A 57,671-nucleotide genomic window follows, 5' to 3' on the forward strand; every position below is an offset into this window, starting at 1 on the left:
AGCGGGACGGGCGGCAGCGGCACCCCGATCCGGGCGAACTCACGCTCGAGGAAGGCGTGGTCGCAGCTGACGTGGTGGCCGACCAGCACCCGGCCGGCCAGCAGCTCCAGCAGCCGCGGGGCGATCTCACGGAAACGCGGGGCGCCCTCGACGTCGCACTGCCGTATCCGGTGCACATGGGTCGGGCCGACCGGACCCAGCGGATCCAGCAGGGTGGCGAACTCCCCCTCGGGGCGCAGCCGCTCGTCGAGCAGCACCACCGCGACCTCGACCACCCGGTGCCGCCACGGACTGCGGCCGGTCGCCTCCACGTCGACCACGGCGAAGCCCCGGGCCCCGGGCGGGGTTTCGGGTGTCGCAGGGGTCGGGCCGGGAAGCATGGCGGCACTCCTCGTGTGCTCAGCCCCCCTCGGGCGCAAACGCGTTCGATCGTAAGCCGACCAACCCGCCCCGCCGCACGCCGAAACGGAGTGTCTTTGGCAACGATTCGGCGAAGCGCCCCCGCCGAGTGGCGGGGGCGGCGGTGCCCGCGCGGGCGGCCGGGTCAGCCGCCCAGGGCCGTGCGCAGCCGGCGCTCGTCGACCCGCCAGAAGTCGTGCTGACGGCCGTCGATCAGGGTGACCGGGATCTGCTCCCAGTAGCGGCGGTACAGCTCCTCGTCCTGGGTGATGTCCTTCTCCTCGAAGGACGCCCCCAGCTCGCCCGTCACCCGGACGATCACCTCGCGGGCCTCGTCGCACAGGTGGCAGCCGGGCTTGCCGACCAGGGTCACGGTACGGTCCGCGGGCTCGGGGCTCTTACGTCGCAGCAGTGGGCTCACCGCCCCATTCTGCGCCCACCGCGCACCCGCCCCCGCGCGCGGTGGAGCTGTTCACCTCTCGGGCACGGCACCGTCACGGCCGCTCCGCGCCCGGCTGGCTATGCTCGGTGCCATGGCCGTGCTCCGAAGGCTCACCCAGGCAAGACGTTCCACCAGCGAGCGGAGCGCCCTGGCGGGCGAGGCCGCGGCCGAGGCGGCCGAGGCCGCGCTGCGCGCCGAGCCCGAGCCCGTCCCGGCCGCCGCGGCGGAGACCGCGCCGGACACCGCCGAGGCGCCGGCCACGGCCAAGCCCGGGAAGGCCCCCAGGACCCCCCAGGCGCCCACCGAGAACCACACCCCGGACCCGGACGACCCCCGCGCCGCCGCCTTCTTCGACTGCGACAACACCATCCTGCGCGGGGCCGCGGTCTTCTACCTCGGCGTCGGCCTCTACCGCCGCGGCTTCCTCACCCGCCGCGACATCGCCCGCTTCGCCTGGCAGCAGGCCTGGTTCCGGCTGCACGGCGCCGAGGACCCGGACCACATCTCGGACGCCCGGAACACCGCCCTCGGCATCGTCGCCGGCAAGCGCGCCGCCGACCTGGAGGAGATCTGCGAGCAGATCTTCGAGGAGGTCGTCGCCGACAAGATCTGGCCGGGCACCCGCGCCCTGGTCCAGATGCACCTGGACGCCGGCCAGCGGGTCTGGCTGGTCACCGCCGCCCCGCTGGAGGTGGCCCGGATCATCGCCCGGCGGCTCGGCATGACCGGCGCGCTCGGCACCGTCGCCGAGGCCCGGGACGGCCACTACACGGGCCGACTGGTCGGCGACCTGCTGCACGGCCCGGCCAAGGCCGCCGCCGTCGGCGCGCTGGCCCGCCGCGAACGCCTCGACCTCGACCGCTGCGCCGCGTACAGCGACTCGGCCAACGACATCCCGATGCTCTCGCTGGTCGGCCACCCGTACGTGGTCAACCCGGACGGCGCGCTGCGCCGCCACGCCCGGGCCCAGGGGTGGCGGGTGCGGGACTTCCGCACCGGTCGGAAGGCGGCCCGGGTGGGGCTGCCGGCGGCGGCCGCGGTCGGGGTGCTGGCCGGCGCGACGGCGGCCGGGGTGGCGCTGTACCGCCGTCGCCGCCACGCCTGATTTCCCGCCCGATCCCCTCGCCGGAGCCGTCAGGCGCGCTTGCGCGAGGTCACCCGACGAGCTCGCCCGCGCGGGTGACCGGACGTCAACCAGGGCCCTGACCTGGCCGCTCGTACGGGCGAACTCCCGTGCGTGACAGGACAGTCCGGGCCCCATGTGCGAACCTGTCTGCCGGTGACCGGTTCTGATCGTTCGCCAGGCCGGGAAAGTCAGGGGTTGCGGAGCCCCAAGGCTGGGAAACCGCCCGCCAGGCCGCCGAATTGGTCACCCTGGGCGCCTGTTCGATCACGTTGAGCCGGATGAACGATGACAGCTCCGGTCAGTGTCAGCCGAATATGCGCAACAAATGGATCCCAAACGACCACTTCAACCACACGGTGTAGCTGTCATTGCACAAAGCGTTATTCTCTCCTGGATGCACGTCACCCACGCGTCCCGCTCGAACGGATGCTTCGGGGAGTGCTCTCCGCGCAGGCGGAGGTGATCCGTCCACAGTTCTGCCTCTGGGAGTCCCGTGTACCCACCCGTCCGGAACGACGCGCCTGCACCCTCCCGCCCGTCGTCCGCGCCCCTGCGCCCCCGTACCGGCCACCGCAGCCGTCCGACCGCCGAGCGGCAGATCTCCACCGGTCTGGACATGCTGCGCAACCTGCTCCGCAGCCAGCTCGCCACCTCGCCCCAACTCGCACCCGCCGGCGGATCGTTCAACCACCCGCACGGCCCCGGCCTGGCCCTGCGCACCACCGCCGCCGGCTCGACCGGCACCGGCTCGACGGGCACCGGCTCGCGCGGCCGCACCGGCAGCACCGGCGTCGGCCGCGGCCGCGCCCGAACCACGACCGGCCCCGGCTACGAGACCGAGCACAACCCGATCATGGAGCTGGTCGAGCGGGCCCAGGCCGGCGAGAGCGAGGCCTTCGGCCGGCTCTACGACCACTACGCGGACACCGTGTACCGCTACATCTACTACCGGGTAGGCAGCCGGGCCACGGCCGAGGACCTCACCAGCGAGACGTTCCTGCGCGCGCTGCGCCGGATCGGCACCTTCACCTGGCAGGGTCGCGACTTCGGCGCCTGGCTGGTCACCATCGCCCGCAACCTGGTCGCCGACCACTTCAAGTCCAGCCGCTTCCGGCTGGAGGTCACCACCGGCGAGATGCTCGACTCCAACGAATGCGAGCGCAGCCCCGAGGAGTCGGTGCTGGAGTCGCTCTCCAACGCCGCCCTGCTGGACGCCGTGCGCCGGCTCAACCCGCAGCAGCAGGAGTGCGTCACGTTGCGCTTCCTGCAGGGGCTCTCGGTCGCCGAGACGGCCAGGATCATGGGCAAGAACGAGGGCGCCATCAAGACCCTCCAGTACCGCGCCGTCCGCACCCTGGCCCGGCTGCTCCCGCCCGACGCGCGGTGAGCCTGTCGTGACCGAGGGGGACACAGCCGGGGTGTCGCCCGGCCGGCCGTCACCGTCCGCACCCGACCGACACGTCAGAGTGAACGGTCGATCCGATGATCAGCCGTGCGTAACCGACCGCCCGCACCGATCGTTGGCCAGAGTGCAAGCCTCCACCAGGCGTACGGTCAAGCCGAATTGTGACCTGTCACCCGATGGAGTGGCTTTGGCCAGCCGGGGCAACCGTCCGGCAGGCCGGGGTGTCGACAACGACGAAGGGAGGTGTGGCCCGTGACGGCAAACGTGCTGGAGCACCGGCGGGCGAAGGCCTTCGCCGAGGTGCTGGAGGCCCACCGGACGGAGCAACGCGCTGCAACCGACGCGGAATCGGCCAACGCCGCAGGTACCGGCCCCGGTTCGGCCGCGATGGCCGAACTGGTCGGCCTGACCGACGCACTGGAAGCGCTGCCCGGACCGGTGCTGGACCGCGAGGTCCGGACGGTCCAACGCGCCCAGCTGATGGCCGCGTTCGAACAGGCCTTCGCCGGCGGACCGGGGGCCGCGGTGCCCCGCCAGCGCCGCCACCGGGCGATCCGGAGCGCGCCACGCGGCCGCTGGAGCCGCCGGTTCGCGATCGGCGGACTCGTGGCCGGGCTCGCCGTCGGCAGCCTGGCCGGTGCCGCCGCCGCGAGCACCGGCTCCGTACCCGGTGACACGCTGTACGGGCTGAAGCGCGGCCTCGAAGGGCTCCGACTGGACTTCGCGGGCTCCGATTCGGAGCGCGGCGAGCTGCTGCTCGACAACGCCGCCACCCGGCTCGGCGAGGCGAAGGTCCTGGTCGGCCGCACCGGCCCGGCGGGCGGGCTCAGCCCGGGCACCGTCGAGCAGGTCCGCCACGCCCTGGACGACATGCACGCCGACGCCCTCAAGGGCCGCGAGCTGCTGCGCTCGGTCTACCGCAGCAACGGCTCGCTCGAGCCGATGCGCGCGCTGGCCGGCTTCGCCCAGGACGAGGACGGCCGCTGGACCGAGCTGCAGGGCAAGCTGCCCGTGCAACTCACCCAGCAGGCCTCCCTGGTGAACCAGCTCTTCGACGACATAAGCGAGGACGTCGCGCCCCTGCGCCTGGCCCAGCCCCCCGCCAACAGCGGTGGCACGGCAGGCTCCGGGGCGGGCGGCGGCTCCTCCGACCGGACCGGCGGCTCCCCCGCCGGTACCCCGGCCGACGGCTCCGGCGCGACCCAGGGCGGCGGCCAGGCCCCGGGCAGCGGCGCCACCGGCAGCAACCGCCCCGGTGCCACCGAACACGCCCCGGCCAACCCCGGCGCCGGCGGCAGCGGCGGCAAGGGCGCCGGCCTGCCGAGCACCCTGCCCACCAGCGCCCCGGACGCCGTCAACGGGCTGGTCGGCGACCTCACCGGCGGGCTCACCGGCGCCAAGCCCTCGCCGAACCCCGACGCGGCCCCGCCGTCGGCGCCGAAGCCGTCCGGCACGCCCGGAGTCCCGGACGAGGCCCGGCAGCAGGGCGTCGAGGTGCCCCCACTGGTCCCGGGCCTGCTGCCCGGGTTGCGGATCCTCGGCGGCTGACCGGGGTTGTGCGGCGGGCCCGGCGGAGTGCGATATCCGCCGGGCCCGCTCCGTACGCTCGTGCGCTGCCGCACCCCCGCGCTGGTACGGACGGTCAGAAGAACACCGAGCGGCGCTGCATCAGCAGCTGGTAGAGCGTGTGCTGGATGGTCTCGCGCACCTCGTCGGCCAGGTCGAAGACCAGCATCGGGTCGTCCGCCGCCTCCGCCGGGTACCCGTCGGTGGCGATCGGCTCGCCGAATCGGATCGTCCACTTGGTCGGCAGCGGCAGCATCCCCAGCGGGCCCAGCCAGGGGAAGGTCGGCGTGATCGGCACGTACGGCAGGCCCAGCAGCCGGGCCAGCGTCTTCACGTTGCCGATCATCGGGTAGGTCTCCTCCGCCCCGACGATCGAGCACGGCACGATCGGCACCCGCGCCCGCAGCGCCGAGGCAACGAAGCCGCCCCGGCCGAAGCGCTGGAGCTTGTAGCGCTCGGAGAAGGGCTTGCCGATGCCCTTGAAGCCCTCCGGCCAGACCCCGACCACCTCGCCGCGCTCCAGCAGCGCCTGGGCGTCCTCGTTGCAGGCCAGCGTGTGGCCGGCCTTGCGGGCCAGCTCGTTGATGCCGGGCAGCACGAAGACCAGGTCGGCGGCGAGCATCCGCAGGTGCCGCCGGTTCGGGTGGTGGTCGTGGATGGCCACCTGGGTCATCAGCGCGTCCAGCGGGATCGTCCCGGAGTGGTTGGCGACGATCAGCGCGCCGCCCTCGGCCGGGATGTTCTCCGCGCCCTGGACGTCGATCCGGAAGTACTTCTCGGCCAGTGGGCGCAGCAGCGCGAGCAGCACCTCCTCGGTGAGCTCCCGGTCGAAGCCGAACTCGTCCACCTCGTAGTCGCCGGTGACCCGGCGGCGCAGGAAGGCCAGCCCCTCGGCGGCGCGGCCCTCCCAGCCCTTGCCGAACAGCCGGGTGGCCGCCGGGCCGAGCGGCCCGGACAGCGCCCCGCCGACGGCCCCGGCGAGCCGGTCGGCCAGGCCGGGGCCCGGGCCCTCGGGCTCGGACCAGCTGGGGGCGGACTCGATCGGGATGACCTTGGCCTCGCCCGACGCGTTCTCGGCTGCGGCACTCATCGCGGGTTCAGCTCCTCGGTCGGCGGGGGCGGTTCGGTACGGCGGAGGCGTCGTCGGCGGCGGCCGCCCCTTCCGGGCCGAGCAGGGCGGTCAGCCGGTCGGTGACGGCGGCCAGCCGCCCGGGCGGCAGCAGGCCCGGGCCCCGGGCGGCGGCGAAGTCAGCGAAGGCCTCGGGGGTGGTGAACGCCGGGCGGTAGCCGAAGGTCTCGCGCAGCCGCGTGGTGTCCACCACCCGGCCGTGGGTGAGCAGCCGCAGCTGCTCCGGCGAGACGTCCACCAGCCGGGTCTGCCGGGCCAGGACGGCCATCCAGCTGACCGCGGGCAGCAGCAGCGGCAGGGTGGGCCGGCCGAGCCGGCGGGCGCACTGGGAGAGCAGCAGGACGCCCTCCCCCGCCACGTTGAAGGTCCCGGTGTTGACGGTGCCCGGTTCGGGCTCGCCGACGGCCCGGCAGAGTACGGCGACGGCGTCGTCCTCGTGGACGAACTGCAGCCGCGGGTCGTAGCCGAGGACGGTCGGCAGCACCGGGAGCGCGAAGTACTCGCCGAGCGGGGTGTCCGCGTTCGGACCGACGATGTTGGCGAAGCGCAGCACCGTCACCGCGACGTCAGGGCGGCGCCGGGCGAAGCCCCGGACGTACCCCTCGACCTCCGCCGCGTCCTTGGCGAAGCCCCCGCCGGGCGGGTCCTTCGGCTGGATCCGCTCGCTGAACACCGCCGGGTCACGGGGCGCGGAGCCGTACACGCCGGTGGTCGACTTCACCACCAGCCGACGCACCCCGGGTGCCTTCTGGCAGGCGCCGAGCAGCTGCATGGTGCCGATGACGTTGGACTCCTTCACCGCGGAGCGGTTGGTGGAGCCCAGGCCGGTGGCGCTGACGCTGAGGTGCACGACGGTGTCCACCCGGTGCTCGGCGAGCACCCGGGCGAGCGCCGGGCGCCGCAGGTCGAGCTGGTGGAAGCGGTACGGGGCGGCCGGGCCGGCCGGCTCCTCGGCCGGCACCCGGGGCGGCTGCACGTCCACGCCGACGACCAGGTCCACGCCCGGACGGCGACGGACCTCGGCGGCGAAGCGGGCACCGAGACGGCGCGCCACGCCGGTGACGAGCACGACCACGCCCACGGTGCTGCACCCCATTCCTCGACCCGAGCGGCCTGTGTGCACCGTACCGCGCCGCCCTGCCGGGCCGGGAAACGACACCGCCCGCCCGGGCCACGAGGGCCAGGGCGGGCGGTGGAAGCGCTGGACGCGCTGGGCGCGGCCGGGGGCGCTTACTTCTTGTTGCGACGCTGAACGCGAGTGCGCTTGAGAAGCTTGCGGTGCTTCTTCTTGGCCATACGCTTGCGACGCTTCTTGATGACAGAGCCCACGGAACAACCCTCGCTCACTGAGACTCTCGTCCGTGAGAGACGGAGTCCATACGACTGACGTGAGGGCCTAGCCTACCGTCCATGGCGCGAAGGCCGTAATCCCGCTCCCGGTAGCCGGGAAACTCGCGGGAAATCCAGGGCGAACGGGGACGAACGGGGGTGGGCCCGCGGCTGCGGACCCGCCCCCGCCGGCCCGGTCCTACGCGCTCTCGAGCCGCACGTACGACTCCTTGAGGTACTCGTGCACCGCCTGCTGGGGCACCCGGAAGGACCGTCCGACCCGGATGGCCGGCAGTTCTCCGCTGTGCACCAACCGGTACACCGTCATCTTGGACACCCGCATGACCGCAGCGACCTCCGCCACGGTCAGGAAGACGACTTCCTGCAGGGGACGCTCCAGGGAACTCATGACCATCACCCGACCCTTACCCGTGTGCAAGGCACCGGCTTCCCCTCCGGTGACTCCACCGGCACACGTGTATCCCCAGAGTAGTTATGGGTGGTACCAGTGGGAAGAGGGGAGGTGCAGTCCTCGTACGGTGAGAGATAGGACTGTTGCAGTACGTAGCCACTCGGCGGATCGCACGGGTCGGCGTACGCACGGCCCGGCGGGCGGGCGGCCGGGGCGCCCTCGCTGCCCGGCCGGGGCGGCGGGTTCAGGCCAGCAGACCGTGGTGGGGGAACACCGCGCGGCGGCTCGCGAGGATGGCCTGATCGAGCCGGTCGGCCGGATCGTAACCCGCGTCGAAGTCGCGCCAGGCCGGGCGGGCGCCGTCGGTCATCCGCAGCGGGGCCGGGCGGCGGGTACGGCGGTAGACCTCGGCGCGCCAGGACTCGGGGGTCTCGGTGGCGGGGTCGACGGGTCGTCCGGCGGCGGTGGCGACCAGATGGGTCCAGGTGCGCGGGACGACGTCGACCACCGCGTAGCCGCCCCCGCCGGTGGCCACCCAGCGGCCGTCGGCGTGGCGGTGGGCGAGGTCGTGCAGTTCCTCGGCGATCAGCCGCTGGGCGTCCACGGTGACGGCGAGGTGGGCGAGCGGGTCCTCCACATGGGTGTCGGCGCCGTGCTGGGTGACCAGGACCTGCGGCCGGAAGGCGTCGAGCAGGTCGGGCACCAGGGCGTGGAAGGCGCGCAGCCAGCCGGCGTCGCCGGTGCCGGCCGGCAGCGGCAGGTTGGCGGCGGAGCCGGGGGCATCCGGGCCGCCGGTCTCCATCGGCCAGCCGGTCTGCGGGAAGAGCGTGGCGGGGTGCTCGTGCAGGGAGACGGTGAGCACCCGGGGGTCGTTCCAGAAGGCCTCCTGGACGCCGTCGCCGTGGTGGACGTCCACGTCGACGTAGGCGACCCGCTCGGCGCCGAGTTCGAGCAGCCGGGCGATGGCCAGCGCGGGGTCGTTGTAGATGCAGAAACCGGAGGCCTTGCCGGGCATCGCGTGGTGCAGTCCGCCGGCGAAGTTGACGGCGTGCGGGGTCTCGCCGCGCCAGACCGCCTCGGCGGCGGCCACCGACTGGCCGGCGATCAGCGCGGAGGCCGAGTGGATCGCGGGGAAGGACCAGTTGTCGTCGGTGCCGAGGCCGTGCCGGGGGTCGGTCCGGTCGGGGTGGGCGGCGGCGTGCTTGACCGCCTCGACGTACTCCCGGGTGTGCACCAGCTGGAGGGTGGACTCGCCGGCGGCCGGCCCGGACCGGACGGTCACCCCGGGACCGCCGTCCAGCCCGAGGGCCTCGACCAGACGCATGGTGAGCGCCAGCCGGGTCGGGTCCATCGGGTGGCCGGGGCCGAAGTCGTAGGCGGTGACGGCCTCGTCCCAGAAGAGGTGCAGGCCGCAGGGGGTGTCACGCTCGGCTTCGGGCATGGCCTCCACCGTAGCGGGTGGCGGTGGCCGGGCCGCCGCCAGGGCGCGCCGGGGCGGAAGCGCTTTGTTGAGGCGGTACAGACAAAAGCTATCCGGCTCCCTATCCTCTCCGCCATGAAGCCATTCAGCGTGCAACGCCTTGGGGTAATTCTCGCTGCAATACTGGGACTTGGCCTGTTCTTTGCCGCCCAGCCGGCCTCCGCCGCGGTCAGCGGACCCGCTTTCGCCGTCGACAGGTCGACCGCGAAGGCCGGTGACCAGCTGACCCTGACGCTGTCCCTCACCAACACCGAGACCAGCGACATCTACTTCGGCTACGAGACCATCTCGCCGACCTGGCCCGCCAACACCAGCGGCGCCTTCACCGTCACGAGCTGCACCGGGGACACGGTCGACTGCGTGATCAGCGGGAACAGCGCCAACTTCCACTTCAACGCGCCGATCGCGCCGGGAGCGACCAGGACCGTCACGCTCACCGTCAAGATCGCCGACACCCCGTCGTGGGGCGCCGGGCCCTACACGGTGAACTGGGCGACCTACCTCTACTACGAGTTCGGCCAGGTGGGCAGTCCGACCGACGTCAGGGAGGGCGGCTCGCTCTCCGGGCTGCCCGAGCTGCAGACCGTGATCAGCTGACCCCCGTCCCGCCAACGGCCCCCGTCGTCACGCGGCGGCGGGGGCCAGCGCCGGTGCCGGGGCGAAGCGGTCCGCCAGCGGCAGGACGGCGAGCACCAGCAGCATCGGGGCCAGCAGCGCCCAGCGGTAGGAGCTCGCGTCGGCGATCGCCCCGACCAGCGGCGAACCGATCAGGAAACCCACGTAGTTGAAGAGGTTGAGCCGGGCCACCGCGGCGTCCGAGTCGGCCGGGAAGAGCCGGCCGCCGGCCGCGAAGACCTGCGGGATGATCGCGCAGATGCCGAAGCCGAGCACAGTGAACCCGGCGACGCCCGCCCAGGCGGCGGGCGCCACCGCGGCCACCCCGAAACCGAGCGCGGCCAGCGCCGCACCCGCGCGGACCACCAGGACGGCGCCGAAGCGCTGCACCGCGCGGTCGCCCAGAGCGCGGCCGAGCAGCATCGCGACCATGTAGCCGAGGTAGGAGAGCTTGGCGAGGTCCTCGCGGCTGCCCAGGCCGTCGGTGAGGTACTTGACGCTGTAGTTGGAGACCGAGGCGTCGGCGATGTACGCGAAGGCCATCGCCAGGCAGAGCGGCAGCAGCGGCCGCCAGGGGATGGACCGGGCGGCGGCCTCGGCGGCCTCCCGGACGGCGTCGCCGAGTTCGGCCGGGCCCGCGAAGCTGGTGCCGGTGACCACCGCGAGCGGGGCGATCACCGCGGCGGCCGTGCCGAACAGCACCGGCAGCCCGAGGTCGTAGTGCGAGCCGAGGCCCGCCAGGGCCGCGCCGACGATGCCGCCCAGGCTGAACGCGGCATGGAAGCCGATCATGATCGAGCGGCCGTAGCGGTGCTGCAGGCCCACCCCGAGCATGTTCATACTGGCGTCCAGTGCCCCCACCAGCAGCCCGAACGCCCCCAGCGCGAGGGCGAGTTGCCACAGCATGTCACCGAGCCCGGCCGCCGCCAGGCTGAGGCAGACGGCGGGTTGGACCACCCGCAGCACGGCCCGCGCGCCGGTGCGCTTCACCAGCTGCTCGGAGGTGATCGAGCCGACCCCGGCCAGGATCGGCACGGCGGCCAGGAAGACCGGCAGCAGCCCGTCGCTCAGCCCGTACCGGTGCTGCAGCTCCGGGATACAGGTGACCAGCAGCGCGAAGGTGGTGCCCTGCAGCAGGAAGCTGACGGCGAGTGCGGCCCGCCCCACCCGCAGGCCGGGCGGGACCGCGGACGGCGCGGCACTCATACGGACCTCCACACGGGCCTCCCGGCGACCTCGCTACCGCCCGGTAGGACGATGTTGGCGAGAGCGTAGGCGGTGCGCCGCGATTGCGGGAGGGGTCGCGCAGGGACTTCTGCCCCGGCCGCCGCGGACTACTTCCCGCCGGAGGCCAGCTCCCTGGAACGGTCCCGGGCCGCCTCCAGGGCGCCCAGCAGCGCGGCCCGCACACCGTGGTTCTCCAGCTCGCGGATGGCCGCGATGGTGGTGCCGGCCGGGGAGGTGACCGCCTCGCGCAGCTTCACCGGGTGCTCGCCGGAGTCCCGCAGCATCACCGACGCGCCGATCGCGGACTGCACGATCAGGTCGTGCGCCACCTGGCGGGGCAGGCCGAGCAGGATCCCCGCGTCGGTCATCGCCTCGACCAGGAAGTAGAAGTAGGCCGGGCCGGAGCCGGAGAGCGCGGTGGCCGCGTCCTGCTGGGACTCCGGCAGCCGCAGCGCCTTGCCGACCGAGCTGAAGATCTCCTCGGTGCGCGCCAGGTGCTCCTCGGTGGCGTGCGAGCCCGCCGAGATGACGCTCATCCCCTCGTCCACCAGGACCGGCGTGTTGGGCATCACCCGGACCACCGGAGTGCCGGCCGCCAGCCGCTCCTCGAACCAGGCCGTCGGGACGCCGGCCGCGGCCGAGATCACCAGCCGGTCCGCACCGACGTGCGGGGCCAGCTCCTCCAGCAGGGTACCCATGTCCTGCGGCTTGACCGCGAGGATCAGGGTGTCGGCGAGCTTGGCGGCCTCGGCGTTGGAGACCGCCACCACGCCGTACCGGGCGGCGAGTTCGACCGCGCGCTCGGGGCGGCGGGCGGTCACCAGGACGTCCGCCGGGTTCTTGCCCGCCCGCAGCAGGCCGGAGAGCAGGGCCTCGCCGATCTTGCCGGTGCCCAGGAAGGCGATCTTCTGTCCGCGTGCTGCGCTGCTGCCCATGGTCCGCTCCTTGCCTTGGTACTGCGGCCATCCTCGCACCGTACGTCGGCGCCCGGCGGGACCGTCCGGTTCGTGGTCGCCGGGCCCGGCGGGGTGCGCCGCTCGCTCGGCCGTCGCCGCGCCTTGTCGCGCCTTGTCGGCCCTTGTCGACCTTCCCGCCCCTAGGGAGAAAACCAGGGGGTTCCCCTATGGCCTCCGGGGCCGGGCGGGCGCACCGTTGAACCATGGCACACGACGAAATGTCCCGACGTGAGAACCGGCAACTCGCCGTCGCCTCGGCGACCGTGGGCCCGTGGCGAACCGCCGCGGGGGTCGGTGCGGTGGTGGGGGCGACCTCCCTGGGGATCGAGGCGATCTCCGGGAGCTGGTCGCTGAGCATGCTGGCCGGACCGGCCGGCTGGGCGCTGTTCTTCTTCTTCCTGGTCGGCACCGTCGGCGGGCAACTGCGCCGCGACACCGCCGACCGGCGGCTGCGCCGCTGGGCGAACGACCACCCGTGGCAGTCGGCCCTCCCGGCGGCCGGCGGGCTGCTGGCACTGAACACCCTGGCGCAGCTGTTCCTCGGCGACTCCGGTCTGTTCGGCGCCTTCTTCATCTCGCTGCTGCCCGCCGGCCTCCTGCTGGCGATCGCCGGGGTGGTGGGGTCGGTGAAGCAGGCCCGCCGCAAGGGCTGACGCACCGGCACGGTTCAGGACGAAACAGGGTGAAGCGCCACCCGGCGGGCACGAGTTCACCACGTGGAGCGCCCCCGATCAGCGCATCGTCACACCCCGTCGTCATACTGGCGCGATGCCGATAGCCGAAGATCCGGAACCGCGCCCCGTCAGGGGCGACGAGCCGGGCGGGTCCGACCCGTCCGGAACGGGTGCGAAGGACCCGTTCGCCGACCTCGTCCTGGACGACGAATTCGTCCGGGGCGCCGCCGTCAAGGAACAGAGCGGGCGCACCCGCATGCTCACCGCCCGGTGGAAGCACACCCCGCCGGTCGACCCGGGCGGCCGCCGCTCGGTCAACGACGGCCCGGCGAAGAAGGCCAAGCGCCGCTTCGGGCGCAAGCCGAAGCCCCAAGCGGTCGACCCCTGGGGCAACCCGCGCCCGCGCAGTCGCCAACTGCCGTGGCGCACACCGCTCTACGTCGTGCTGACCGTCACCGTGCTGCTCGCGGCCCTGAACGTCAACGGGCTGCGCAACTGGTACTCGGACCACTACGGCGGCTCCTCCTCGGCCCACACCCCCGCGCCGACCGTCGCCCCCGAGACGGCCCGGCCGACCACCGCGCCGCCGAAGGTCGACGAACAGCAGCCGACCGTCGACCACCCCTGGGCCGGGTCCCTCGCCGAGGGCTGGCCGAACGGCGCCGAGGCCTTCGTCCTCCCCGAGGCACAGGCCACCGGCGTCTTCTCCACCGCCCAGGTCGCCGCCCAACTGCAGTCCGTCAAGGACTACCTGATCGCCGCCAACCTCGACCCCAAGGTGGTCGCCGGCGGCCGTCCGGACGCCGCCCTGGCACTGCTGGAGCGGGAGGACCAGGACGGCGCGAAGGCCGCACTGGAGCACCCGTCCAAGGACAACGACCCGACCAACTGGTTCAGCCGGTTCGACCCGCGCGACGCGATCCCGGTGGGCGACACGGTCAAGGTGCAGGGCCGGATGACCTACGAAGGCGACGGGGACAAGGGCGTCCTGATCCACACCGACTTCAGCTTCGTGTACGCGCTGCGCCCCGGCCCCGAGGCCGCCAAGCGGGCCGGGTCGCCCCAGCCGACGACCCCCGCCCCGCAGCCGACGAAGCCCGCCGCGCCGCAGGGCGGCGGCACGGCCAAGCCGGCGGGTCTCCTCGTGCCGGCGGGTCTGCTCGCGCCGACGGACGACGTGGCCGGGGACACCTGGACCACCCGCACGATCGTGCGGCGGGCGGACACGTTCCGCTTCTACGACCCGGGCCGCTACCAGGTCCAGCCGAAGAAGATCGTGTACGCCAAGAGCCAGACGGACCCCGCCAACTCGGCCTGCGACGTCTACGACGGCTTCTTCCACCCGCAGTTCGACCAGTTCGCGGCGCTGCGACCGGACACCCCCGGCTCCCGGCCGACCGGCCCGGCCATCGACCCGTACGACCGCAGCAAGGACATCCAGCAGACCGACGAGTGCGGCACGATCAGCCGCTACTGACCGGTCAGCGCTTGCGCTTGGCCCTGGCGTCGGGCCGGCCGCTGCGGCCGGCCTGGCGCTTCTCGTACTGGGCGACGGCCCGCTGGTACGCGGCGCGGCGCACCGCCTCGCCCGGCGCCTCGACCAGGCTGCGGGCGAAGTAGGCGGCCAGGGCGCCGGCGCTGCCGATGAGCCAGACCGCGCCGAGCGACTTGTCCTCGGCCATCCAGCCGGTCAGCTGGTCCCTGCCCTCGGTGAGCAGCTTCCAGGTGCGCCGGACGGACATCATCGAGCAGATCGCGATGGCGGCGGTCATCAGCCCGTTGACGAAGGTCCCGTTGTCGGAGAGGGCGATGCCCTCGACGCCGAACCGCAGCACCAGCACCACGGCGGCGGTCGCGGCCAGGGCGCCGACGGACACGGCGACCCGGCGCGGCCAGTAGCCGCCGTCCCGGTTCAGCCAGCTGGTGCCGAACCAGCGGATCGGCTCCGGCTCGGGCGCGCCGACGGTCTTGGGGGCGCCGACGGCCTTGGGCGCGGGGGTGGGGGGCTGCTCGCTCACGCCGTCGATTATCACCCGACCGCCCCATCCGGCGGAGGAGCCGTCCGAACCGACGGAGGAGCCGTCCCCTACGGCGAAGGAGCCGTCCCGGCCTGCGGGACGGCTCCTTCGCGTACTGCCGGGGCTCAGCCGAGCTTGGTCACGTCGCGGACGGCGCCCTTGTCGGCGGAGGTGGCCATCGCGGCGTAGGCGCGCAGGGCCTGGCTGACCTGGCGCTCGCGGCTCTTCGGGCGGTAGCCGCCCGAGGCCTCCAGGGCGCGGCGGCGCTCGGCGAGGACCTCGTTCGGGACCTCCAGGGAGATGGTCCGGCCGGGGATGTCGATGGCGATGGTGTCGCCGTCCTCGACGAGGGCGATGGTGCCGCCGGAGGCCGCCTCCGGGGAGGCGTGGCCGATGGACAGACCCGAGGTGCCGCCGGAGAAACGGCCGTCGGTGACCAGCGCGCAGGCCTTGCCGAGGCCGCGGCCCTTGAGGAAGGACGTCGGGTAGAGCATCTCCTGCATGCCCGGGCCACCCTTGGGGCCCTCGTAGCGGATGACGACGACGTCGCCCTCCTTGATCCGCTTGGCCAGGATCGCCTCGACCGCGTCCTCCTGGGACTCGACGACGACGGCCGGGCCGCTGAAGGTCCAGATCGACTCGTCCACGCCGGCGGTCTTCACGATGCAGCCGTCCTCGGCGAGGTTGCCGTGCAGCACGGCCAGGCCGCCCTCGACGGAGTAGGCGTGCTCGACGCCGCGGATGCAGCCCTTGGCGGCGTCGGTGTCCAGCGACTCCCAGCGCTCGGACTGGGAGAAGGCCTCGGAGGAGCGGACGCAGCCGGGGGCGGCGTGCCACAGCTCGACGGCCTCGGCGGAGGGCGAGCCGCCGCGCACGTCCCAGGTCTTGAGCCACTCGGCGAGCGAGTCGGCGTGCACGGTGTGGACGTCCTCGTTGAGCAGCCCGCCGCGGTACAGCTCGCCGAGGATCGCCGGGATGCCGCCGGCCCGGTGGACGTCCTCCATGTAGTACGAGCCGTTCGGCGCGACCTTGGACAGGCAGGGCACCTTGCGGGAGATCGCGTCGATGGCCCGCAGGTCGAAGTCCAGCTCGGCCTCCTGGGCGGCGGCGAGCAGGTGCAGGATCGTGTTGGTCGAGCCGCCCATGGCGATGTCCAGGGCCATGGCGTTCTCGAAGGCGGCGCGGGTGGCGATCGCCCGGGGCAGGACGGAGGCGTCGTCACCGTCGTAGTAGCGGTTCGCGATCGCGACGACGGTCTGCCCGGCGTTCTCGTACAGCGCCCGGCGGGCCGTGTGGGTGGCGAGCACCGAACCGTTGCCGGGCAGCGAGAGGCCGATGGCCTCGGTGAGGCAGTTCATCGAGTTGGCGGTGAACATGCCGGAACACGAACCGCAGGTCGGGCAGGCGTTCTCCTCGATGATCGCGATGTCCTCGTCGGAGACGTTCTCGTTGACGGCCTGCGAGATCGCGTCGACCAGGTCGAGCTTGCGCACGGTGCCGTCGACCAGGGTGGCCTTGCCGGCCTCCATCGGACCGCCGGAGACGAAGACGGTCGGGATGTTCAGGCGCAGCGCGGCCATCAGCATGCCCGGGGTGATCTTGTCGCAGTTGGAGATGCAGATCAGGGCGTCCGCGCAGTGCGCGTTGACCATGTACTCGACCGAGTCGGCGATCAGGTCGCGCGAGGGCAGCGAGTAGAGCATGCCGCCGTGGCCCATCGCGATGCCGTCGTCCACGGCGATGGTGTTGAACTCGCGCGGGATGCCGCCCGCCTGCTTGATCGCCTCGGAGACGATCCGGCCCACCGGCTGGAGGTGGGTGTGGCCGGGGACGAACTCCGTGAAGGAGTTGGCGACCGCGATGATCGGCTTGCCGAAGTCCTCGCGGGCTACACCGGCCGCCCGGAGAAGCGCCCGGGCGCCTGCCATGTTGCGACCGTGGGTGACCGTACGGGACCTCAGCTCGGGCACTGTGCTCCACTCCTTCGGGCTCTCGCCGGCGCCCCGCCGGTGGGAGGGTGCGGGGGCCGCTGTGGCTACCGAGCCTACGCCCGCCGTCCGGGCGGCGGACGGGCCGTCCGCGATGCGGTCGTACCGCCGGCGTGCGGGCCGGCGTGCGGGCCGGGGGGTTGTCGACGGGCGGTGGGCGGGGGGCGGCTGGCCGGCGGGGGCGGCGGGCAGTCGGCAGTGAGGTGGGCGGCTGGTCGGTGGGCGGCGCTGCGGGATCACCCCGGGGTGACGGCCACCGTGAGGTCGAGGGCGAACGGCTCGACCACGATGCCGTCCGGGAACTCGACGAGCATGGCCTCCCGCTCGGCGGCCAGCACCGGCGCACGCTCCTCGGGGCTCAACGAGGCCAGGTACGAGCGGGAGGTGAGGTCGGTCAGCACGTGGTCGACGGTGACCCGCCGCTCCCAGTGCAGCACCGCCCGTTCGACCGCGAGGCCGGCCGGCGCGAAGTGGCTGGTGTGGTCGCTGATCCCGCCGTAGCCGCGGTAGCGGGCGGGCAGTGCGGCGGCCATCCGCCGGTCCCGGGCCCGGACCCACGGCACGGTCTCGTCGTGCACGTTCCACCAGACGGCGACGGCGCCGCCCGGCCGCAGGACCCGGAGCGCCTCGGGGACCGACCGCTCGGGGTACGTCCAGTGGAAGGCCTGGGCGTAGGTGATCAGGTCGGCGGAGTGGTCGTGGAAGGGCAGGTCGTCGCCGCTGCCGCGGACCAGCGGCAGCGTGGGCGAGGAGGCCAGGAACTGGGCGGCCATGCCGGAGCTGGGCTCGACGGCGACGACGTCCGCGCCCCTGGCGGCCAGCAGCCGTGTGGCGATGCCGGTGCCCGCGCCGACGTCCAGGACCCGGGCGCCCTTGAGGCCCCGGCCCCACAGCCGCTCCAGCGCGTCGAACAGCTCGTCGGGGTAGCCGGGGCGGCCCCGGTCGTACTCGGCGGCCACCGCGCCGAAGCTCCCGGCGGCCTCCCGGTAGTTCCGCTCCTCCGTCATGTCTCGCCCTCCGTACGGAAGTTCGTACCCACAGCGGGGCGTGCCCGTGCGGCTCAGCGTACGCGCGAGGAGGTGGCCAGGTGCAAGCGGGTAAAAGCCAGGGCCTCGGCCAGATCGGCCTCGCGTTCGGCGGGCGACGCGGAGCGCCGGGTGTTGACTTCCAGCACCACGTGGCCGTCGAACCCGGTACGGGCGAGGTGCTCCAGCAGCTCCGCGCAGGGCTGCTTGCCGCGGCCGGGGATCAGGTGCTCGTCCTTGCCGGAGCCGCTGCCGTCGGCCAGGTGCACGTGGGCGAGCCGGTCGCCCATCCGCTCGACCATGGCGAAGGTGTCGATCCGGGACGTCGCCACGTGCGAGAGGTCGATGGTGAAGTGCCGGTACTCCTCGTCGGTGACGTCCCAGCCGGGCGCGTACGCCAGCACCTCACGGTCGCGGTAGCGCCACGGGTACATGTTCTCGACGGCGAAGCGGACGTCGGTCTCGCCCGCCATCCGGTTGATGCCCTCGACGAAGTCCCGGGCGTACTGGCGCTGCCAGCGGAACGGCGGATGGACGACGACGGCGCTCGCGCCGAGCTTCTCGGCCGCCGCCCGGGCCCGGACCAGCTTGGTCCACGGGTCGGTGGTCCACACCCGCTGGGTGATCAGCAGACAGGGCGCGTGCACGGCCAGGATCGGCAGCTGATGGGCGTCGGAGAGCCGGCGCAGCGCCTCGATGTCCTGACTGACCGGATCGTTCCAGACCATCACCTCGACCCCGTCGTAGCCGAGCTTCGCCGCCAGCTCGAAAGCGACGGCGGTGCTCGCCGGGTACACCGAAGCGGTGGACAGGGCCACCTTGGTGTCGGGGATGTGCAGCGCCGGGTGCTGGGGCAGCACCAGCCGGTCGGTGGTGCGCAGCAACGGCGGACGGGCGGCGTCCCGGCGGGCGGCCTTGACCGAGCGCACCGACTGGACGGCGGCCTTCGCGGCACCGGCGGCCCGGGCGGTGCGGGTCTCCCGCGGCGCGGCCTTGGCGGCCGCCTTGCGGGGGGCCGGGCCGCGGGCGGGCGCCGCCCCGGGCTGCTCCGGCGGCTGCGTCGGGGGCTTCTTGTCCGTGGCCTTCTTGTCCGTGGTCTTCTTCGTCGCCGGCTTCTTCGCGGTCGGCTTCTTCGCGGTCGGCTTCTTCGCGGTCGGCTTCTCGGCGGCGGTGCGCGTCGTCGCGGCGGTCTTCGGTGCGGCCGTCTTCGGGGCGTCCTTCGTGGCAGCCTTCTTCGTGGCGGCCTTCTTCGTGGTGCGCTGGGCCGCCTTCACAGCCTTGGCGGCCTGCGCGGCGGTGGCGCCCTTGACCGCCTTGCCGAGCCGGCGGCGCGGGCTGTCCGGCCGCGGCTGCCCGTCCCCGGGAGCGCGGCCCTCCCGCGTCCCGTCCTCGCCCGCTGGTTGCACCACGGGAGACAGCGTAAGCGGAGCTCGCTCCGAACGGGACGCCGTCCTACGGAGTCAACGCCGGTCGGCGCCGGTCGGCGGGGCTGTCCATGGCGTCCAGGCGGCGCAGGATGATGCCCTCGCGCAGCGCCCACGGGCAGACGTCCAGCTCGTCGAGGCCGAACAGGTCCATCGCGGCGTCGGCGACCAGCGCGCCGGCCAGCAACTGCTTGGCACGGCCCTCGGAGACGCCGGGGATCTGGGCGCGCTCGGCGACGGTCATCGTGGCCAGCCGCGGCAGCCAGGCGCCAAGCCCGCTGCGGGTGAGCCGGCGGTCGGTGTACGGGCCGGCGTCGGCGGGCGCGGCGCCGGTCATCCGGGCCAGCTGCTTGAAGGTCTTGGAGGTGGCGACCGCGTGCTGCGGCGGCCCGAGCCGGGAGATCTCGCCGACCACGGTGGCCATCTCGGCCCGGATGTGGCGTCTCAGCTCGCGCAGCCCGTCCGGGTCCGCGACGTCCCCGGGCAGCCAGCGGGCGGTCAGCCGCCCGGCGCCCAGCGGCAGCGAGCAGGCGACGTCCGGCTGCTCGTCCAGACCGCAGCCGATCTCCAGCGAGCCGCCGCCGATGTCCAGGTTGAGCAGCCGGCCGGAGGACCAGCCGAACCAGCGGCGAACCGCCAGGAAGGTGAGCCGGGCCTCGTCCTGCCCGGAGAGCACCCGCAGCTCGACACCGGTCTCGGCGGTCACCCGGCGCAGCACCTCCTCGCCGTTCGCGGCCTCGCGCACGGCGGAGGTGGCGAACGGCAGGATGTCGACGACACCCTTGTCCTCGGCGACCCGCAGCGAGGACGCGATGTGGCCGACCAGCCGCTCGATACCGGCCTCGTTTATCGAGCCGTCCTCGTCCAGCAGCTCGGCCAGGCGCAGTTCGGCCTTGTGGGAGTACGCGGGCAGCGGGGCGGCGCCCGGATGGGCGTCCACCACGAGGAAGTGGACCGTGTTGGAACCTACGTCGAGAACACCGAGTCGCATAACTCTCCACGCTACGCGATCCGGGCCCGGGCGAGGGGGGTTGCGACGGTATTCACGCTGGTCCGGGGCGGCGTCCGGGCCCTCGGCGGCCTCCGGCTCCCTGGCGTTCGCCCCCCGGCGTCAGGTTCCCCGGCGTCCCGTCACAGCAGGCCGTCCCACAGCTGCTCCACGATGACGGCCCACCAGTTCTCCGGATCGGCGAAGACCGAACCGTCCGCCTCCACCAGAGCACGCTGCAGACCGTCCACCGCCTCGCCCGCCGCCACCGGGCCGAGGCCGCGCAGGGCGGGCCACCAGCCGGCGAACACCTCCAGGCAGCGGACGAAGGCGCGCAGGTCCGCGTTGCAGTGGCGGGCGGTCGCGTAGTCCGGATCCACCGCCCGGACGGCACCGTCCACCGTGTCGAGGGCCACCAGCGCCCAGCCGTCCGTCCCCAGCACCAGCTGCCCGGCGAGCGCCGGACGCTCGCGCTCGGCCACCCGGGCGCCGCGGCCGAGCGCCGCCAGGTGGGCCGCCAGCGGCGGCAGCACGGTGCCGGGGCGGGTGCCGCCCGCGATCGCCTCCGCGCCGGGGTGGTGCAGGGCGAAGAACCCCGGCACGGCCGTCGGCACACCCACTGCCAGCAGCAACGCGGCCGCGTTCCCGGGCAGTTCGGCCCGCGCCACGTCCGCCGGGTCGAAACGCTGCACACCCGCCGGGCCGAACCGCTCCGCGAGCCGCGCGGCGAGCGCCGCGTCGGGCTCGTCCGGCGCGTTCCGCACCGGGCGGGGGAAGGGCACCCGGTTGCGGGCCGGCCCGTCCGGGGGCGCGGGCAGCGCCCGTACGGCGGCGGCCCGGTGGTCGAACCGCGGGCCGTACGGCAACTCGAAGTCGACCCGGGCGTCCGGCAGTTCGGCGGCCAGCGCGTGGGCCCAGTAGCCGCCGGGCAGGGCGCTCATCCGCAGGTCGGTCCGGACGGCCAGCACGTCCCCGGCCGCCACCCCCTGCTCGCGCAGCCACCACCAGCCGCGCAGCGCCGGATGCGGCAGGCCCGCCGCCGAACGCAGCGCCAGCGACCGCTCCTCGCCCGCGTCGTCCCGGTACGTCAGCTCGGCACGGGCACCGCGGCCGGTCGCCGGCGGCCGGGTCGGGTCGTACCCGCCCGCGCCGACGAAGTCCCGGTACAGCCCGACCACTTCGTCCACCGGCACCGAGGGCCACACCGTGAACCGCCCGCTCTCCCGGTCCACCACGGCACAGGCAGCCCCCACCTCCTCGGGCGCCCGCCGCTCACCGGTCCGCGGATCCACCTCCACACGCGCGGGCTCCGCCCACACCACCCACCCGAGCTCGAACTCGTGCGCGCACACCCGCCGCACCACCCCGGCGCCCTGCGGAAGATCCCCGTTGATCCACCGATGCCCCGCCGCCACCGCCTGCGCCCGCGAAACCACCCGGCCACCCCCGTCCCCGACACCCAACCCGACCGCGCCGCGACCCTACGCCCTCACACCAAGGAGTGCCGCCTCCACCCGAACTCCCCTGCCGGCTCACGCAGAAAGTCGACCCCACCGACTGCCTGAGCAAATCCCGCCCACCCCTGCACGACCATCAAGGCCGGTCTACAGATCCACAGCGAGCCCACGCACGAAAAGTCGGCCCGCCCGACTTCCCACGCACATAGGCAAAAATATGGCGACCAGCTACAGATTTACGGGTAGCCGACCCCCACCGCACACAGGAAGTCGACCCCGCCGACTTCTCGCGCAACGCCCACCCAACCCCGGCGATCGGTCTACATACCGACCCAGCACGCGAAAAGTCGGCCCGGTCGACTTCTCACGCACGCACGCTTTCCGTCCCCATCCGGCCAATATGGAGACCGGTCTGCATATTTGCCCTGGCGGAGGTGAGCGAGCGCAGGAAGTCGGCCTGGTCGACTTCCTGCGCAAACTGCGGGTGGCTAGCCGGTGGGGGTGAGGGCGAGGGGGCGGCCTTCCGGGGTGAGGGCGATGGCCCAGAGGCCGTGGGTGGCGGGGTGGAGGGGGGTGGGGCCCTGGCGGGCGAGTTGGTGGTCGAGGTAGGTGACGGTGTCCTGGTGGTTGACGGCGTTCCAGGCATGCGGGCGGCCGAAGGCGTCCAGGGTGAGGAGGACGGCCTGGGAGCCGTGGCCGGCGCGGCGGAGGTCGTCGGCGAGGCGGTCGATGGCCTGGTCGCCGTCGCCCAGGTCACGGAAGGGGGCGCCGAGTTCGCGTTCGGCGCGGTCCCGGCCGCCGCGTTCGCCGGCGTCCCCCTCGGTGGGGATGCGCGGGGCGGCGCAGGTGGGTCGGCCGGTGTGACACTCGACGGCGGAGAGGGCGATCTCCAGGCTGTTGTTGGCCCGGCCCGGTTCGCGGTAGCCGCCGGCGTTGACGGCCTCCGCCCAGCCGCCGATGGCCGGGTGGGGGTGGCGGACCGGGAGCCCGTCCGCGTCGCGGGGTGCGCGGCGTTCGAGTTCGGCCTGGTGTTCCGGGTCGACCGGGCCGAGCCCGCCGGGCAGCCCGTACGGGCGGCTGTCGGTGATGCTGCGCGGCTGGGCGGCCGGGTCGTCGGGGTGGGCTCCGCGCCGTGCGCGCAGGGCGAGTTGGAGGGCCATGGCGTGGGCGGTCGCGACCGGGACGGCGCCCCACGCGAGGGTGGGGTCGGCGACGGTCTCGGCAGTGTCCCGGCGTCGGGTGTCGACGTGGTGCGGCTCGGGCCGGCCGAGCACCGGGGTGGTGCCGACGATCGGCGGTGTGACCGGAACCGGGGTCGGCGGACCGGTGACGGGGTGCGGCGCGGCGCCGACCGGGGTGCGGGGTGCGGGAGCGCCCGGCCGGGGTTCGCCGACGGCGGGCTGCGGCGCGGCAGCACCCGTCCCGCTGCCGAACGGTGCCGCCACCTGCGCGGCAGGCCCTCCGCCGCCGCCCGCGAGCGGCCCTGGCCCGACCGCGCCAACGGCCCCGACCGCACCAACGGCCCCGACCGCACCGACTGCACCCACCCCTCCGGCCACCGGGTACCCGGCGCCGTACGCCGGTGTCCCGAACGGCCCGGCGACGCCGACCGGCCGGATCGCCGGCGGGGCGTCCGGCGCCGGTGTGTACGAGGAGCCGGAGGAGCTGTTGGAGGACTGCGCGGCACTGGGCGCGGGCGGCGCGCTCACCGAGTCGGTCCGTACGGTCACCGGCCCGCCGCCCCCACCGCCCCCACCGTGTGCCGGAGCCGAAGCCGACGTCGCAACCGAAGCCGGAGCTGAACCCGAAGCCGCAGGGGCCTGGAGCGGGTAGTCGCCGTCCGCCCAGCCCGCCGACCCGCCGCCCTGGCGGACCGGCGCGGCGACGGACCGCCCGGGAGACCCGTCGTCGCGCGCCGGCGGCGTCCAGTCGGCACCGCCGGCCACCGCCCGGTGTTGCCCCTGCCAGCCCCCGGTCGCGTACGAGGCCCCCGCCGCCACCGCACCGGCGGGCGCGCTCGCGGCGACGGCGGTGTCCGCCCCGCCCACGACCGCACCCGGGTCCGCCACGACGGCCGAGGCCACGGTCACCACGCCGGGCGTCTTCGGATCCGGCTTGCCGTCCGGCCCCGTGCCGTCGGCCGGCTTCCCGTCCGCGGTGGCCGGCTTGTCCGGTGTCTCGGGCAGCCCGGCGGGTGGCAGCCCCACGACGGGCAGCCCGTGGACCTCCTGGCCGTGTTCGTCGGTGAGCACCGGCTGCCCGTGCTCGTCCAGCCGGACGGCCAGGTCGGCCACCCCGACGACCGGTTTGCCGTCCGGCCCCGGGACGACCAGCAGCCCGGAGGGGTCGCCCACCGGCGTGCCGTCGGCCCGGAGGATGACCGGCCGACCGTCCTGGCCGAGGACGGGCTGCCCGTGTTCGTCGAGCTTGACGGTGAGCCCGGGCACGCCGACCAGCTGTTTGCCGTCCTTGCCCGCGAGCAGGACCAGCCCCGTGCCGTCCGCGCCGAGCACGCCCGGTTCGCCGAGGGCGACGGGCAGTCCGGCGGCGAGCGGGTCGAAGGCGCCGGTGCGGTACGAGGCGGCGGTGATCCCCGTCCCCTGCGCGGTGCCGAGCCGGAGCAGGGCGACGGCGGCCGGTTCCTTGAGCACGGTGGCGAGCGCGTCCTTCATGGCACGGCCGAGTTCGGCGAGCAGCCCGCCGATCTTCAGCGCGGCGGCGTCGACGACGACGGCCGCCACGCCCGCCGCGACCTGTTCGGTGGCGGTGTTCTGCACCGTGGTCGCGAGGCCGCCGACGGCCTTCTTCAGCCCGCCGACCACCCCGCTGTTCTCCGCCCCCGGCCCGGGGGCGCCATCGGCCGCCGCGGCGAGCTTGCCCGCCGCCTCCTTGGCCTTGGCGGCCTGCTCCTCGGCCTGCGCGAGGTCGGCGGCGAGCTGTTGCAGGGTCGCGATGATCTCGGCCTTGCAGGTGTCCACGGCCCGCGCGGCCGTGTCGAAGGCGCCGGCGACCAGCCCGACCGCGGCGTGCGCGTCGTCCAGGTGGCCTTTGCCGCCGCCGCTGAAGGCCTGCCAGTACGCGCCGAAGGCTTCGACCGCGTGGCCGGAGTTGTCGGCGGTGACGCGCTGGACGGACTCGCCGCAGCGGCGGGTGAGGCGGTCGGCCTCCTTGCCGAACTCCCGCCAGACTCCGGCCGCCTTGCGCAGGCCCTCCTCGTCGGCCTGCGGCCACTGGTGGCCGGTCCTGGCCAGCACCGGGGCCAGTTCCTCGGGCAGTTTCCGGGACACGCGCTTCCCCCTCCGAGCCGGGTCCGTCAGACCGACATGTCCTTGGGGACGGCGGGCGCCGCCCCCGGGGTTGCCCCCGTCGTCGAATAGACCGCGGACACCGCCGCCGCCCCGGGCCCGGGCCCGGTCACGCCCTCGACCCCACCGCCGAAGCCGCTCGCCGCCGAGGTGTCCGTGTCCGTCGTCCGCTCGGCCATCGCGTGCAGCCCGGTCCCGACCTTCCCCACCCGTCCGGCCAACCCCCGCAGCCCGCCGACGAGTTCGCCGTGCGCCGGACCGTACACGGTGGCGAAGCCGCTGCCCGGCGTGTCCGTTCCCCAGGGGGCGCCGAGCGCGGCGAGGTCCCGTTCCAGGGCGGCGACGGCCTTCGTCAGCTCGCCCCCGATCTTCTCGAACTCCCGCCCCTCGCCGTGCAGTTCCCACGGCTTGAGGACGAACGCGCCGCCCGCGCGGTCGGACGCCCCGGTGCTGCCGCCTGCCATCCCCGTACCTCCCCGTAGCGGACCGCCATCCTAGGCACGCTCCCGGGCCTGCCCGCAGCGCCCGACGGACCTCTTCACCCCGCCTTCACCCGTACCGGGCCCCCGCCCGGCCCCGTGCCGAAGCCGGCGCCGAACCCGGCCTGAGCCCGGCCCGAACCCGGCCCGAGCGCCGTGCCGAAACCGCCGCCACGCGCACCGACCCCGTCACCACGCCCGCGAAAGCTCTACCCTTGCCGGGTGGCACCAGCAGAAACGTCCAAGAAGAAGGCCAAGGCGAAGCCCCCGGCCTCCCCCGCCCCCGTCGACCTCGCGATGCCGACCCTGCGCCGCGAGATCCCGCGCGACGAGGTCCCGCTCGACTTCCCGCGCGCCTGGGTCGAGTTCGCCGACCCCGCCGACGAGGAGCAGGTGTTCCGCTGCGACCTCACCTGGCTGACCTCCCGCTGGTCCTGCGTGTTCGGCCAGGGCTGCCACGGCATCCGTGAGGGCCGCGGCGAGTCGGACGGCTGTTGCACGCTGGGCGCGCACTACTCGGACGAGGACGACGAGAAGCGCGTCCTGGGCCACGCGGCGCGGCTGACGCCCGAGCTGTGGGAGAACTTCGCCGAGGGCACCGACGCCAAGGGCCGACTGGTCTCCGACCCCGGCAACGGCGGTAACGGCGGCGCCCGCGGCATCACCATGCTGGACGAGGACGGCGACCGCCAGACCCGCCGGGTCAACGGCGCCTGCATCTTCGTGAACAGCCCGGACTTCGCGGGCGGCGCCGGCTGCGCCCTGCACGCGCTGGCGCTCAAGGAGGGCCGCGAGCCGCTGGAGACCAAGCCGGACGTCTGCTGGCAGCTGCCGATCCGCCGCACCTACGACTGGATCGACCGCCCGGACGACACCCGCTACCTCCAGGTCTCGATCGGCGAGTACGACCGCCGTGGCTGGGGCCCGGGCGGCCACGACCTGCACTGGTGGTGCACCGGCGCCCCGGCGGCCCACCAGGGCGCGGAGCCGGTGTACGTCAGCTACCGCCCCGAGCTCACCGAGCTGATGGGCGGGGCGGCGTACGACGTGCTGGCCCGCCTGTGCGAGGAGCGGATCGCCACCAAGGGCGACCGCAGGATCGCCCCGCACCCGGCCGACCCGATCAGGAAGGACCCCGCCAAGAAGGCGGACCCGACCAGGACGGGCAAGAAGGCCAAGAAGGACTGACCTACTTGTCGATGTCCCCGACGACGAAGAACATCGACCCCAGGATCGCCACCATGTCCGCGACCAGCGTCCCCGGCAGCAGTTCGGTCAGCGCCTGGATGTTGTTGAAGGACGCCGAGCGCAGCTTGAGCCGCCAGGGCGTCTTGTCGCCGCGCGAGACCAGGTAGTAGCCGTTGATCCCGAGCGGGTTCTCGGTCCACGCGTAGGTGCTGCCCTCGGGTGCCTTGAGCACCTTGGGCAGCCGCTGGTTGACCGGGCCGGGCGGCAGGGTGGCGAGCTTGTCAAGGCAGGCGTCGGCGAGGTCCAGGGCGTTGAGGCTCTGTTCCAGCAGGCATTCGAAGCGGGCCAGGCAGTCGCCCTCTTCGCGGGTGACCACGGTGAGCACCTGCCGCAGTTCCTCGGAGCCGTACGCGAGGTAGGGCTCGTCGCGGCGCAGGTCGAGGTCGAGGCCGCTGGCCCGGGCGATGGGGCCGCTGACCCCGTAGGCCTCGGCCTGTGCCCGGGTGAGGGTGCCGACGCCGGCGGTGCGGGCGCGGAAGATCTCGTTGCCGAGGACGAGTTCCTCGAACACCGGCATCTCCGACCGCACCTTGGCGACGGCGGCGCGGACCCGGCCGAGCCAGCCCGCCGGGAGGTCCTCCTTGAGGCCGCCGACCCGGTTGAACATGTAGTGCATCCGGCCGCCGGAAGCCTCCTCCAGGACGTGCTGGAGGTCTTCGCGGCCGTGGAAGGCGTGGAAGATCGGGGTGATGCCGCCGAGCTCCAGCGGGTAGGAGCCGAGGAACATCAGGTGGTTGAGCACCCGGTTGAGTTCGGCGAGCAGGGTGCGGATCCAGACCGCCCGCTCGGGGACCTCCATGCCGAGCATCCGCTCGACGCCGAGGACGACGCCGAGTTCGTTGGAGAAGGCGGAGAGCCAGTCGTGCCGGTTGGCCAGCATGATGATCTGCCGGTAGTCACGGGCCTCGAACAGCTTCTCCGCGCCCCGGTGCATGTAGCCGATCACCGGCTCGGCGGTGATGATGCGCTCGCCGTCGAGCAGCAGGCGCAGCCGCAGCACGCCGTGCGTGGCCGGGTGCTGCGGGCCGATGTTGAGCACCATGTCGGTGGTGCCCGCCGCGCCGCTGACGTTCTCGGCTCCCGCCCCGATGCCGACCGTGGTCTCCCTCATGCCCCCAGAGTCTGCCATCCCGGCAGGAGCTCCAAGCTCGCCGCCCTCCTCAAAATCTCAGGGGGCGGCATGCGGACAGCCTGCAGCAGCCACCCGAAGCCGCCCAGCCCGTTCGGGTCGGTCAGCTCGGCCCCCTCCCCCGCCCCGCTCAGCGCCCGCAGGTAGCCCGCCGGGTCGGTGGAGGCGAGCAGGAGCGGCGGGCGCCCGCCGCTCACGCCGAGCGCGCGCAGGGCCTCGCGCTGCGTCGTCCACAGGCTGTGGAGACCGGGGACGGCGATGGCGTCCAGGGCCACGTGCGCGGTCACGTCGCAGGAGCCGTCCGGCACCGGGGACACCTCCCGGCCGTCCCGGAAGCCGGTGAAGGTGCCGAGGGGCGGCCGCCGCCCCGCCGTGTGCCCGTAGTCGACCGCGACGGCCAGGCCGCGCTCCAGTCCGGCGACGGCCCGCGCCCAGGCGGCGTCCCGCGGTCCGCCGAACTCCACCACCTCCCCGGGCTCCGAGACCGGCCACCAGCGCGCGGCCCAGGCCGATTCCGCCTCCGGCGCCTCCGCGCCCAGCCGCAGCGCTCCGCTCTCGGTGTCCACCTCGACGCAGCGCAGCACTCCGTCCTCGTCCACTTCGCCGGCGTCCAGCGGCACGTTGTCCAGCCACTCGTTGGCGAACAGCAGCCCGGTCACGCCCTGCGGCAGCTCGTCCGTCCACAGGGCTGTGGACGGGAGCCCGGCCGGGCGGTCCGCGATCTCCACGCCGTACGGGCGCAGCCGCGCCAGCACCTCGGCGGGCAGCTCGGCCAGGACCCCGGTCAGCAGTTCCCCCCGACCGGCCCCGACGTCGACGAAGGCCAGCTCCTCCGGACGACCGAGGGCCGCGTCAACCTGGAGGAGCAGCCGGGCCACCGCACGGGCGAACCTCGGCGAGGCGTGCACCGAGGTGCGGAAGTGCCCGGCCGGGCCCTCGGGCCTGCGGTAGAAGCCCCGGTCGGGGTCGTAGAGGGCCTGTTCCATGGCGGGCGCCCACCGCATCCAAGTCATGGGGCGGGACGCTACCCGGCAGTCGGAAGGCCCTCCCAATCGGAGCCGGGGCTTCTCCGACCTACGGAGTAGGACGGATCGCCCTACCGGCGGACCTGGACACGTGGAGCGACTGCCTACGCTGGACACGTGCATCGACTCAACGCCTGGCTCCGCCGTCACCCCATGGTGGTCGACGCCGCATGGGCGGCGATCGTGCTCTTCCTCGGCCTGCTCCCGGACGGCAACTTCCCCGACGGCGGCTGGCGCTTCGACGCGAACATCCTGGTCGCGCTGGTGCTGCCCGCGCTGATGGTCGTCCGCCGGCGCTACCCCGACGTCACCGTGGCCGCCGCCACCGGCCTCGGCGTCAGCCAGGTGCTCGCCGGCGTCGAGCCGGGCGCCTCCTCGATCGCCTACCTGGTCTTCGCCTACACCGGCGCCGCCTTCGGCCAGAAGTGGACCTCGCGGCTGGCGCTGGTCGCCGGGCTGTCCGCCGGGCCGCTGGTGTTCTGGCAGATGCACCCGATGAAGACGGTCCGCGAGAACTCCGGTCACTACATCTCCCGCGACTACAACCTCGGTGAAGCAGCGCTGATCATGCTGCTGATGAGCACGCCGTTCATCCTGTGCTGGGCGTGGGGCCGGCTGACCCGGGTGCGCCGCGCCTACCTGACCGAGCTGGAGGACCGCGCCGCCCGGCTGGAGCGCGAGCGGGACGCCCAGGCCAAGGTGGCGGTCGCCGCCGAGCGGGCCCGGATCGCCCGCGAGCTGCACGACGTGGTCGCGCACAACGTCTCGGTGATGATCGTCCAGGCCGACGGCGCCGCGTACGTCCTCGACAACTCCCCGCAGCAGGCGAAGGAGGCGCTCGGCACGATCGCCTCCACCGGCCGCCAGGCGCTGGTCGAGATGCGCCGCCTGCTGGGCGTGCTGCGCACCGCCGACACCGCCGAGGAGTACGTGCCGCAGCCGGGCGTGGAGGAGCTGCCGGAGCTGCTGGAGCAGGTCCGCACGGCCGGACTGCAGGTGGACTACGCGACCTCCGGGCACCCGCGCGAGCTGCCGCGCGGTGTCGAGCTGACCGTCTACCGGATCGTCCAGGAGGCGCTCACCAACGTCCGCAAGCACGGCGGCCCCGATGTGCACGCCCGGGTCGCGGTCGACTTCGGCGAGCGCGAGCTGGCCGTGCTGGTGGAGGACGACGGGCGCGGCAGCACCGACGAACAGCTGGCCTCCGGCGGCACGGACGGTCTCGGCCACGGCCTGATCGGCATGCGCGAGCGGGTCGGCATGGTCAGCGGCAGCCTCGACGTGGGCCCCCGCCCCGGCGGCGGCTTCCGGATCCGCGCCGTCCTGCCGCTCAAGGCCGCACACTGACCCTCCGCCCTCTCTCTAGGAGCCACCTTGACCATCCGCGTGATGCTCGTCGACGACCAGGAACTGCTGCGCACCGGGTTCCGGATGATCCTGCAGTCGCAGGGCGACATCGAGATCACCGCCGAGGCGGGCGACGGCGCGCAGGCCCTGGAGCTGCTGCGGCACACCACGGTGGACGTGATCCTGATGGACGTCCGGATGCCGCGCCTGGACGGCGTGCAGGCGACCCGCCGGATCTGCCTCGCCGAGGACGGCAGCCCGCTGCCGGGCGCCCCGCACGTGCTGATCCTCACCACCTTCGACCTGGACGAGTACGCCTTCGCCGCGCTCAAGGCCGGCGCCAGCGGCTTCCTGCTCAAGGACGTCCCGCCGACCGAGCTGGTGGCCGCGATCCGCGCGGTGCACGGCGGGGACGCGGTGGTCGCCCCGACCACCACCCGCCGGATGATCGACCGCTTCGCCGAGGTGCTGCCCACCCCGCAGAGCGCGCCCGGCTCGGACGTCCTCGGCCCGCTGACCGAGCGCGAGCGCGAGGTGTTCCTGCTGGTCGCCCAGGGCCTGTCGAACGGCGAGATCGCGGCCCGGCTGGTGCTCTCCGAGGCCACCGTGAAGACCCACGTCGGCCGGATCCTGGCCAAGCTCGGCCTGCGCGACCGGGTCCAGGCCGTGGTGCTGGCGTACGAGGCCGGGCTGATCCGCGCCGGGGCCACCGACTGAGCCTCCTCGGCGTCCGGGCGCCGACCGTAGACTGGGGCGGTACGTCCGGTACCCGATGAGTGGACCGGAACGGTCATTCACGACAAGGGTGGATGCGTGGATCCGTCCGACTTCGCCGAATTCGGCGAGTTCGCCCCGCTCGCCGACGGCCTCGGCGACCCGAGCGATCCCGGCAACCGTCCGGCCCGACTCGCCGTCGGCGTGGTCGGCACCGGCCGGGTCGGCCCCGCGCTCGGCGCCGCCCTGCAGCTCGCCGGGCACACCGTGGTCGCCGCCTCCGGGGTGTCCGCCACCTCCCGCCGCCGTGCCGAGGCGCTGCTGCCGGGCGTGCGGATCGTCACCCCGCCGCAGGTGCTGGCCGCCGCCGACCTGGTCCTGCTGACCGTCCCGGACGACGCGCTGGCCGACCTGGTGGTCGGTCTGGCCGCCACCGGCGCCGTCCGCCCCGGCCAGCTGGTCGTGCACACCTCCGGCGCGCACGGTGTCGCCATCCTGGAGCCCGCCACCCGGGCCGGGGCGCTGCCGCTGGCCCTGCACCCGGCGATGACCTTCACCGGCACCTCGGTCGACCTGGACCGGCTGGCCGGCTGCCCGTTCGGCGTGACCGCCCCCGAGGAGCTGCGGCCGGTCGCCGAGGCGCTGGTGGTGGAGATGGGCGGCGAGCCCGAGTGGGTGCCCGAGGAGGTCCGCCCGCTCTACCACACCGCCCTCGCGCACGGCGCGAACCACCTGGTCACCCTGGTCGCCCAGGCGATGGAGCTGCTGCGCACGGCCGGCGTCGCCGAGCCCGGCCGGATGCTCGGCCCGCTGCTGGGCGCCGCCCTGGACAACAGCCTGCGCTCCGGCGACGCGGCCCTCACCGGCCCGGTCGCCCGGGGCGACGCGGGCACCGTACGGCGTCACCTGGCGCAGCTCAGTACGGTGTCCCCCGACATCCCGGCGGCGTACCGAGCGATGGCCCGCGCCACCGCGCAGCGGGCGCTCGCCAACGGAACGATCGACGACACGTCGGCGGCGGCGCTGCTGGACGTACTGAACGAGGAGAAGCCCTGATGGCACGCGGCAAGCAGCCGAACAAGCCCCAGCGGACGCCGAAGGTCCACCGGGCCGTCGTCACCCGCACCGTGGACGACTTCGAGGCCGCGTTCTGGCCGGACGAGCAGCCGGTGGACAACGCCGTGGTGATGACCATGGGCGCGCTGCACGAGGGCCACGCCGCGCTGATCCGGGCCGCCCGCAAGCAGGTCGGCCGGGACGGCCGGGTCGCGGTGACGGTCTTCGTCAACCCGCTGCAGTTCGGCCCGAGCGAGGACCTGGAGCGCTACCCGCGCAGCCTCGACGACGATGTGAAGCTGGCCGAGGAGAACGGCGCCGACGTGGTCTTCGCGCCGTCCGTCGAGGAGGTCTACCCGAACGGCGAGCCGCAGGTGCGCATCGTGGCGGGCCCGATGGGCGAGCGTTTCGAGGGCGCCACCCGGCCCGGCCACTTCGACGGCGTGCTGACCGTGGTCGCCAAGCTGCTGCACATCACCGACCCGGACTTCGCCTTCTTCGGCGAGAAGGACGCCCAGCAGCTGGCGGTCATCCAGCGGATGGTCGCCGACCTGGACTTCGACGTCGAGATCGTCGGCGTGCCGACCGCCCGCGAGGAGGACGGCCTGGCGCTGTCCTCGCGCAACCGCTACCTCTCGGAGGAGGAGCGCGCCCGCGCCCTGGCCCTGTCCAAGGCCCTGTTCGCCGGCCGGGACGCCGCCGCCCAGGGCCCGAAGGCCGTCCGCGAGGCCGCCTCGGCCGTCCTGGACGCCGCCGAGGGTGTCACCCTTGACTACCTCGCCCTGATCGACCCGCACGACTTCAGCGAAGCGGCGGACGGCTTCCAGGGCGAGGCGGTGCTGGCCGTCGCCGCGCAGGTGGGCTCGACCCGCCTCATCGACAACGTCCGCATCATCGTTCGCTAAGCACCACCGTTCGGTAGCCCAGCCCTCAGGCATGCACTCACAGGAGGCGTGACCCCATGCTCCGCACCATGCTCAAGTCCAAGATCCACCGGGCCACCGTGACCCAGGCCGACCTGCACTACGTCGGCTCCGTCACGGTGGACGAGGACCTGCTCGACGCCGCCGACCTGCTCCCCGGCGAGCTGGTCCACATCGTCGACATCAACAACGGCGCCCGGCTGGAGACGTACACCATCGCCGGCCCGCGCGGCTCCGGCGTGATCGGCATCAACGGCGCCGCCGCCCGGCTGGTCCACCCCGGCGACCTGGTCATCCTCATCGCCTACGGGCAGATGGACACGGCCGAGGCCAAGGGCTACGAGCCGAGCATCGTCTTCGTGGACGAGCGGAACCGGATCACCGGCCTGGGCGGCGACCCGGCGGAGGCCCAGGAGGGCACCGGGCTGCTCCGCGGCGACGCGGCGTACGGTGGCCGGGACGACGCGGCCGACGCCGCCTCTCGCTGAAGGAGCCACTGAGCCATGTCCGTTACGCATCGCCTCACCGCCCCGGCCCCCGGCTGGACCGCCGCCACCGACGTGGTGGTGGTCGGCTCCGGCATCGCCGGTCTCACCGTCGCCCTCAACGTCCGCAAGGCCGGCCTGCGGGCCATGGTGGTCACCAAGGCGATGCTGGACGAAGGCTCCACCCGCTGGGCCCAGGGCGGCATAGCCGCCGCCCTGGGCGAGGGGGACACCCCCGAGCAGCACCTGGACGACACTCTGGTGGCTGGCGCCGGGCTCTGCGACGAGGAGGCCGTGCGCACCATGGTCACCGAGGGCCCGGACGCCGTCCGCCGGCTGATCGCGGTCGGCGCCGCCTTCGACCGCGACGAGGCCGGCGAGATCCTGCTCACCCGCGAGGGCGGCCACCACCGCCGCCGGATCGTGCACGCGGGCGGGGACGCCACCGGCGCCGAGGTCTCCCGCGCCCTGGTCGCCGCCGTCCGCGACGACCCGGACCTGGAGCTGATCGAGCACGCGCTGGTGCTCGACCTGCTGACCGACGCCGAGGGCCACGCGGCCGGCCTCACCCTGCACGTGATGGGCGAGGGTCAGCGGGACGGCGTCGGCGCCGTCCGGGCCCGTGCGGTGGTGCTCGCCACCGGCGGCATGGGCCAGGTCTTCTCCGCCACCACCAACCCGGCGGTCTCCACCGGCGACGGTGTGGCGCTCGCGCTGCGGGCCGGCGCCGCCGTCACCGACCTGGAGTTCGTCCAGTTCCACCCGACCGTGCTCTGGCTCGGCCCCGAGGCCGAGGGCCAGCAGCCGCTGGTCTCCGAGGCCGTCCGCGGCGAGGGCGCCCACCTGGTGGACGCGGACGGCGTCCGCTTCATGGTCGGGCAGCACGAGCTGGCCGAGCTGGCCCCGCGCGACATCGTCGCCAAGGCGATCACCCGGCGCATGCAGGAGCAGGGCGCCGAGCACATGTACCTGGACGGGCGGCACTTCGGCGCCGAGATGTGGGAGCACCGCTTCCCGACCATCCTCGCCGCCTGCCGCGCCCACGGCATCGACCCGGTCACCGAGCCGATCCCCGTTGCCCCGGCCGCGCACCACGCCTCCGGCGGCGTCCGCACCGACCGGCACGGCCGTACCTCCGTCCCCGGCCTGTACGCCTGCGGCGAGGTCGCCTGCACCGGGGTGCACGGCGCCAACCGGCTGGCCTCCAACTCGCTGCTGGAGGGCCTGGTCTTCGCCGAGCGGATCGCGGCCGACCTGGCCGGGCGGCACCTGGCCGGCGAGCTGCCCGAGCGCGCCGTGGACGTCGCCGCCGCGCAGGCCGCGCACCCCGTCCCGCTGCCGCCGTCCGAGGCACGCGCCGACGTCCAGCGGCTGATGTCGCGCGGCGCGGGCGTGCTGCGCTCGGCCGCCTCGATGGCCGACGCCGCGGCCGGGCTCACCCTGATCGCCGAGCAGGCCTACGCACACGTCGCCGAGGAGAAACCGGCCGACCCCCGGGTGGAGACCTGGGAGGCCGCAAACCTGCTGCTGGTCTCCACCGCGCTGGTCGCGGCCGCCGCGCAGCGCGAGGAGACCCGCGGCTGCCACTGGCGCGAGGACTTCCCCGAGCGCGACGACGCCCACTGGCGGCGCCACCTGATCACCACCCTCGCCGCCACCGGCGGCCCCGTCAGCACCCCTGAGGAGCAGTAGAACCATGACCCACTCCCACGAGGAACTCCCCCTGGCCGACCAGGGCGGCTGCGGCGACGGCTGCGCCTGCGGGGACGGCGAGGGCTACGAGACCGGCCTGGACCCGCAGCTGGCCGAGCTGCTGGAGCAGGCCGGGCTGGACCCGGTCGAGGTCGAGGACATCGCCACCCTGGCGCTGGCCGAGGACCTGGCCGGCGGCGAGGACGTCACCTCGGTGGCCACCGTGCCCGCCGACGCCGTCGCCACCGCCGACTTCACCGCCCGTCAGGCCGGCGTGGTGGCCGGTCTGCGGGTCGCCGAGGCGGTCGTCTCGCTGATCTGCGAGGAGGAGTTCGAGGTCGAGCGGCACGTCGAGGACGGTGACCGGGTCGAGGCCGGCCAGGTGCTGCTCTCGGTCCGCTCCCGCACCCGCGACCTGCTGACCGCCGAGCGCAGCGCGCTCAACCTGCTCTGCCACCTGTCCGGCATCGCCACCGCGACCCGCGCCTGGGCGGACGCCCTGGAGGGCACCGGCGCGGTGGTCCGCGACACCCGCAAGACCACCCCGGGCCTGCGGGCGCTGGAGAAGTTCGCGGTGCGCTGCGGCGGCGGCGCCAACCACCGGATGGCGCTGTCCGACGCCGCCCTGGTGAAGGACAACCACGTGGTCGCGGCCGGCGGTGTGGCCGAGGCGTTCCGGGCCGTCCGGGCCGCGTACCCGGAGCTGCCGGTCGAGGTCGAGGTGGACGAGGTGGAGCAGATCGCGCCGGTGCTGGAGGCCGGGGCCGACCTGATCCTGCTGGACAACTTCACCGTCGAGCAGCTGAAGGAGGCCGTCGCGCTGGTGGCCGGCCGGGCGAAGCTGGAGGCCTCCGGCGGACTGACCCTGGCCGACGCGCGCGAGGTCGCCCAGACTGGTGTGGACTACCTGGCCGTGGGCGCGCTCACGCACTCCTCGCCGATCCTGGACATCGGCCTGGACCTGCGCGCCTGACCGTCAGGACCAGCGCAGACCCGTCCCGACTCGCAGAAAGCGCCCCATGCTCCTCACCATCGACGTCGGCAACACCCAGACCACGCTCGGCCTGTTCGACGGCGAGGAAGTGGTGGAACACTGGCGGATCTCCACCGATCCGCGCCGCACCGCCGATGAACTGGCGGTGCTGCTGCAGGGGTTGATGGGCAACCACACCGCGGCCCGGGAGGCCACCGTGGACGGCCTGGCGATCTGCTCGTCCGTTCCCGCCGTGCTCCACGAGCTCCGCGAGGTGACCCGCCGTTACTACGGCGACGTCCCCGCGGTGATCGTGGAGCCCGGCGTGAAGACCGGGGTGCACGTCCTGATGGACAACCCCAAGGAGGTCGGCGCCGACCGGATCGTCAACGCCCTGGCCGCCAACCACCTGTACGGCGGCCCGTGCATCGTGGTCGACTTCGGCACCGCGACCACCTTCGACGCCGTCAACGCCCGCGGCGACTACGTGGGCGGCGCGATCGCCCCCGGCATCGAGATCTCGGTGGAGGCCCTCGGCGTCCGCGGCGCCCAGCTGCGCAAGATCGAGCTGGCCCGCCCGCGCAACGTGATCGGCAAGAACACCGTCGAGGGCATGCAGTCCGGCATCCTCTACGGCTTCGCCGGGCAGGTCGACGGCCTGGTCGACCGGATGGCCCGCGAACTCGCCAAGGACCCGGACGACGTCCAGGTGATCGCCACCGGCGGCCTGGCCCCCCTCGTCCTCGGCGAGGCCACCACCATCGACGTCCACGAGCCCTGGCTCACCCTCATCGGCCTGCGCCTGGTCTACGAACGCAACCGTCCGAGCTGACCGGCTCCCCCCGTCGGGCCGAACGTGGGTGGTTCGGCGCGACGTTACCGACAAATCGGATATTCGTCACGTAGTGTCAACCCATGCCTACGCCACACGGATCGCGCGGCGGCATGGCCTTCAGCGCCGACGAAGTCCGCGTGCTGCGCCGAGCCCTCGCCCAAGCCCTGCACCCCGCCGTTCCCGTCCATCTCCAGGTGCCCGACCGGCCGGCCCTCACCGGGCCGGGCGCCGAACTGTGGGCGGAGGACGTCCAGGACGCGCTGCGTCTGACCGAGGCGATCGACGAGGCCGTCCAGGAGGGCGGCCGACTGCGCGCCTTCCTGCTCGCCGACCTCGGCCGCTACCGCTCCGCCCTGCCCGGCAGCGCGCCCGGCTACCTGGAACGGCTGGAGGAGGCGGTGTCCGACGGGTACCTGCCCGGGCCCGAGGACCTCACCGCACTGCGCGGGCTGATCCGTCAGCCCTGCGGCCACGGTGAACGGTCGCGCCGTTCGCGGCTGGCCGGGCGCTGCCACGCGCTGGCCGAGGCCGCCGTCCGCGAACGCCTCGCCCTCACCACCGGCCAGCCGCGCCACCTGGTGGCCGTACCGAGCCCCGCCGCACCCCCGAGCAGTCACCCCACCCCTGTAGGAGGACGGACCACCATGAGCAGCACCGACTCCCGCCCGGAGCAGCCCGCCGAGCCCGCCGCCGCGAACACCCCGCCCCGCCCGCACCGGATGCCCACCCCGGCCGAGCTCTTCGGCCGCCGGCCCAAGCCCCCGGCCCGGCCCGCCCCGGCCGGCGACGAGGCCCCCGAGGAGATCGAGCTCGCCACCGGCACCGGCTGAGCCGCCCCGCCCGCCCCGCAGGGGGGAGACCGCGACGGCGGTCTCCCCCCTTCCGCGTCCCGGCCTGTCCTTCCCGCCGGTCCCGGCCCGCTTCCCGCCGGTCCCGTCACGGAGCACCGTGTGTGGCTGGCTACCCTTGTGGGGTGAGCGATCAGAGTCTTGTTCCCGCGACCGACGACCTTCCCGAGCAGATGCGCGTCCGGCGCGAGAAGCTGGACCGGCTCCGGGCGGCCGGCGTCGACCCGTACCCGGTCGGATTCCCCCGCACCAGCACCATTGCGGACCTGCGTGCCAAGCACCCGGACCTGGAGCCGGACACCGCGACCGGCGAGCGGGCCGGCATCACCGGGCGGGTGATCCTCTCCCGCACCGGTGGCAAGCTGTGCTTCGCCACCCTGCGCGACGGCACCGGCGACCTGCAGGTGATGCTCTCCCTGGACAAGCTGGGCGCGGAGCGGCTGGCGGCCTGGAAGGCCGACATCGACCTCGGCGACCAGGTCGGCGTCGAGGGCGAGGTGATCACCTCCAAGCGCGGCGAGCTGTCCGTGATGGTGGACCGCTGGGAGCTCACCGCCAAGTGCCTGCGCCCGCTGCCGGACAAGCACAAGGGCCTGACCGACCCGGAGGCCCGGGTCCGCCAGCGCTACGTGGACCTGATCGTCAACCCCGAGGCCCGCGAGATCCTGCACCTGCGCAGCCGCGTGGTCCGCTCGATCCGCCGCACCTACGAGGACCGCGGCTACATCGAGGTCGAGACCCCGATGCTGCAGCCGGTGCACGGCGGCGCCAACGCGCGTCCGTTCAAGACGCACATCAACGCGTACGACATCGACCTCTACATGCGCATCGCCCCCGAGCTGTACCTCAAGCGGCTGGTGGTCGGCGGCGCCGAGAAGGTCTTCGAGATCAACCGCAACTTCCGCAACGAGGGCGCGGACTCCACCCACAACCCGGAGTTCACCTCGCTGGAGTCGTACGAGGCCTACGGCGACTACGACACCCAGGCCGAGCTGATCCGCGAGACGATCGTCAACGCGGCCCGGGACGCGCTGGGCACCACGGTGATCAAGGGCGTGGACGCCCACGGCGTCGAGCACGAGATCGACCTGGCCGAGCCGTGGGAGGAGGTCAGCGTCTACCCGGGCATCTCCGCCCGCCTGGGCGCCGAGGTCACCCCGGAGACCGGCGTCGAGGAGCTGCGCAAGCTGGCCGCCGAGCACGGCATCCCGTTCGAGAAGGACTGGGGCCACGGCCAGATCGTCCTGGAGATGGTCGAGCGTCTGCTGGAGGAGAACGCCGTCCGGCCGACCTTCATCAAGGACTACCCGACCGAGGTCTCCCCGCTGACCCGCCAGCACCGCTCGATCCCGGGCGTGGCCGAGAAGTGGGACCTGGTGATCTTCGGTACCGAGATCGGCACCGCCTACTCCGAGCTGGTCGACCCGGTCGAGCAGCGCGCCCGCCTCACCGCCCAGTCCCTGCTGGCGGCCGGCGGCGACGTCGAGGCGATGCAGGTGGACGAGGACTTCCTGCGCGCCCTGGAGTACGCGATGCCCCCGACCGGTGGCCTCGGCCTCGGCGTGGACCGCCTGATCATGCTGCTGACCGGCAAGAACATCCGGGAGACCGTGCTCTTCCCGCTGGTGAAGCCGGAGCCGAAGGCTGCCGCCGCGACGGCGGAGAAGACCGAGGAGGAGTGACCTGATGGACTACGTCAGCGCGATCGTGCCGCCGCTGGTCATGGCGATCGGTTTCGGGTTCCTGGTGCGGGCCATCGTCCGCAGCCAGGGCGGGAGCCAGCGGGCCAAGGAAGACTTCGACTGATCCCCCGGGGTCCCGGACGGTTCCGGGCCCCGGACGACCGGCGCGCCGCCATTCCCGATTCCCCGGGGTGGCGGCGCGCCGGTTTGGTGCACTTCACAAGATTTGCCCCAATCACTCCCTATCCTGGCCGCACTATGGTCCGGCAACTCGGCGAACTTGAGAACGCCATCATGACCCGGGTGTGGCAGTGGAACCGACCGGTGACGGTTCGCGAGGTTCTCCTGGATCTGCGGTCGGAACGCGAAATCGCGTACACCACGGTGATGACCGTCCTGGACAAGCTCCACAGAAAGGGCTGGCTGCGCCGCGAGCGGGTCGGCCGGGCCTATCGATATGAACCGGTCTCCTCACGTGAGGCGTACACGGCGGCCCTGATGAACGACGCCTGGGCCACCAGTGACAATCCGGCGGCCGCCCTGGTGCACTTCTTCGGCCTGATGTCGCCCGAGCAACGCGAGGCACTCCGGGACGCGCTGCGGGTCGCCGCGCTGTTCCCGGCCGATCCGCCGGGGGCCGATTCCCCGGCGGACGGGCCGGATACCGACGGGGCGGAAACCGGCGGACCCGATACCGGCGGACCGCATACCGGGGAGACCGCGCCGGGGCCGACGCGATAACGTCCCGCCATGGAGGTCACCATCCGCCGCGCACGGACCACGGACGTGCGGGCAGTACGCAGGCTCATCGACGCCTACTCGCGCGACGGCATTCTGCTGGACAAGCCCACTGTCACACTGTTCGAATCCGTCCAGGAGTTCTGGGTCGCGGAACGCGACGACAACGGCGCGGTGGTGGCCTGCGGCGCCCTGCACGTGATGTGGGAGGACCTCGCCGAGGTCCGGACACTCGCGGTGGATCCGGTCTGCCAGGGCTTCGGCATCGGGCATCTGCTGCTGGAGAAGCTGGTACAGACGGCGCGCTGGCTCGGCGTCCGTCGGATTTTCTGCTTGACGTTCGAGGTCGCGTTCTTCGCGAAACACGGTTTCGTCGAGATCGGGGAGCTCCAGGAAACCGATGATGGTACGACAGACCCGGCGGCGATCGCTACGGATGTCTATGAAGAACTCCTCCGCTCGTACGATGAAGGCGTCGCCGAGTTCCTTGACCTGGAGCGGGTGAAGCCCAACACACTGGGCAACTCGCGCATGCTGCTGCACCTCTGAGCGGCTCCGCCGGGGTCAAGGGTTTGTGTTTTCCGGAGAAAAGCGCTTTCCTTTCCTTAGGCAATGGGTCGTTTAGCGGAAAGGGAAGCCCGTGGCACAGAGGGTGCAGGTCATTCTTGAAGACGATCTCGACGGTGGTTCGGCGGACGAGACGGTGACGTTCGCGCTCGACGGCGTTGCCTACGAGATCGACCTGAAGAGCGCCAACGCGGACAAGCTCCGCGGTCTGCTGGCGCCGTACGTGGAGAAGGGCCGCAAGCAGAGCGGCCGGCTCGCAGGCCCCCGCCGCCCGGGCCGCGGCACGGCCCAGCGCCCCTCCGGCAGCGCTCCGGACACCGCGAAGGTGCGCGCGTGGGCCAAGGAGCAGGGCATGGATGTCAACGACCGCGGCCGCGTGCCGAGCACGGTCCGCGAGGCCTACGACAAGGCCAACGCGGCCTGACCCCGTCGCTGCCGGCACGCCGGAGCGGGTGCGGGGCCCCGGCGGCTGTGCACGGCGTCGACGACACACGCGCGGGGCGCGGAGGAGCCTCCTCCGCGCCCCGCAGCGCGTGCCCGAACGACCGGGGCGCCGCCGGTGCCGGGTCCGGTCCCGGGGGACGTCCGGGGGTCGGACTCGGGCGGCGGAACAATCACGAGCTGTGCAACGCTGTAGGGGCGAAGCGGTAACGCGGACACCACCGGGATGGCGTACCGACCACCTGGGCCTCCGTTGAACCACCGTCACCACGGCCCGACTTCTCGCCAGGCGAACACCGCCACCGCGGAAACTGCGCGAGAACCGCCCCGATACCGGGTATGAATGCAGGTGGACGGGTTCTGCGCCCGTCCAGGGGCAGTATGCGTGACCGGCCGGAGGGAGTCCGACCGCGTCCGGCGGCGCTTGTTCGCCGATGGCGTAGCGGATTCCGGTGCATCCGGCCCACCAGTGGGAACACCGAATCCCAGCATCAGGTTGGGATTGGTGTCGGCTGGTCGCGCAGCATCTCGCTCCTCTACCGGGGAGTGAATCCGTGGGCCGCGCCGCTGAGCGGGACTAGCATGCGGAAGGACAGGGCGGGGACGGACCCCGAACTGCCCGACCGCTCTGAGGAGCGATAAACGATGTTCGAGAGGTTCACCGACCGCGCGCGGCGGGTTGTCGTCCTGGCTCAGGAAGAAGCCCGGATGCTCAACCACAACTACATCGGCACCGAGCACATCCTCCTGGGTCTGATCCACGAGGGCGAGGGCGTCGCCGCCAAGGCCCTGGAGAGCCTCGGGATTTCTCTTGAGGCCGTTCGCCAGCAGGTCGAGGAGATCATCGGCCAGGGCCAGCAGGCCCCGTCCGGTCACATTCCCTTCACCCCCCGGGCGAAGAAGGTCCTGGAGCTGTCGCTCCGAGAGGCCCTGCAGCTCGGCCACAACTACATCGGCACCGAGCACATCCTGCTCGGCCTGATCCGCGAGGGCGAGGGCGTCGCCGCCCAGGTCCTGGTCAAGCTGGGTGCCGACCTCAACCGGGTGCGCCAGCAGGTCATCCAGCTGCTCTCCGGTTACCAGACCAGCGGCGGCAAGGAGTCGGCCACGGCCGGCGGGCCCGCCGAGGGCACCCCGTCGACCTCGCTGGTCCTGGACCAGTTCGGCCGCAACCTCACCCAGGCCGCCCGCGAGGCCAAGCTCGACCCGGTCATCGGGCGCGAGAAGGAGATCGAGCGGGTCATGCAGGTGCTGTCCCGCCGCACCAAGAACAACCCGGTGCTGATCGGTGAGCCCGGCGTCGGCAAGACCGCCGTGGTCGAGGGCCTGGCGCAGGCGATCGTCAAGGGCGAGGTCCCGGAGACGCTCAAGGACAAGCAGCTCTACACGCTGGACCTGGGCGCCCTGGTGGCCGGCTCGCGCTACCGCGGTGACTTCGAGGAGCGCCTGAAGAAGGTGCTCAAGGAGATCCGCACCCGCGGCGACATCATCCTGTTCATCGACGAGCTGCACACCCTGGTCGGCGCGGGCGCCGCCGAGGGCGCCATCGACGCCGCCAGCATCCTCAAGCCGATGCTGGCCCGCGGCGAGCTGCAGACCATCGGTGCCACCACCCTGGACGAGTACCGCAAGCACCTGGAGAAGGACGCCGCGCTGGAGCGCCGCTTCCAGCCGATCCAGGTCGCGGAGCCCTCGCTGCCGCACACCATCGAGATCCTCAAGGGCCTGCGCGACCGCTACGAGGCCCACCACCGGGTCTCCATCACGGACGCCGCCCTGGTCGCCGCCGCCACCCTGGCCGACCGGTACATCTCGGACCGCTTCCTGCCGGACAAGGCGATCGACCTGATCGACGAGGCCGGCTCCCGAATGCGCATCCGCCGGATGACCGCGCCGCCGGACCTGCGCGAGTTCGACGAGAAGATCGCCGACGTGCGCCGCGAGAAGGAGAGCGCGATCGACGCGCAGGACTTCGAGAAGGCCGCGTCCCTGCGCGACGACGAGAAGCAGCTCCTGCAGGCCAAGGCCAAGCGCGAGAAGGAGTGGAAGGCCGGCGACATGGACGTCGTCGCGGAGGTCAACGAGGAGCTCATCGCCGAGGTCCTGGCCACCGCCACCGGCATCCCGGTCTTCAAGCTGACCGAGGAGGAGACCTCGCGTCTGCTGCGCATGGAGGACGAGCTGCACAAGCGCGTCATCGGCCAGAAGGACGCCATCAAGGCGCTCTCCCAGGCCATCCGACGCACCCGTGCGGGCCTCAAGGACCCGAAGCGCCCCGGCGGTTCGTTCATCTTCGCCGGCCCGTCCGGCGTCGGTAAGACCGAGCTGTCCAAGACGCTGGCGGAGTTCCTCTTCGGCGACGAGGACGCGCTGATCGCGCTCGACATGTCCGAGTTCTCCGAGAAGCACACCGTCTCCCGGCTGTTCGGCTCCCCGCCCGGCTACGTGGGCTACGAGGAGGGCGGCCAGCTGACCGAGAAGGTCCGCCGCAAGCCGTTCTCGGTCGTCCTCTTCGACGAGGTCGAGAAGGCCCACCCGGACATCTTCAACTCGCTGCTGCAGATCCTGGAGGACGGTCGCCTGACCGACTCCCAGGGCCGGGTGGTCGACTTCAAGAACACCGTCATCATCATGACGACCAACCTCGGCACCCGGGACATCTCCAAGGGCTTCAACCTGGGCTTCGCGGCCACGGGTGACACCCAGAGCGGGTACGAGCGGATGAAGGCGAAGGTCGGCGAGGAGCTCAAGCAGCACTTCCGCCCCGAGTTCCTGAACCGTGTCGACGACATCGTCGTGTTCCACCAGCTGTCCGAGGAAGACATCATCCAGATCGTCGACCTCATGATCGACAAGGTGGACGAGCGACTCAAGGACAAGGACATGGACCTCGAGCTCAGCGTCGAGGCCAAGAAGCTGCTGGCCAAGCGCGGCTACGACCCGATCCTGGGTGCCCGTCCGCTGCGCCGCACCATCCAGCGCGAGATCGAGGACCACCTCTCCGAGAAGATCCTCTTCGGGGAGCTGCGGGCCGGCCACATCGTCGTCGTCGACGTCGAGGGTGAGGGCAAGGAGGCCAAGTTCACCTTCCGCGGCGAGGAGAAGTCGGCCGTCGCGGACACCCCGGCCGCGGTCGCCTCGTCCGGTCCCGACCTGACGAAGTAGCCCAACTTTTAACAGACAACTTCACAGCAACCGAGCCCCCGGCGTTCGCGCCGGGGGCTCGGTGCGTTCCGCCCCGCCGAAGCGGGTGCCACCACCGGCCGGAGCGGGCGGCCCCCGGGCTGGTTAGTACGGATGCGCTCGATTTCTCAGGCAGGTTTAACGAACATACGGTTGACAGATGGTCAGCTGACGGGAAGTCGCGGAGCATAGCGCCGTGGCCATGTCATGGTCAAGGTCTATCTTTTTTGTGCACGCTTGTATCAAATGACGTCCACCTGTCTTTCATTTTGGTTTGCCGGGCTTTGGCTAAGAGCTGGCCCCGGTCGGGGAGGACGTCACACCGTTGAAGAACACCAGGAGAACCGCTGCGGCCGCGACGGCCGCGGCGGTCATAGTCGCGCTCGGCGCGGGTCTTTTCCCGAGCACCGCCGTCGCCGCCGGCTCGGCCCCCGTGCCGAAGGACCCGGCTGATGCCGTCCAGTCGAACACCGAGCACAACATCCCGGGCCCGTTGACCGCGAAGGTGGAGGCCGAGCAGAAGGCCGCCACCGAGCAGGTGCTCAACGGCACCGCCCAGGTCGAGCAGCACAACGGCAGCACCAGCGTGAAGCTCGGCAAGGACAAGTACGTGGAGCTCGCCCGCGAGCGCACGGACAAGATCTTCACGATCCTCGTCGACTTCGGCGACCAGGTCGACAACACCACCAAGACCGCCGACGGCAAGGTCAAGTACGGTGGCGAGGCCGGCCCCAAGCACAACGAGATCGCGGCGCCGGATCGCGCCACGAACAACTCGACCGCCTGGCAGGCCGACTACAACCAGCAGCACTACCAGGAGCTGTACTTCTCCAAGGACAAGCCCTCGCTGAAGACCTTCTACGAGAAGCAGTCCTCGGGCCGCTACTCGGTCGACGGCGTGGTCTCGGACTGGGTCCGGGTGCCGTGGAACGAGGCCCGGTACGGCTCCGACTACTGCGGCTCCAACGTCTGCGCCAGCGCCCAGGACCTGATCCGCGACGCCGTGGACATCTGGTACAAGGACCAGCTGGCCAAGGGTCAGACCGACGCGCAGATCAAGGCGACGCTGGCCCAGTACGACCAGTGGGACCGCTACGGTTCGCACCACGACGGGAACTTCAACCAGCCCGACGGGTACATCGACCACTTCCAGATCGTGCACGCCGGTGAGGACAAGTCGGCCGGTGGCGGCAAGCAGGGCACCAAGGCCCTGTGGGCCCACCGCTCTTACGTCTACGGCAACCTGACGGGCCAGGCCGGCCCCGAGGGCAACAAGCTCGGTGGCGTCCAGGTCGGCAGCTCCGGCCTCTGGATCGGCGACTACACGATGCAGCCGGAGAACGGCGGCCTCGGCGTCTTCGCCCACGAGTACGGCCACGACCTCGGTCTGCCGGACCTCTACGACACCGCCGGCAAGGGCATCGACAACTCGGTCGGCTTCTGGTCGCTGATGTCCTCCGGTTCCTGGCTCGGCGAGGGCAAGGACAGCATCGGCGACATGCCGAACGACCTCGACGCCTGGAGCAAGTACCAGCTCGGTTGGCTGAAGGTCGACCGCGCCAAGGCGGGCACCGAGTCGACGCACCACATCGGCCCGGTGGAGTACAACACCAACCTGCCGCAGGCGCTCCTCGTCGACCTGCCGAAGAAGAGCATCACCACCGACATCAACAAGCCGTTCGCGGGCGGCAACGAGTGGTGGAGCGGCAGCGCCGACAACCTCAACGTCACGCTCACCCGTGAGCTCGACCTGACCGGCAAGACCAAGGCCAGCATCAACGCCAAGGCCTGGTACGAGCTGGAGCCGGACTTCGACTACGCCTTCGGCGAGGTCTCCACCGACGGTGGCAAGACCTGGACCGTCGTGGACGGCACCTGGAACGGCGCCCCGCTCCCCAAGGAGAACGGCCGCCCGGCCGTCAACGGCCTCGCCGCCGCCTGGGGCGACCTGTCCTTCAACCTGGACGCCTACGCCGGCCAGAAGGTCCAGTTCCGCTACCACAACACCACTGACGGCGGCCTGCACTACCGCGGCTTCGCGGTGGACAACGTCTCGGTGACCGCCGACGGCGCCACCGTGTTCAGCGACGACGTGGAGAACGGTGTCAACGGCTGGGCCGCCACCGGCTTCACCCGCTTCGGCGGCTCGTACACCAAGGACTACGCGCAGTACTACATCGCGGAGAACAAGCAGTACGTGTCGTTCGACCAGACGCTGAAGACCGGCCCGTACAACTTCGGCTTCGCCGACAAGCCGGGCTGGGTCGAGCACTACGCGTACCAGCCCGGTCTGCTGATCTGGTACTGGGACGCGTCGCAGACCGACAACAACGTCAGCGCCCACCCGGGCCACGGCCTGGTCCTGCCGGTCGACTCGCACCCGACCCCGGTCAAGTGGAGCGATGGCAGCCTGATGCGTCCGCGCGTGCAGGGCGCCGACTCCACCTTCGGCTCGCGCCGCGTCCCCGCGCTGACCCTGCACAAGGCCGGCGTCGAGACCGTCATCCCGAAGGCGAAGGGCGTCGACGAGTTCAACGACCTGAAGTCGTGGTGGTCCAAGGACAACCCGTACAGCGGTGTGGACGTGCCGAAGACCGGCACCAGCATCGAGGTCGAGAACGAGTCCTCGAACTACCTGGAGACCTGGATCCGGGTCCGTCCGGTCGACAACTGATCGAGCCCGTAGCGATCAGCCTGTGACCAGGCAGCTCTGACAACTCCACGTCCGGCCCGTCCCCGCATCGCGCGGGGGCGGGCCGGACGCTTTGCCGGGCCCTGCCGGTTACCGGGCCCTGTCGGTCCGTCGGTCAGGCCCTGCCGGTCAGGTGCTGTCGGTCAGGTGCTGTCGGCCTTGTGGACGGCGGGCAACCGGTCCAGGAAGGCGGCCGCCGCCACCTCGACGTCGGTGCCCGTCCAGTCCAGGGCGGGTGAGGCGACCGTGACCTCGGTCATCGCCAGGCCCGGCAGCTCGCGCTCGCGCCAGGCGCCGAACAGCCCGATCCCGGTCTCCTCGGCCAGCGCCAGCGAGACCTCCTCCAACTCCTCGGCCGGGTACGGCAACCAGAGCCGGAACTGGTGGGTGTGCGGCGGGGCCGGGTGCACCTGGGCACCGGGGACGGCGGCGAAGGCCCGGGCCAGCGCCTCGGCGACCGTCCGGGCGTGCGACACGTACCGTTCCAGCAGCGGCAGTTCGCGCTCCAGCCCGGCCAACGCGGCCAGCGCGAACGGCCACTGCTGGAAGAGCTGCCCGCCGTAACGGTGCCGCCAGGCCCTGGCGGTCCGGACGAAGCCGGCCGGACCGGCCAGCGCGGCGCCGCTGATCCCGCCGAGCGTCTTGTAGAAGGAGACGTAGACGGAGTCGGCCAGGGCGACGACCTCCGGCAGCGGACGGCCGAGGGCGACGGCGGACTCCCAGATCCGGGCGCCGTCCAGGTGCAGCGCCGCACCGTGCTCTTCCCGCACCACCGCGGCCAGGGCCCGCAGCCGCTCCCAGTCGGGCAGCACGAACCCGGCGTCGCGTAGCGGCAGTTCCAGGCTCAGCGCGGCGTACGGCTCGTCCAGGGCGCGCAGCTCCGCGGCGGTGGGCTGGCGCGGCGCGGTGGTCGGCCAGACGCTGCGCAGACCGGTGAGGACGCCGAGCGCGTGCCGTTCGTGCCGGTCGGTGTGGGCCAGCGGGTGGGTGGCGACGGTGGGCAGCCCGGCGGCCTCGGCGTGGATCCGCAGGGCGATCTGCTGGGCCATCGTGCCGGTCGGGAAGAAGGCCGCGTCCTCGGTGCCGAGCAGCCCGGCGACCCGGAGTTCCAGGGCGCGGACCACGCCGTCCCCGTACTGGTCCGGCCGGCGGTCCAGGCCGGGGGCGGCCCCGGCCGCCTCCGACAGCGGGTCGGCCAGGGCGGCGAGGCGTTCGCGGATGGTCTGCGGCCGGGCGCCGGACAGGATGCGCTCGCAGCCGCGCAGGGCGGCGAAGCGGCGGTCCGCCGGGTTCTGGCGGTCACTGGCGTCGGGGTCTTCGCTCCTGTTGCCATACATGGGTCGATGGTCCCGCAGCGGGCCGGGCCGGTCAGCGGTGCGGACGGAAGCGGTCCGAGCCCGTCAAACCCCGGCCGCGCGTGGGCCTGGTCACAGGCCTCCGGCCCGGTACGACCGAGGGTAGTAGTTGGTCGGGTCGGGCCCGCGAGCCACCCCGAAGCGGCGGTGGGCGACCGGATCTCATGATCGTCACCCCGTCGGTTCGAACATCCGGCGCCACGCCGACTACACGCGGTAGTACGTCACACGGTTTGGGAGTCCGTTCGGTGGCGGTTACACCTGAGTGGTCCCCCGCTCAGCACGCGCCCGAACGGGTCTCTCGTGCTGCCCTCGTACAACCCGTGAGGTACGGCCACCGATGTCCACCGTCCCGCCCGTGGGGCCGGCCCTGCGCCGGCTCGCCGCCCGAACGGCGGCCCAGGCGGCGGCCTGGCAGCCCCGACTCGGCCACGCCGTCCGCACCCACGCCGCTCCGCTGCGCACGCTCGCCACGCCCCGGCACACCACCCTGCCGGGCAGCCGTCAGCGGGCCGAGCACGACCACGCGCTGATCTCGGTCGGGGCGGCCGCCACACTGCTCGCCGGCGTGCTGCTGGTGGCCGCGCCCGGCAGCGCCTCGGCGCAGACCGTACTGCCCACCACGCCGGGCAGCTCGGCCTTCACCGCCCCGCGGGCGGAGGTGCCCAACGCGGGGCTGGTCCAGGTGGCCGGGCCCAGCCCGTACAAGCTGCCCGAGGACGGCGACACGGCCCAGCAGTTCGTGGCGGTGGCGGTCAACCTGCTGCCGCTCGAGCCGCCCGCCCCGGCCGCGGAGCCGGAGCCCGCCGCCGCGCCGGCGCCCGAACCCGAGGCCGCACCCGCGGCCGCCCCCGCACCCGAGTGGTCGGCGCCGGTGCCGAACGCGCCGACCAGCAACCCGTACGGGGTGGCCAACCGCGGGTACGCGGCCGGGTACCACACCGGGGTGGACTTCGCGGTCTCCCCGGGCACGCCGCTGCTGGCGGTCGGCAACGCGACCGTGGTGTCGGCCGGTTGGGACGGCGCGTACGGCAAGGAGGTCGTCCTGCGGCTCGCGGACGGGCACTTCGCGCAGTACGCGCACCTGTCCTCGCTCGCGGTCTCGGCGGGCCAGCAGGTGTCGGCCGGCCAGCGGATCGGGCTGTCCGGGAGCACCGGCAACTCGACCGGGCCGCACCTGCACTTCGAGATCCGCACCAGCAACCGCTACGGCGCGGTGGTCAATCCGCTCGCGTACCTCGCGGGGCACGGCGTCACGGACTTCTGACCGCCCGCCACTAGCGGACGGGCTCCGGCGCGGGTGCGGGCGGTGCCGGGGCAGGCGCGGGGACGGGGGCCGGGGCGGCCGGTGCCGGGTGACTGATCCGGCCGCCGATCTCCAGCGCGACGTCCCGGGCCGCGCCGATCGCCTCGTCCAACGTGGCCGCCGTCTCCAGCGGCTCGCCCCAGACGTTCTCGGCGTGAGCGCAGTCCGGGGCGTTGTCCTGCTTGAGCAGGAACAGCGCCGAGTGGACGGTGAACAGTGCCATCGCGGCCCGCAGCCGGTCCGGGAAGTCCGCCTCCGGCCCGTGCACCAGCTGGATCATGGTGACCATGCGGTCCCGGAAGGCCAGCCCGGCCGGGGACTCCCGCAGCGCGGGCTGGTTCTCGTGGAAGAAGCGCAGCAGCGGGGCCCGCTCGGCCATCCCGTCCGCGAAGCGGCGGATCAGCTCGTCCCGCATCTCCGGGCTCCAGGACTGCTTGCGACCCCACTCGATGGTCTCGTCGATCGGCGCGGCCATCCGCTCGACGATGCCCAGGACGATGTCGTCCTTGGTCTTGAAGTGGTAGTAGAGGGCGGCCTTGGTCACACTCAGGCGGTCGGCGATCTCGCGCAGTGAGGTCTGCTCGTAGCCATGCTCGGAGAAGAGCTCCAGTGACACCTCGATGATGCGAGCCCGGGTGTCGCTGCGGGGGCTGTGCGGAGTGCCCATGGCCTGCCTCATGACTGCGTCGGTGACTGCTGCGGACTCCCGGGTGGCGTCCGCCCCGGGCACCATTCTCCCTGCCCAGGTGGCCGGTTCGAAAACTGGCTTGACGACCGGCTAGTAAACAACTTACCGTGCCGACGATCGATAAAACTAGCCGGGCGACAAGTAAGTGAGCCGCCGCACGGCCCGACGCTCCGTCCGAACCACCCCTCCGGGAGACACCACCTCATGTCACAGTCCAAGACCGCCGGCCCGGTACCGGAGGACAAGACGGCCGAGGAGGAGCAGCCGCGGTCGCCCCGCGAGATCCGCCTCGTGATGATCGGCCTGGTCGTCACCATGCTGCTCGCCATGCTCGACAACCTGATCGTCGGTACCGCGATGCCGACCATCGTCGGCGATCTCGGCGGCGCCGAGCACCTGTCCTGGGTGGTCACCGCGTACACCCTGGCCACCGCCGCCTCGACCCCGATCTGGGGCAAGCTCGGCGACATGTACGGCCGCAAGGGCACCTTCCTCACCTCGATCGTGATCTTCCTGGTGGGGTCGGCGCTGTCCGGCCTGTCGCAGAACATGAACGAGCTGATCGGCTTCCGCGCCGTGCAGGGCCTGGGCGCCGGCGGTCTGATGGTCGGCGTCATGTCGATCATGGGCGCGCTGGTCCCGCCGCGCGACCGCGGCAAGTACCAGGGCATGTTCGCCGCGGTGATGGCCCTCGCCACCATCGGCGGCCCGCTGGTCGGCGGCTTCATCACCGACCACCTGAGCTGGCACTGGACCTTCTACATCAACCTGCCGCTCGGTGTGGTCGCGCTCGCCGTGGTCATCGTCACCCTGAAGCTGCCGAAGGTCCGCAGCACCGCCAAGATCGACTACCTCGGCGCGATCCTGCTCACCACCGGCATCACCTCGCTCGTGCTGATCACCACCTGGGGCGGCCAGCAGTACGCCTGGGGCTCCAAGCAGATCCTCGGCCTGGCCGCGCTCGCCGCCGCCTCGCTGATCGCCTTCTGCTATGTGGAGCAGCGGGTCGAGGAGCCGATGCTGCCGCTGAGCCTCTTCAGGAACCTGAACTTCACCCTGGTCTCGATCATCGGCTTCATCGTCGGCTTCGTGATGTTCGGCTCGACCGTCTTCCTGCCGCTCTACCAGCAGGTCGTCCAGGGCGCCTCGGCGACCAACTCCGGCCTGCTGCTGATGCCGATGATGTTCGGCATGCTGGTGATCTCGCTGGTGGTCGGCCAGGCGGTGACCAAGACCGGCAAGTACCGGATCTACCCGATCATCGGCACGATCGTGATGACCGGCGGCCTGGTCCTGCTCTCCACCATGGGCACCGGGACCAGCAGCTTCACCTCGGCCTGCTGGATGATCGTGCTCGGCGCCGGCATGGGCTTCCTGATGCAGATCACCATGCTGGTCGCGCAGAACAGCGTCGAGCTCAAGGACATGGGCGTGGCCAGCTCCACCGCCACCCTGTTCCGCACCATCGGCGGCTCCTTCGGTGTCGCGCTGTTCGGCGCGCTGTTCAACAACCGGGTGACCGACACCATGAAGGAGAAGCTCGGCGAGCAGGCCACGGCGGGCGGTGGCATGAAGGACCCGGGCCAGATGAGCCCGGCCGCCCTGCGCAAGCTCCCCGAGAACATCCAGGACGCCTACCACCACGCGGTGTCCAACGGCATGCACACCGTCTTCCTGGTGGGTGCCGGGGTCGCCGTGATCTCGATCGCCGCCGCGCTGTTCCTGCGCGAGGTGCCGCTGCGCGGGGCGGGCAAGGGCGAGAAGCCGGCCGAGGCCTCGCTGGAGGCGGCGGCCGTCTGACCGCCCCCGCTTCGAACGGCGCCCCGGGAGTTCCGCTCCCGGGGCGCCGTCGCGTTCCGGCGCCTACTGGGGAAGTCGGTAGACGCCCTGCTCGACGGGCTCGACCAGACCGTCCGCGACCAGGCCGTCCAGGGCCCGGGCCCGCTGCACGGCGTCCAGCCAGACCGCGTCCAGCCGGGCCTGCTCGACCTCGCCGTGCGCGTCGCGCAGCACCGCGAGCAGCTTGCCGCGCACCTGGCGGTCCGTCCCCTCGTAGGACTGGCCGCGCCGGGCCGGGCCCTCGTACGGCGGGCGGCCGGCCCGCTGCCAGGCACAGCCGGCGAACAGCGGACACTCCCCGCACTCCGGGCCGCGCGCGGTGCAGACCAGCGCGCCCAGCTCCATCACGCCGACCGCCCAGGTGGCGGCGGTCTCGGCGTCGTCGGGCAGCAGCGTGGTGGCGGTGCGGCGCTCGGCGGCGGTGGTGGCCTGGGCCGGGTACTCGACGCCGGTCACCGCGCGGGCGAACACCCGGCGCACGTTGGTGTCCAGCACCACGTGCCGCTGGCGGAAGGCGAAGGACGCGACCGCGGCGGCGGTGTACTCCCCCACGCCGGGCAGCGAGAGCAAGGTGGCGTGGTCGTCCGGGACCTCGCCGCCGTGCTCCTCGGTGATCGCCACCGCGGCCGCGTGCAACCGCAGCGCGCGGCGCGGGTAGCCCAGTCGACCCCACATCCGGACCGCCTCGCCGGGCGCCTCGGCGGCGAGGTCGGCCGGGGTCGGCCAGCGGGTCAGCCAGGCCTCCCAGGCGGGCAGCACGCGCTTGACGGGGGTCTGCTGGAGCATGAACTCGCTCACCATGACCGCCCAGGGCGTCGCGTCGGGGGTCCGCCAGGGCAGATCGCGCTTGGTCGCCTCGTACCAGTCCAGGACGGTCGAGTGGAACAGCGGCAGGGGCATCGGGAGCCGGGCGGCTTCGGTGGCGGCAGCGGTGGCGGTGATGGCAGTCATGGCCCTTCGATCCTCCCATGCCCGCCGACCCGGTCGAAGTGGAGTCGGGACGGAGTCGACGTGGAGGAGAAGCGGCGTCGAATCGGAGGAAATTACTCCGGATCCCCCGGAGGATTTCCCGGAAATCAGCCCTCCGGGGCTCCCTCGAACGGATCAAATGGCGGATCATGTGAAGGAAGGGACGACTGTGCGGTGTTGGTGAGTCAAACGCCACACACAGTCTCGTAGAGTTTGATCGTGCCCTCTCTGCGTCAACCCGTGGGACCGCTGCCGGCCTCGATCTACTGGCGTCGGCGCGTCGTCGTGCTCGCCGCCGTCGCGGCGGTCATCGCCCTGATCGCCTGGCTGATGACCGATCAGGGCGGGGGCGGTGACGGCGGCTCACCGAGCAAGGCCGCCCAGGCCGTTCCGTCCCAGAACCAGACTCCGGCCCAGGCCATCACGCCCGGCGCCTCGCCGAGCGGCCCCGCGGCGCGCCCCGGCGGATCGGGCAACCCCGCCGGCGGCCCGGTGGCGGGCAGCGGCGGCACCGAGGTCAACCTCAGCGGCGGCGGCACCGGCGGAGCCAACCCGGCCCCCGCAGGCGGTTCCGGCGGCACGGGCGGTGGGGCCGGCGGCACCGGTGGCGGCGCGGCGGGCGGCTCCGGCGGCGGTGCGGCAGGCGGCTCCGGCGGCGCCCCGGCGTTCAACACCCCCGAGGTCATGGCACTTCCGGTCTGCGCCTCCTCGCAGGTCGCCCTGGAACTGGCCGGCGCCCAGAACTCGTACCAGCCCAAGGACAAGCCGCGGCTCGCCCTGACGGTCAAGAACTCCTCCGGCGCCAACTGCCGGGTGGACCTGGGCCGGGTCGCCTCCGCGATCACCGTGAGCGCCAGCAACGGCGACCGGGTCTGGTCCTCCGGCGACTGCCCGGCCGACAAGGGCAGCATCTGGGTGCAGCTGGCCGCGAACGGCAGCCAGACCGAGACCTTCACCTGGGACCGCAGCCGCAGCAAGCCCCAGTGCGCGACCGCGGACGCGGCGCCGCCGGCGAACGGCACCTACGTGGTGCTCGCCGAGCTCACCGGGCTCTCCGGGGACAAGGTCTCGGCGCGGGCCTCGATCCGGCTGGACAACTGAGGGACGGTCGACTCCCTCGGAGCCCCCCGGTCGCCGCGCGGCCGGGGGCTCCGGCGTTCCGGGCTCTTCCAATTCTTTCGGGCTTCGGGCTTCGGGCTTACGGGCTCCTTCGGGCTTGCCGGCTCTCAGGCTTGCGGCAAGGGCACCGGGCCGGGACGCGGGACGGCCCCCGGGGAAGCGTTTCCCCCGGGGGCCGTCCGCCGTTCGCGCGTCGGGTCAGACGTAGCGCTCCAGGATGGACGATTCGGCAAGGCGGGACAGGCCCTCGCGGACCGAACGGGCCCGGGTCTCGCCGACGCCCTCGACCGTCTGCAGGTCGTCGATGCTCGCGGCGAGCAGCTTCTGCAGGCCGCCGAAGTGCTCGACCAGGCGCTCTATCACCGTGTTGGGCAGCCGCGGGATCTTCGCCAGCAGGCGGTAGCCGCGCGGCGAGACGGCGGAGTCCAGCGACTCCGGCGTACCCGAGTAGCCGAGCGCCTTGGCGACGGTCTGCAGGTCCAGCAGCTCGGCGTGGGTGAGCGCCTCCAGGTCGGCCAGCACCTCGTTGACCGTCCGGCCCTTCTTGGCGGCCCGCTCCGGGAAGTAGTCCCGGGCGACCAGTTCGCGCTCCGGCTCCACGCCCGCGATCAGCTCGTCCAGCTGCAGCGAGAGCAGACGGCCGTCGATGCCGAGCTCCAGCACGTAGCCGGCGATCTCCGTGGCGATCAGCCGGACCATCTCCAGGCGCTGGGCCACGGCCGTCACGTCCCGGACCGTCACCAGGTCCTCGATCTCCAGCGCGGAGAGCGTGCCGGCCACCTCGTCCAGGCGCAGCTTGTAGCGCTCCAGGGTGGCCAGCGCCTGGTTGGCGCGGGACAGCACGGTGGTGGAGTCCTCCAGCACCCGGCGGGTGCCGTTGACGTACATCGCGATCAGCCGCATCGAGTGCGAGACCGCGACCACCGGGTAGCCGGTCTGCCGGTTGACCCGCTCGGCGGTGCGGTGGCGGGTACCGGTCTCGTCGGTCGGGATGGTCGAGTCCGGCATCAGGTGCACGCCGGCCCGGACGATCTTGGTGATGTCCTTGTCGAGCACCACCGCGCCGTCGAGCTTGCACAGCTCGCGCAGCCGGGTGGCGGTGAACTCGACGTCCAGGACGAAGCCACCGGTGCAGAGGGGCTCGACGGTCCTGTCGAAACCCAGCACGATCAGGCCACCGGTGTTGGCCCGCAGGACCCGCTCCAGGCCGTCACGCAACGCCGTGCCGGGCGCGATGGCGGTGAGGGAGGCACGCAGCAGGGCCTCCTCACGGGAGGCCTTGTCCGCCCCCCGGTCGCTGGCTGCCACGTGACTCCTCCGGTCGACCCCGTGCCGCGCGCCTCGCGCCGTGCGACGGTCCGCGGTCTGTTGCTCTGTCGCTCAGTACCGCTCGGTACTGCCTTCTGGCCAATGAGACTGGGGAAAGTCTAACTGTGTGTGGCTTCGGCAGGGCTTGGGTCAGCGGAGTTCGTCGGAGTCGAGCGGCTCCCAGCCGTCCATCAGCTCCTCCGGGTAGGCCGCGACCCGGGCCGAGCGCGGGGCCGGCGGCGCCGACGGTGCCTCAGTGCGGGCCTCGCCACGGGCCTCGGCACGGGCCTCACCGCGCGGTTTGGCGGCGGCCCGGCGGCGGCCCGGGATGGCCCGCAGCGCCTCGCCGATGTCGGCCACCTCGACCACCTTCATGCCCGTCGGCACCTTGCCCGGGTCCGGCGGGACCAGGGCATGGGTGAAGCCCAGCCGGTGCGCCTCGGCGAGCCGCCGCTGCACACCCGTCACCCGCCGCACCTCGCCCGCCAGGCCGACCTCCCCGATCGCCACCAGGTTGCTGGGCAGCGGGGTGTCGGTGGAGGAACTGGCCACCGCGAGCGCGACCGCGAGGTCGGCGGACGGCTCGCTCAGCTTCACCCCGCCCACCGTCGCGGTGTAGATGTCCTGCTTGCCGAGCTTCACACCGCCGTGCCGCTCGACGACGGCCAGGATCATCGCGATCCGGGGCGACTCCAGGCCCGATGTCGTCCGGCGCGGCGAAGGGATCTGCGAATCCACCATCAGCGCCTGCACCTCGGCGACCAGCGGGCGCTTGCCCTCCAGGGTGACGGTGAGGCAGGTGCCGGGGACGGGCTTGTCACGCCTGGTCAGGAACAGGCCCGACGGGTCGGCCAGGCCGACGATGCCCTCGTCGTGCAGCTCGAAGCAGCCCACCTCGTCGGTCGCGCCGTAACGGTTCTTGACCCCGCGGATGAGGCGCAGCCGGGCGTGCCGGTCGCCCTCGAAGCTGAGCACCACGTCCACCAGGTGCTCCAGCAGGCGCGGGCCGGCGATCTGACCGTCCTTGGTGACGTGACCGACCAGCAGGGTGGCCATGCCGCGCTCCTTGGACGCCCGGATCAGCGCGGCCGCCACCTCCCGGACCTGGGCCGGGCCGCCCGGGGCGCCGTCCAGCTCGGCGGAGGCGATGGTCTGCACCGAGTCCAGGATCAGCAGGCCGGGGTTGACCGCCTCGATGTGCCCCAGCACGGCGCCCAGGTCGGACTCGGCGGCGAGGTAGAGGTGCTCGGAGAGGGCGTTGATCCGGTCGGCGCGCAGCCGGACCTGGCCGGCCGACTCCTCGCCGGTGACGTAGAGCGTGCGGTGCCGGTCGGTGGCCGCCTTGGCCGCGACGTCCAGCAGCAGGGTGGACTTGCCGACGCCGGGCTCGCCCGCCAGCAGCACCACCGCGCCGGGGACCAGCCCGCCGCCGAGCACCCGGTCCAGCTCCGGCACGCCCGTCGAACGGGCCGTCGCGACCTGGCCGTCCACCTGGGCGATCGGACGGGCGGGCGCGCTGACCGGGCCGGCGGCCGTCGTCCGGATCGGCACGGCGCCGTACTCCTCGACCGTCCCCCAGGCGTTGCACTCCGGGCAGCGGCCGACCCACTTGGGCAGCTGGTTGCCGCACTCGGTGCAGCGGTACGCCGGGCGCGGCTTGGCGGTGGTCTTGGAACGCGGAGGCATGCGGCCCACGGTAGCGCCTGGGTACGACAGCGACCGTCCGCCACCGGACTCGCCGTGCATCCACACAGATGGGCGATGTTGTTACCCGAAAGAAGTACATACCCGTCGATTGGCGGGGACAGGGCGTCCGGGGTCTCTACCGTCGGACGGGTGACAACGCGAACTGTTGGGCCGGCCGGGCCGCAGACACCCGCCGTACTCGCGGCGTACGACCGGCAGGCGGACGGCCTCTTCACCTACTGCCTCTCGGTGCTGTGCGAGCACGACGCCGCCGCCGACGCCCTGCGCGAGGTCCGTGAACTGGCGCAACGGCACGGCGCCCGACTGGCCGAGCCCGGGCTGGTACGGGCCTGGCTGTTCTCGCTGGCCCGGTACTGCT

50 protein-coding genes (2 of these 50 only partly in view) are annotated in these 57,671 nt (G+C 72.9%); 26 read left to right on the forward strand and 24 right to left on the reverse strand.

What is annotated here, in order from left to right; all coding sequences use genetic code 11:
- Together ACZ51D_RS15160 and ACZ51D_RS15165 are read right to left on the reverse strand one after the other, a co-directional pair.
- Positions 1-380, reverse strand: the 5' portion of a protein-coding gene (locus ACZ51D_RS15160) for a 3'-5' exonuclease (RefSeq protein ID WP_360495650.1). The gene continues 367 nt to the left of window position 1, outside the view; the window shows 380 of its 747 coding nt (coding positions 1-380); the start codon lies at positions 378-380; its stop codon lies beyond the left edge, outside the window.
- Positions 381-544: 164 nt separating this feature from the next.
- Complete coding sequence (locus ACZ51D_RS15165; protein WP_360495653.1) at positions 545-820, reverse strand: glutaredoxin family protein; 276 nt, start codon at positions 818-820, stop codon at positions 545-547.
- A 112-nt stretch (positions 821-932) separates the two neighbouring features.
- Between ACZ51D_RS15165 and ACZ51D_RS15170 the strand changes: the two genes are divergently transcribed.
- From ACZ51D_RS15170 to ACZ51D_RS15180, 3 genes are all read left to right on the forward strand, one after another.
- Positions 933-1,946, forward strand: a complete 1,014-nt coding sequence (locus ACZ51D_RS15170) for an HAD family hydrolase (protein WP_465662495.1) — start codon at positions 933-935, stop codon at positions 1,944-1,946.
- 637 nt (positions 1,947-2,583) lie between these two features.
- Positions 2,584-3,354 (forward strand): ECF subfamily RNA polymerase sigma factor, BldN family, encoded by a 771-nt coding sequence (locus tag ACZ51D_RS15175; RefSeq protein ID WP_465616360.1) that lies wholly within the window; start codon positions 2,584-2,586, stop codon positions 3,352-3,354.
- A 270-nt stretch (positions 3,355-3,624) separates the two neighbouring features.
- The gene (locus tag ACZ51D_RS15180; protein WP_465662497.1) at positions 3,625-4,920 is read left to right on the forward strand and encodes a DUF5667 domain-containing protein; all 1,296 of its coding nucleotides are present in this window, start codon (positions 3,625-3,627) and stop codon (positions 4,918-4,920) included.
- Between the two features lie 94 nt (positions 4,921-5,014).
- On the opposite strand, the gene ACZ51D_RS15185 is transcribed toward ACZ51D_RS15180, so the two are convergent.
- The 5 genes from ACZ51D_RS15185 to ACZ51D_RS15205 form a co-directional block, all read right to left on the reverse strand.
- Positions 5,015-6,028 carry a lysophospholipid acyltransferase family protein gene (locus tag ACZ51D_RS15185; protein WP_465615978.1) on the reverse strand — a complete coding sequence of 338 codons (1,014 nt, stop codon included), beginning with the start codon at positions 6,026-6,028 and terminating at the stop codon, positions 5,015-5,017.
- A 7-nt stretch (positions 6,029-6,035) separates the two neighbouring features.
- A complete protein-coding gene (locus ACZ51D_RS15190; protein WP_465616358.1) occupies positions 6,036-7,148 on the reverse strand; it encodes an NAD-dependent epimerase/dehydratase family protein in 1,113 nt (370 codons plus the stop codon).
- Positions 7,149-7,297: 149 nt separating this feature from the next.
- Positions 7,298-7,414, reverse strand: coding sequence for a 30S ribosomal protein bS22 (locus ACZ51D_RS15195; RefSeq protein WP_425311139.1), 117 nt, complete (start codon positions 7,412-7,414; stop codon positions 7,298-7,300).
- Positions 7,415-7,595: 181 nt separating this feature from the next.
- Positions 7,596-7,805, reverse strand: coding sequence for a helix-turn-helix domain-containing protein (locus ACZ51D_RS15200; protein WP_360495668.1), 210 nt, complete (start codon positions 7,803-7,805; stop codon positions 7,596-7,598).
- A gap of 247 nt (positions 7,806-8,052) precedes the next feature.
- Positions 8,053-9,249 carry an acetoin utilization protein AcuC gene (locus ACZ51D_RS15205; protein ID WP_465662499.1) on the reverse strand — a complete coding sequence of 399 codons (1,197 nt, stop codon included), beginning with the start codon at positions 9,247-9,249 and terminating at the stop codon, positions 8,053-8,055.
- Positions 9,250-9,363: 114 nt separating this feature from the next.
- On the opposite strand from ACZ51D_RS15205, the gene ACZ51D_RS15210 reads away from it, so the two are divergent.
- Positions 9,364-9,885 (forward strand): hypothetical protein, encoded by a 522-nt coding sequence (locus ACZ51D_RS15210; protein WP_465615974.1) that lies wholly within the window; start codon positions 9,364-9,366, stop codon positions 9,883-9,885.
- A 27-nt stretch (positions 9,886-9,912) separates the two neighbouring features.
- Here ACZ51D_RS15210 and ACZ51D_RS15215 read toward each other — a convergent pair whose 3' ends face one another.
- Together ACZ51D_RS15215 and proC are read right to left on the reverse strand one after the other, a co-directional pair.
- Positions 9,913-11,109 carry an MFS transporter gene (locus tag ACZ51D_RS15215; RefSeq protein ID WP_465662501.1) on the reverse strand — a complete coding sequence of 399 codons (1,197 nt, stop codon included), beginning with the start codon at positions 11,107-11,109 and terminating at the stop codon, positions 9,913-9,915.
- A gap of 128 nt (positions 11,110-11,237) precedes the next feature.
- Positions 11,238-12,065 carry a pyrroline-5-carboxylate reductase gene (gene proC, locus ACZ51D_RS15220; protein ID WP_465615970.1) on the reverse strand — a complete coding sequence of 276 codons (828 nt, stop codon included), beginning with the start codon at positions 12,063-12,065 and terminating at the stop codon, positions 11,238-11,240.
- Positions 12,066-12,289: 224 nt separating this feature from the next.
- Between proC and ACZ51D_RS15225 the strand changes: the two genes are divergently transcribed.
- Together ACZ51D_RS15225 and ACZ51D_RS15230 are read left to right on the forward strand one after the other, a co-directional pair.
- Complete coding sequence (locus ACZ51D_RS15225) at positions 12,290-12,739, forward strand: hypothetical protein (RefSeq protein WP_360495682.1); 450 nt, start codon at positions 12,290-12,292, stop codon at positions 12,737-12,739.
- 115 nt (positions 12,740-12,854) lie between these two features.
- Positions 12,855-14,237 (forward strand): SCO2583/SCO2584 N-terminal domain-containing protein, encoded by a 1,383-nt coding sequence (locus ACZ51D_RS15230; protein ID WP_465662503.1) that lies wholly within the window; start codon positions 12,855-12,857, stop codon positions 14,235-14,237.
- A 4-nt stretch (positions 14,238-14,241) separates the two neighbouring features.
- On the opposite strand, the gene ACZ51D_RS15235 is transcribed toward ACZ51D_RS15230, so the two are convergent.
- The 8 genes from ACZ51D_RS15235 to ACZ51D_RS15270 all read right to left on the reverse strand — a co-directional run bounded on the left by ACZ51D_RS15235 (position 14,242) and on the right by ACZ51D_RS15270 (position 25,429).
- Complete coding sequence (locus ACZ51D_RS15235) at positions 14,242-14,778, reverse strand: hypothetical protein (protein WP_465615964.1); 537 nt, start codon at positions 14,776-14,778, stop codon at positions 14,242-14,244.
- A 125-nt stretch (positions 14,779-14,903) separates the two neighbouring features.
- Positions 14,904-16,748: a dihydroxy-acid dehydratase gene (gene ilvD, locus ACZ51D_RS15240; RefSeq protein ID WP_465662505.1), complete on the reverse strand. Its 1,845-nt coding sequence runs from the start codon at positions 16,746-16,748 to the stop codon at positions 14,904-14,906.
- 254 nt (positions 16,749-17,002) lie between these two features.
- On the reverse strand, positions 17,003-17,773 hold the full coding sequence (locus ACZ51D_RS15245; protein WP_465615960.1) for a class I SAM-dependent methyltransferase: 771 nt from the start codon (positions 17,771-17,773) through the stop codon (positions 17,003-17,005).
- A gap of 53 nt (positions 17,774-17,826) precedes the next feature.
- Positions 17,827-18,630, reverse strand: coding sequence for a sugar phosphate isomerase/epimerase family protein (locus ACZ51D_RS15250; protein ID WP_360496078.1), 804 nt, complete (start codon positions 18,628-18,630; stop codon positions 17,827-17,829).
- 613 nt (positions 18,631-19,243) lie between these two features.
- Positions 19,244-20,206: a Ppx/GppA family phosphatase gene (locus ACZ51D_RS15255; RefSeq protein ID WP_465615958.1), complete on the reverse strand. Its 963-nt coding sequence runs from the start codon at positions 20,204-20,206 to the stop codon at positions 19,244-19,246.
- A gap of 140 nt (positions 20,207-20,346) precedes the next feature.
- Positions 20,347-21,639, reverse strand: a complete 1,293-nt coding sequence (locus ACZ51D_RS15260) for an SUKH-4 family immunity protein (protein WP_465662507.1) — start codon at positions 21,637-21,639, stop codon at positions 20,347-20,349.
- A 509-nt stretch (positions 21,640-22,148) separates the two neighbouring features.
- The gene (locus ACZ51D_RS15265; protein ID WP_465662509.1) at positions 22,149-24,947 is read right to left on the reverse strand and encodes a toxin glutamine deamidase domain-containing protein; all 2,799 of its coding nucleotides are present in this window, start codon (positions 24,945-24,947) and stop codon (positions 22,149-22,151) included.
- Positions 24,948-24,973: 26 nt separating this feature from the next.
- Positions 24,974-25,429: a WXG100 family type VII secretion target gene (locus ACZ51D_RS15270; protein WP_465615952.1), complete on the reverse strand. Its 456-nt coding sequence runs from the start codon at positions 25,427-25,429 to the stop codon at positions 24,974-24,976.
- 312 nt (positions 25,430-25,741) lie between these two features.
- Between ACZ51D_RS15270 and ACZ51D_RS15275 the strand changes: the two genes are divergently transcribed.
- On the forward strand, positions 25,742-26,632 hold the full coding sequence (locus ACZ51D_RS15275; RefSeq protein ID WP_465616356.1) for a DUF3109 family protein: 891 nt from the start codon (positions 25,742-25,744) through the stop codon (positions 26,630-26,632).
- Position 26,633: 1 nt separating this feature from the next.
- On the opposite strand, the gene ACZ51D_RS15280 is transcribed toward ACZ51D_RS15275, so the two are convergent.
- Positions 26,634-27,803, reverse strand: a complete 1,170-nt coding sequence (locus tag ACZ51D_RS15280) for an NADH-quinone oxidoreductase subunit D (protein WP_360495709.1) — start codon at positions 27,801-27,803, stop codon at positions 26,634-26,636.
- Complete coding sequence (locus ACZ51D_RS15285) at positions 27,800-28,834, reverse strand: SAM-dependent methyltransferase (RefSeq protein ID WP_465615950.1); 1,035 nt, start codon at positions 28,832-28,834, stop codon at positions 27,800-27,802. The genes ACZ51D_RS15280 and ACZ51D_RS15285 overlap by 4 nt, the downstream gene beginning before the upstream one ends.
- Positions 28,835-28,963: 129 nt before the next feature.
- Here ACZ51D_RS15285 and ACZ51D_RS15290 point away from each other — a divergent pair, with 129 nt between their 5' ends.
- From ACZ51D_RS15290 to ACZ51D_RS15360, 15 genes are all read left to right on the forward strand, one after another.
- Positions 28,964-30,193 (forward strand): sensor histidine kinase, encoded by a 1,230-nt coding sequence (locus ACZ51D_RS15290; RefSeq protein ID WP_360495715.1) that lies wholly within the window; start codon positions 28,964-28,966, stop codon positions 30,191-30,193.
- Between the two features lie 27 nt (positions 30,194-30,220).
- Positions 30,221-30,910, forward strand: coding sequence for a response regulator transcription factor (locus tag ACZ51D_RS15295; protein ID WP_360495718.1), 690 nt, complete (start codon positions 30,221-30,223; stop codon positions 30,908-30,910).
- Between the two features lie 201 nt (positions 30,911-31,111).
- Positions 31,112-31,963, forward strand: a complete 852-nt coding sequence (locus tag ACZ51D_RS15300; protein WP_465616354.1) for a Rossmann-like and DUF2520 domain-containing protein — start codon at positions 31,112-31,114, stop codon at positions 31,961-31,963.
- Complete coding sequence (gene panC, locus ACZ51D_RS15305; RefSeq protein WP_465615947.1) at positions 31,963-32,868, forward strand: pantoate--beta-alanine ligase; 906 nt, start codon at positions 31,963-31,965, stop codon at positions 32,866-32,868. The genes ACZ51D_RS15300 and panC overlap by 1 nt, the downstream gene beginning before the upstream one ends.
- Positions 32,869-32,924: 56 nt before the next feature.
- Positions 32,925-33,374 carry an aspartate 1-decarboxylase gene (gene panD / locus ACZ51D_RS15310; RefSeq protein ID WP_360495726.1) on the forward strand — a complete coding sequence of 150 codons (450 nt, stop codon included), beginning with the start codon at positions 32,925-32,927 and terminating at the stop codon, positions 33,372-33,374.
- A 15-nt stretch (positions 33,375-33,389) separates the two neighbouring features.
- The gene (locus tag ACZ51D_RS15315) at positions 33,390-35,063 is read left to right on the forward strand and encodes an L-aspartate oxidase (protein ID WP_465615945.1); all 1,674 of its coding nucleotides are present in this window, start codon (positions 33,390-33,392) and stop codon (positions 35,061-35,063) included.
- 4 nt (positions 35,064-35,067) lie between these two features.
- The gene (gene nadC / locus ACZ51D_RS15320; RefSeq protein ID WP_360495731.1) at positions 35,068-36,036 is read left to right on the forward strand and encodes a carboxylating nicotinate-nucleotide diphosphorylase; all 969 of its coding nucleotides are present in this window, start codon (positions 35,068-35,070) and stop codon (positions 36,034-36,036) included.
- A gap of 46 nt (positions 36,037-36,082) precedes the next feature.
- Positions 36,083-36,868, forward strand: coding sequence for a type III pantothenate kinase (locus ACZ51D_RS15325; RefSeq protein ID WP_360495734.1), 786 nt, complete (start codon positions 36,083-36,085; stop codon positions 36,866-36,868).
- 83 nt (positions 36,869-36,951) lie between these two features.
- A complete protein-coding gene (locus ACZ51D_RS15330) occupies positions 36,952-37,701 on the forward strand; it encodes a hypothetical protein (protein ID WP_465615942.1) in 750 nt (249 codons plus the stop codon).
- Positions 37,702-37,844: 143 nt separating this feature from the next.
- Positions 37,845-39,401, forward strand: a complete 1,557-nt coding sequence (gene lysX, locus ACZ51D_RS15335; RefSeq protein ID WP_360495738.1) for a bifunctional lysylphosphatidylglycerol synthetase/lysine--tRNA ligase LysX — start codon at positions 37,845-37,847, stop codon at positions 39,399-39,401.
- A gap of 258 nt (positions 39,402-39,659) precedes the next feature.
- A complete protein-coding gene (locus ACZ51D_RS15340) occupies positions 39,660-40,142 on the forward strand; it encodes a BlaI/MecI/CopY family transcriptional regulator (protein WP_465615940.1) in 483 nt (160 codons plus the stop codon).
- A gap of 9 nt (positions 40,143-40,151) precedes the next feature.
- Positions 40,152-40,688, forward strand: a complete 537-nt coding sequence (locus ACZ51D_RS15345) for an amino-acid N-acetyltransferase (RefSeq protein WP_465615938.1) — start codon at positions 40,152-40,154, stop codon at positions 40,686-40,688.
- Between the two features lie 91 nt (positions 40,689-40,779).
- Entirely contained in the window at positions 40,780-41,130 is a 351-nt protein-coding gene (locus ACZ51D_RS15350) for a histone-like nucleoid-structuring protein Lsr2 (protein WP_360495746.1), read from the forward strand.
- A 662-nt stretch (positions 41,131-41,792) separates the two neighbouring features.
- Entirely contained in the window at positions 41,793-44,312 is a 2,520-nt protein-coding gene (locus tag ACZ51D_RS15355) for an ATP-dependent Clp protease ATP-binding subunit (protein ID WP_360495749.1), read from the forward strand.
- A gap of 343 nt (positions 44,313-44,655) precedes the next feature.
- Complete coding sequence (locus ACZ51D_RS15360; RefSeq protein ID WP_465615935.1) at positions 44,656-47,004, forward strand: immune inhibitor A domain-containing protein; 2,349 nt, start codon at positions 44,656-44,658, stop codon at positions 47,002-47,004.
- Between the two features lie 161 nt (positions 47,005-47,165).
- On the opposite strand, the gene ACZ51D_RS15365 is transcribed toward ACZ51D_RS15360, so the two are convergent.
- Positions 47,166-48,359 (reverse strand): threonine aldolase family protein, encoded by a 1,194-nt coding sequence (locus ACZ51D_RS15365; protein ID WP_465615933.1) that lies wholly within the window; start codon positions 48,357-48,359, stop codon positions 47,166-47,168.
- 358 nt (positions 48,360-48,717) lie between these two features.
- Between ACZ51D_RS15365 and ACZ51D_RS15370 the strand changes: the two genes are divergently transcribed.
- Complete coding sequence (locus ACZ51D_RS15370; protein ID WP_465615931.1) at positions 48,718-49,644, forward strand: M23 family metallopeptidase; 927 nt, start codon at positions 48,718-48,720, stop codon at positions 49,642-49,644.
- 10 nt (positions 49,645-49,654) lie between these two features.
- On the opposite strand, the gene ACZ51D_RS15375 is transcribed toward ACZ51D_RS15370, so the two are convergent.
- Positions 49,655-50,350 carry a TetR/AcrR family transcriptional regulator gene (locus ACZ51D_RS15375; protein WP_465615929.1) on the reverse strand — a complete coding sequence of 232 codons (696 nt, stop codon included), beginning with the start codon at positions 50,348-50,350 and terminating at the stop codon, positions 49,655-49,657.
- Positions 50,351-50,575: 225 nt separating this feature from the next.
- Here ACZ51D_RS15375 and ACZ51D_RS15380 point away from each other — a divergent pair, with 225 nt between their 5' ends.
- Positions 50,576-52,171 (forward strand): MDR family MFS transporter, encoded by a 1,596-nt coding sequence (locus ACZ51D_RS15380; protein WP_465662511.1) that lies wholly within the window; start codon positions 50,576-50,578, stop codon positions 52,169-52,171.
- A gap of 63 nt (positions 52,172-52,234) precedes the next feature.
- Here ACZ51D_RS15380 and ACZ51D_RS15385 read toward each other — a convergent pair whose 3' ends face one another.
- Positions 52,235-53,161 carry an HhH-GPD family protein gene (locus tag ACZ51D_RS15385; RefSeq protein ID WP_465662513.1) on the reverse strand — a complete coding sequence of 309 codons (927 nt, stop codon included), beginning with the start codon at positions 53,159-53,161 and terminating at the stop codon, positions 52,235-52,237.
- Positions 53,162-53,398: 237 nt separating this feature from the next.
- Here ACZ51D_RS15385 and ACZ51D_RS15390 point away from each other — a divergent pair, with 237 nt between their 5' ends.
- Complete coding sequence (locus tag ACZ51D_RS15390) at positions 53,399-54,280, forward strand: hypothetical protein (protein WP_465615923.1); 882 nt, start codon at positions 53,399-53,401, stop codon at positions 54,278-54,280.
- Positions 54,281-54,496: 216 nt separating this feature from the next.
- On the opposite strand, the gene disA is transcribed toward ACZ51D_RS15390, so the two are convergent.
- On the reverse strand, positions 54,497-55,555 hold the full coding sequence (disA, locus tag ACZ51D_RS15395; RefSeq protein WP_360496087.1) for a DNA integrity scanning diadenylate cyclase DisA: 1,059 nt from the start codon (positions 55,553-55,555) through the stop codon (positions 54,497-54,499).
- A gap of 201 nt (positions 55,556-55,756) precedes the next feature.
- A complete protein-coding gene (radA, locus tag ACZ51D_RS15400) occupies positions 55,757-57,292 on the reverse strand; it encodes a DNA repair protein RadA (protein ID WP_360495769.1) in 1,536 nt (511 codons plus the stop codon).
- 150 nt (positions 57,293-57,442) lie between these two features.
- Here radA and ACZ51D_RS15405 point away from each other — a divergent pair, with 150 nt between their 5' ends.
- Positions 57,443-57,671, forward strand: partial view of a BACON domain-containing protein gene (locus tag ACZ51D_RS15405; RefSeq protein WP_465615921.1) — the start only. 1,685 nt of this gene lie beyond the right edge of the window; the window shows 229 of its 1,914 coding nt (coding positions 1-229); its start codon is at positions 57,443-57,445; the stop codon falls past the right edge of the window.

The sequence above is a fragment of the Kitasatospora sp. NPDC033851 genome, assembly GCF_055576085.1.

Coding starts and splice junctions, on each gene's coding strand:
- ACZ51D_RS15210 (WP_465615974.1), top strand. CDS start 9,364: ATGAAGCCATTCAGCGTGCAACGCCTTGGGGTAATTCTCGCTGCAATA.
- ACZ51D_RS15270 (WP_465615952.1), bottom strand. CDS start 25,429: ATGGCAGGCGGCAGCACCGGGGCGTCCGACCGCGCGGGCGGCGCGTTC.
- ACZ51D_RS15385 (WP_465662513.1), bottom strand. CDS start 53,161: ATGACTGCCATCACCGCCACCGCTGCCGCCACCGAAGCCGCCCGGCTC.
- ACZ51D_RS15365 (WP_465615933.1), bottom strand. CDS start 48,359: ATGTATGGCAACAGGAGCGAAGACCCCGACGCCAGTGACCGCCAGAAC.
- ACZ51D_RS15375 (WP_465615929.1), bottom strand. CDS start 50,350: ATGGGCACTCCGCACAGCCCCCGCAGCGACACCCGGGCTCGCATCATC.
- proC (WP_465615970.1), bottom strand. CDS start 12,065: ATGGGCAGCAGCGCAGCACGCGGACAGAAGATCGCCTTCCTGGGCACC.
- ACZ51D_RS15380 (WP_465662511.1), top strand. CDS start 50,576: ATGTCACAGTCCAAGACCGCCGGCCCGGTACCGGAGGACAAGACGGCC.
- nadC (WP_360495731.1), top strand. CDS start 35,068: ATGACCCACTCCCACGAGGAACTCCCCCTGGCCGACCAGGGCGGCTGC.
- ACZ51D_RS15285 (WP_465615950.1), bottom strand. CDS start 28,834: ATGACTTGGATGCGGTGGGCGCCCGCCATGGAACAGGCCCTCTACGAC.
- ACZ51D_RS15325 (WP_360495734.1), top strand. CDS start 36,083: ATGCTCCTCACCATCGACGTCGGCAACACCCAGACCACGCTCGGCCTG.
- ACZ51D_RS15330 (WP_465615942.1), top strand. CDS start 36,952: ATGCCTACGCCACACGGATCGCGCGGCGGCATGGCCTTCAGCGCCGAC.
- ACZ51D_RS15340 (WP_465615940.1), top strand. CDS start 39,660: ATGGTCCGGCAACTCGGCGAACTTGAGAACGCCATCATGACCCGGGTG.
- panD (WP_360495726.1), top strand. CDS start 32,925: ATGCTCCGCACCATGCTCAAGTCCAAGATCCACCGGGCCACCGTGACC.
- ACZ51D_RS15185 (WP_465615978.1), bottom strand. CDS start 6,028: ATGAGTGCCGCAGCCGAGAACGCGTCGGGCGAGGCCAAGGTCATCCCG.
- radA (WP_360495769.1), bottom strand. CDS start 57,292: ATGCCTCCGCGTTCCAAGACCACCGCCAAGCCGCGCCCGGCGTACCGC.
- ACZ51D_RS15255 (WP_465615958.1), bottom strand. CDS start 20,206: ATGCGACTCGGTGTTCTCGACGTAGGTTCCAACACGGTCCACTTCCTC.
- ACZ51D_RS15200 (WP_360495668.1), bottom strand. CDS start 7,805: ATGAGTTCCCTGGAGCGTCCCCTGCAGGAAGTCGTCTTCCTGACCGTG.
- ACZ51D_RS15275 (WP_465616356.1), top strand. CDS start 25,742: ATGCCGACCCTGCGCCGCGAGATCCCGCGCGACGAGGTCCCGCTCGAC.
- ACZ51D_RS15170 (WP_465662495.1), top strand. CDS start 933: ATGGCCGTGCTCCGAAGGCTCACCCAGGCAAGACGTTCCACCAGCGAG.
- ACZ51D_RS15215 (WP_465662501.1), bottom strand. CDS start 11,109: ATGAGTGCCGCGCCGTCCGCGGTCCCGCCCGGCCTGCGGGTGGGGCGG.
- ACZ51D_RS15205 (WP_465662499.1), bottom strand. CDS start 9,249: ATGCCCGAAGCCGAGCGTGACACCCCCTGCGGCCTGCACCTCTTCTGG.
- ACZ51D_RS15230 (WP_465662503.1), top strand. CDS start 12,855: ATGCCGATAGCCGAAGATCCGGAACCGCGCCCCGTCAGGGGCGACGAG.
- ACZ51D_RS15245 (WP_465615960.1), bottom strand. CDS start 17,773: ATGACGGAGGAGCGGAACTACCGGGAGGCCGCCGGGAGCTTCGGCGCG.
- ACZ51D_RS15370 (WP_465615931.1), top strand. CDS start 48,718: ATGTCCACCGTCCCGCCCGTGGGGCCGGCCCTGCGCCGGCTCGCCGCC.
- ACZ51D_RS15315 (WP_465615945.1), top strand. CDS start 33,390: ATGTCCGTTACGCATCGCCTCACCGCCCCGGCCCCCGGCTGGACCGCC.
- ACZ51D_RS15175 (WP_465616360.1), top strand. CDS start 2,584: ATGCTGCGCAACCTGCTCCGCAGCCAGCTCGCCACCTCGCCCCAACTC.
- ACZ51D_RS15355 (WP_360495749.1), top strand. CDS start 41,793: ATGTTCGAGAGGTTCACCGACCGCGCGCGGCGGGTTGTCGTCCTGGCT.
- ACZ51D_RS15225 (WP_360495682.1), top strand. CDS start 12,290: ATGGCACACGACGAAATGTCCCGACGTGAGAACCGGCAACTCGCCGTC.
- panC (WP_465615947.1), top strand. CDS start 31,963: ATGGCACGCGGCAAGCAGCCGAACAAGCCCCAGCGGACGCCGAAGGTC.
- ACZ51D_RS15345 (WP_465615938.1), top strand. CDS start 40,152: ATGGAGGTCACCATCCGCCGCGCACGGACCACGGACGTGCGGGCAGTA.
- ACZ51D_RS15280 (WP_360495709.1), bottom strand. CDS start 27,803: ATGAGGGAGACCACGGTCGGCATCGGGGCGGGAGCCGAGAACGTCAGC.